Source organism: Streptomyces sp. YIM 130001 (assembly GCF_003574445.1).
In the GTDB taxonomy this organism is placed as follows: domain Bacteria; phylum Actinomycetota; class Actinomycetes; order Streptomycetales; family Streptomycetaceae; genus Streptomyces.
In genome coordinates this window covers 57672-115342 of record NZ_KZ984556.1, presented here as the reverse complement: position 1 = coordinate 115342, position 57671 = coordinate 57672, and the positions used below count along the sequence as shown (strand labels likewise).

Below are 57671 nucleotides of genomic sequence, written 5' to 3'. Positions count from 1 at the left end.
CGGTGGCCGCCACGGACCGCACGCCGAAGCCCTCGAAGGCGGTCGGCTCGTCCTTTGCGCTCAGTCGTTCGGTGCGGTGTCCCGGATCAGGAACTCGCCCACTGCGGCGTTGAGTTCGTCCGGGGCCTGGTGCTGCAGGCCGTGGTGGCCGGCGGGCAGGAGCGCGATCTGGGCGTGGGGGAGACGGGCGGCGGCGGTCCGGGCCACCGCTGTCGCGCGGTGTGCCTGCCCGTGCTCGGCGAGCAGGATCAGCAAGGGGATACGCGGGGCGCCCAGGCCGGCGGCGTCCGGGCGCGGTCCGGTGACGGGGCGGGCCGTGCGGAAGCCGGACGCCGCTTCCTGCTGACGCAGCCAGTCCGGGTCGAGCCGGGCGCCGCCGGCCTCCCAGCGCAGGAACGAGCGGACGCGTCCGGGGCTCGGCCTGAGCAGCATCGGCAGGGCACGCAGCAGATAGCCGGGCCGGAAGCCGGCGAAGCAGTTCGTGGGGTCGAGCAGCGCCAGGCGCTCGACCCGGGCCGAGTTCAGGGCGTGACTCAGGGCGATCCAGGCGCCGTAGGAGTGGCCGGCGAGCGCGGTCCGCGTGATGCCGAGGCCGTCGAGGAGCGCGTCCAGCCAGCGGTTCAGATCGTCGACGGCGGCGATCCGGCGGCCCTCGGCCGGGACGCTGCGGCCGGTGTCGCCGATGAGGTCGACGGCCAGGACGCGATGGGTGCGGGCCCATTCGGGGGCGTTGGCGAACCAGCTCGCCGAGGTGTCCCCGCCGCCGGGCAGCAGGAGCAGGGGTGGCGCGCCGGGCGCCCCGGCCGCGTTCACGCGGGTCGTGCCGTACGGGGTGGGGATGTCGAGCCGCTCCACGCCCGGGCCCCACCGGGCGAGCAGCGCGTCGTACGCCGTGCAGAACGTCTCCTGGGACACTGTCCGCTCCTCGCTCGCTCGCCGTGCCGCGCAGCCTCGCTGCGCGCCAGTTCTCTCGCTGGACGTTATTCTCGCTGAACGAGATAATACGAGATCTCGGAGAAGAGCACTCGGGAAGGGAACGGGCATGCGGACGGACAGTGACGGGACCGGCATGGAGATCGTGCACCTACTGCGCGAGGTCACCGTCGAACTCGCCCTGACCCAAAGGGACTTCGCCCGCGCCAACGGGATGCACGCCACCGATGTGCGGGCCCTGGTGTGCCTGCTGGACGCGGAACGCTCCGGCGCCCTGCTCACCCCCGGTGAGCTCGGCGGACAGCTCGGCCTCAACTCGGCGGGCACTACCTCGGTCGTCGACCGGCTGCAGCGCCTGGGCCACCTGGAGCGCCTGCCCGACGCCCAGGACCGGCGCAGGATCCGCCTCAAGGTGAGCGACCGGGCCGTGACGCTCGGCGAGGACCACTTCGGCCCGCTGATCCGCCGCACCCTGGACCTCCTCGGCGGCTACGACGACCGCGAACTCGCCGCCGTACGCCGCTTCCTGACCACCACCCGCGACACGGCCCGCGCCCATGGCGCGTGAGCCCGCCCCGGCAGATACGGACCGCGTGTCCGCCTCCGGGCGTGCCTGGTAGCGTCCCCGTCATGTCTGCAGCTTCGTGCGCGGCCGCTTGCGCCGCAGTGACCGAGACGTCCCGCTAGCGGCGGGCGTCCGACTCACACACCCCTCCTCGGCGTCCAGCCGCTTCGTGATCAGACCGGAGCGGCACGTTCGTGCTGCTCGGAGCCTTCTCTGAGCGACGGAGCACCTGATGTTCTTCTCGGGCATCCTCTCTTCACGCGGGCCGAGCCCGTCTCCCGTACGCGCATGGCTGGTGCTGTGCGCGATGTCCCTGCTGCAGTTCTTCATCGCGGTCGATGTGACCGTGGTCAACATCGCCCTGCCCTCGATCGGCGCCGCCTTCGACGTCGACGGCCACGCCCTGACCTGGGTCGTGGTCGCGTACACCGTCACCGGCGGCGGGCTGCTGATGCTCGGCGGGCGCCTCGCCGACCTGCTCGGGCGGCGGCGCGTACTGCTGCTCGGCACCGGCCTGTTCGGCGCCGCGTCCCTGCTCGCGGGCCTGGCCCCCTGCTTCGGCCTGCTGGTGGCCGCGCGTCTGCTGCAGGGCGCGGGCGAGGCCGTCGCGCTGCCTGCCGCGATGGCCACCATCGTCCTGCTGTTCCCCGAAGGGCCGTGCCGGTCACGGGCGTTGAGTGTCTGGGCGGCGGTGGCCAGCGGCGGCCTCGTACTCGGGTTCGCGCTGTCCGGCGTCATCACCGCCCACTGGGGGTGGCGGTGGATCTTCCTGATCGCCGTTCCGTTCGTCGTGATCGTGCTGGTGGCGGCTCTCCTGCTGGTCGGCCGCGACCGGCCGGCGGCCGCGGGCAGGCCGTCGCTCGACCTTCCCGGAGCGCTGCTCCTGACCGCCTGCCCCTTGCTGTTCGCCTACGGCGTGGTGCAGGCCGGCGGCTCCGGCAGGCCCGGATGGCTGGTCCCGTGCGTGCTCGCCGGTGCGGTGGCCGCAGGGGCGGGGTTCGTACGTGTCGAGGCGCGCTCGCGCGATCCGCTGCTGCCGCCCCGCTTCTTCGCCCACCGCGCACGGGTCTCCGCCAACCTGACCACGATGCTGCTGAGCGGCGGTCTGTCGACCTCGTTCCTGCTCTTCACGTTCCATCTGCAGGACCGGATGGGGATCGGTCCGCTGGGAGCGGGACTGCTGATGCTGCCGCTCGCCGTCGCCCTCATCGCCTTCGCCACGTTCGTGCCACGGCTGCTCGGCCGCTGGGGCGCACGCGCGTGCGTCCTGGCCGGCCTGGGGTTCACCGCGGCGGCGATGGCCGCGATCGCACTCGTGTCGTCGCTGCGGGCGGGCGGAGCGGCGATGATTCCGGCCATGCTGCTGATCGCGGCCGGTATGGGGTTCGGCCTCGTGGGACTGCAGTACGTCGCGGTCAGCGGCGTCACGGACGCCGACGCGGGCATCGCGTCGGGTGTCCAGCGCGCGGCTGATCAACTCGGCGGCGCGACGGGGGTGGCGATCTGCGTCGGGATCGGCTTCGCCCCGGACCTGCACCCCTTCGACCCGTTCCTGGCCGCCACCGCACTCGCCGCGACGGGACTGGTGGCCGGCGGGGTGGTGGCGTGGCGTATGCCCGTCAACCCGCCGCCGACACAGACGCCGACGAAGCGGACGACCGGCCGCGCGGAGGGGACCGGCTCCCTACTCATGACCGGGGATGTCGCCGACCGGACCGGCAGGGCGACATCCCCGAGGGGCTCTCAGTGCTGTCGACGGAACTTGCGGGGGCTGTCCGCGCTGTCAACGGCGCTCCCTCGAGGGGACTTTCCGCCGGAGGGACGGCCGAGTCCGCGACCGAGCTCGACGACGCGAACCAACGACCGGGCCGGTGCAGGTTCGCTCAGCACTCGATGACGTTGACCGCGAGCCCGCCCCGCGCCGTCTCCTTGTACTTGACCTTCATGTCGGCGCCGGTCTCGCGCATGGTCTTGATGACCTTGTCGAGCGAGACCTTGTGGGAGCCGTCGCCGCGCATCGCCATCCGGGCGGCGGTGACGGCCTTGACCGCGGCCATGCCGTTGCGCTCGATGCACGGGATCTGGACGAGGCCGCCGACCGGGTCGCAGGTGAGGCCGAGGTTGTGCTCCATGCCGATCTCGGCCGCGTTCTCGACCTGTTCGGGGGTGCCGCCGAGCACCTCGGCGAGTGCGCCCGCGGCCATCGAGCAGGCGGAGCCGACCTCGCCCTGGCAGCCGACCTCGGCGCCCGAGATGGAGGCGTTCTCCTTGAAGAGCATGCCGATCGCGCCCGCGGAGAGGAGGAAGCGGACGATGCCGTTCTCCTGCTCCTCGACGGAGCCGCCGGGGACGAAGTCCAGGTAGTAGTGCAGCACGGCGGGGAGCACGCCGGCCGCGCCGTTCGTCGGGGCGGTGACGACGCGTCCGCCCGCCGCGTTCTCCTCGTTGACCGCCATCGCGTAGATCGTCGTCCACTCGCTGCGGTGCAGCAACGGGTCGCCCTCGGCGCGCAGTTGGCGGGCAGAGGAGGCCGCGCGGCGGCGCACCTTCAGGCCGCCGGGCAGGATGCCCTCCTGGGACATGCCGCGCTGCACGCAGTCCCGCATGACCTGCCAGATCTCCAGGAGCCCGGCCCGGATCTCGTCCTCGGTGCGCCAGGCCTTCTCGTTCTCCAGCATCAGCGAGGAGATGGACAGGCCGGTTTCGCGGGTGAGGCGCAGCATCTCGTCGCCGGTGCGGAACGGGTACTTCAGGACCGTGTCGTCCAGCTTGATGCGGTCTTCGCCCACCGCGTCCTCGTCGACGACGAAGCCGCCGCCGACCGAGTAGTACGTCTTCTCCAGAAGCGGGAGGCCGTTGCTGTCGTACGCGAAGAGCGTCATGCCGTTGGCGTGGTACGGCAACGAGCGGCGGCGGTGCAGGATCAGCTGCTCCGACTCGTGGAAGTCGATCTCGTGGGTGGCGCCTATCTCGGCGCCCATCAGGCGCAGCCGGCCCGTCTGCCGGATCCGGGCCACCTCGTCGTCCGCGCTGTCGACGTCGACGGAACGGGGCGAGTGGCCCTCGAGCCCGAGGAGTACGGCCTTCGGGGTGCCGTGGCCGTGGCCCGTCGCGCCGAGCGAGCCGAACAGCTCCGCCCGCACGGAGGCGGTCTGGGCGAGCAGCCCGTCCTTCTTCAGACGGCCGGAGAACATCCGTGCTGCGCGCATCGGGCCGACCGTGTGCGAGGAGGACGGGCCGATGCCGATGGAGAAGAGGTCGAATACGGAGATGGCCACGAGGGCGGACTTCCTTGTCTGCGGGGTCGGACTTCGGCCGGCGGGGTGGGGACCAGGGCCGACGGTCGCCTTGTCGAGCGTAACGCGGTGGTTTCGGCCACCGCGAACGCCGGCGGGCGGTGGGGCGGGGTGGGATCTCTCCCCGCCCCACCCCTTCCCGATACGCCTGCCGGCGGGCCTCCTCGATCGCCGGAGGGGCTTAACCGAGTGACGGGTACAGCGGGTACTTCTCGGTGAGCACCGTCACCCGCGCCCGCAGGGCAGCCGCGTCGTACGACGGCTTCAGGGCCTCGGCGATGATGTCGGCCACCTCGCGGAAGTCCTCGTCACCGAAGCCGCGGGTCGCGAGCGCCGGCGTGCCGATGCGCAGGCCGGAGGTGACCATCGGCGGGCGCGGGTCGTTCGGGACCGCGTTGCGGTTGACCGTGATGCCGACCTCGTGGAGACGGTCCTCGGCCTGCTGCCCGTCGAGCTCGGAGTTGCGCAGGTCGACCAGGACCAGGTGCACGTCGGTGCCGCCGGACAGCACGTCCACGCCGACCGCCTTGGCGTCGTCGGCGACCAGGCGCTCGGCCAGGATGCGCGCGCCGTCGAGCGTGCGCTGCTGGCGCTCCTTGAACTCCTGGCTCGCCGCGACCTTGAAGGACACCGCCTTCGCCGCGACCACATGCTCGAGCGGGCCGCCCTGCTGGCCGGGGAAGACCGCAGAGTTGATCTTCTTGGCGAGTTCGGCGGTGGACAGGATCACGCCACCGCGCGGTCCGCCGAGCGTCTTGTGCGTGGTGGTCGTGACCACGTGCGCGTGCGGTACGGGGGAGGGGTGCAGACCCGCGGCGACCAGGCCCGCGAAGTGGGCCATGTCGACCATCAGGTACGCGCCGACCTCGTCCGCGATCCGCCGGAACGCGGCGAAGTCCAGCTGACGCGGGTACGCGGACCAGCCGGCCACGATCAGCTTCGGACGGGACTCCTTGGCGAGGCGCTCGACCTCGGCCATGTCGACCTGGCCGGTCTCGTCGTCGACGTGGTACGCGACCACGTCGTACAGCTTGCCGGAGAAGTTGATCTTCATGCCGTGGGTCAGGTGCCCGCCGTGCGCGAGGTTCAGGCCCATGATCTTGTCGCCGGGCTTGAGCAGCGCGAACATCGCGGCCGCGTTCGCCTGCGCACCGGAGTGCGGTTGGACGTTGGCGTGCTCGGCGCCGAACAGGTCCTTGACCCGGTCGATGGCGAGTCGCTCGACGACATCGACGTGCTCGCAGCCGCCGTAGTAACGGCGGCCCGGGTAGCCCTCGGCGTACTTGTTGGTGAGGACCGATCCCTGAGCCTCCATGACAGCGACCGGAGCGAAGTTCTCCGAGGCGATCATCTCGAGGGTGGACTGCTGCCGGCCGAGCTCGGCGTCGACGGCCGCGGCCACGTCCGGGTCGAGTTCGTGCAGTGGGGTGTTGAGAAGCGACATGGTGTGACGTCCTTAAGGGGGCGCTTACGGGCGACGGCTCAGGATGCGGGAGTAACCGGTACCGGCCTCAGGAGCCGGAGAACTCCGTGTACTCGGCCGCCGAGAGCAGGTCCGCCGGCTCCTCGGACGTACGCACCTTGAACAGCCAACCACCCTCGAACGGGGCGGAGTTGACCAGTGCCGGGTCGTCCACCACGTCCTGGTTCGCCTCGACGACCTCGCCGGTCACCGGAGAGTAGAGGTCACTGACCGACTTGGTGGACTCCAGCTCGCCGCAGGTCTCACCCGCGGTGACCGTGTCGCCGACCTCGGGCAGCTGGACGTAGACGACGTCACCGAGCGCGTTCGCCGCGTGCTCCGTGATGCCGACCGTCGAGACGCCGTCAGCGGCGGCCGAAAGCCACTCGTGCTCCTTGCTGTACCGCAGCTCCTGTGGATTGCTCATGGCCTGAATTCTCCTGTACGCGGGGGACTGGTGATGAACCGGAGGTGGGTGGGCGGCGTCACTGGGACACTCGCCCCGATGTCACTTACGGCGCCGGCGGACCCGAGGTCACGGGCCCCGGCCGGGAATCCCGTGACCCGGGGGTCACTTGTCGCGCTTGTAGAACGGCAGCGCCACGACCTCGTACGGCTCGTGGCTGCCCCGGATGTCCACGCCGACACCCGGCGTACCGGGCTCCGCGTGCGCGGCGTCGACGTACGCCATGGCGATCGGCTTCCCGAGCGTCGGCGACGGCGCTCCGGAGGTGACCTCGCCGATCACCTTGCCGTCCACGACCACCTGATAACCGGCGCGCGGCACCCGGCGCCCCTCGGCGATCAGACCGACCAGCTTGCGCGGCGGCGCCGACTCGGCCCGCTCCGTGGCCTTCTCCAGTGCCGCCCGGCCCACGAAGGCACCGCCGTTGGAGGTCTTCTCGAACTTGACCACCCGGCCCAGCCCGGCGTCGAACGGCGTCAGGTCGGTCGACAGCTCGTGCCCGTACAGCGGCATCCCGGCCTCGAGGCGCAGCGTGTCCCGGCAGGACAGTCCGGCGGGGACCAGGCCGCGGCCCGCGCCCGCCTCGGTCAGCGCGCTCCACACCGACTCGGCGTGCTCCGGCGCGAGGAACAGCTCGAAACCGTCCTCGCCGGTGTATCCCGTCCGGGCGAGCAGCGCGGGCACTCCGGCCACGGTGGCGGGCAGTCCCGCGTAGTACCTCAGACCCGCGAGATCCGCGTCGGTCAGGGACTGCACGATCGCGGCCGCCTGCGGCCCCTGCACGGCGAGCAGCGCGTAGGCGTCGCGGTCGTCGCGGACCTCCGCGTCGAAGCCGGCGGCACGCTCGGTGAGGGCGTCGAGGACGGTCTGCGCGTTGGAGGCGTTGGCGACCACCAGGTACTCGGGGGCCTCGGTGTCGCCGAGCCGGTAGACGATCAGGTCGTCCAGGATGCCGCCGTCCTCGCGGCAGATCATGGTGTACCGGGCACGGCCGGCGGCCACCTTGCCGATGTTGCCCACCAGGGCGTGGTCGAGGAGGTCCGCGGCGGCGGGTCCGGTGACGGTGATCTCGGCCATGTGGGAGAGGTCGAAGAGGCCGGCGGCCGTGCGGACGGCGTTGTGCTCGTCGCGCTCGCTGGCGTACCGCAGCGGCATGTCCCAGCCGGCGAAGTCGGTCATGGTGGCGCCGAGACTCCGGTGTACGGAGTCGAGGGCGGTGAGACGGGGGGCGTTGGTCATAGGTCTGGCTCCCAGGGCATGACTGGTGAGGTCGATCCTCCCCATCTGTCATCGAACCTGAGAGGTTCATCGCGCCTGGGGGCCCCGGACGGAGTCCGGGGGAGTGTCCCGGGGCACGACTTGCACCTTGGGTGGAGCCGCTGACGCGGCCCGCTTTTCAGATCTGCCTCGCCCGCGCGGTATCGGGGCCTGAGAGATTCAAGGGAGGTACTTGCTCCTTCGGCGTCCCAGTCGGATCACTGGGAACTCTCCCGCGCGGATTCAAGCGGCCGGTATGCAGTTGGCGCGGCCATCATTGCACGTCCCTCGTCCGGGTAACCCGGTTGTGCCGCATTACCAGCTCTTTACACTCGACGAGGAAGAGTGACGGGACCGCAGGGGGAGGCCGGACACGGTGCACAGTTCAGGCGCGCAAGGGACCTTCGAGGCGCCCCGAGGCGCCCCGGTACCGTGCCGACAGGCCCTGCCGGCACGGGGGTTGCTGTTCCAGGGGCCGGTGATCAGGGACCTGCGCGCCAGAGCCGGACACAGCCCGCAGCGGCTGCTGTTCGGCGCGGGCGACCTGGTGGTCGTCTCCGGGCTGCCCGGCAGCGGCAAGAGCACGCTGATGCAGCGGTCCGTCCCCGGCCCGCGCATCGACTCCCACGACACCCGCGAGCACTTCGCCGCCCGCATGCCCCGTCTGCTGCCGTACACCGTCTACCGCCCGCTGGTCCGCCTCGCGCACTACGCCGGCCTGCACCGCGCCCTGCGCGCCGGGGAGAGCGTCGTAGTGCACGACTGCGGCAGCCAGGCCTGGGTGCGCCGCTGGCTGGCCCGCGAGGCGGCGCGGCGCGGGCGTGCCCTGCACCTGCTGCTGCTCGACGTCGACCCGGACACCGCACTCGCCGGGCAGCGCGAACGCGGCCGCGGAGTCTCCCAGTACGCCTTCGCCCGCCACCGCCGGGCCGTGACCCGGCTGGTCCGGGACGCCGAGAACGGCCGCGCACCGGCCGGCTGCGCGGGCGTGGTCCTGCTCGACCGGCCGGCCGCCGACGCCCTGCGGACGGTGGGCTTCTGCGGCTGAGGCGGGGCGGCGGTACCGGATCGCGCCCGGGTTAGGGTGCGTGAGGACGAAGTGGTGCGAGCGGGTGGTTGCAGATGGATGTTCCGGCACACGACGGCCTCGGCAGGCCCCTGGACCAGGGCGGGCACGGCGGACTCCCGGACGGGCAGGTGCCCGGACAGGGGCACCCCGGCGGTCACCACCCCGGCATCGGCTGGCCGGGGAACGAGCTCGAGGAGGTCCTCGCCGCCTCCGTCGGAGTCCCCTCGGCGTCCGGACGCATCGTCGAGGTGCTCGGCCGCAGCATGATCTGGGTCCCGCTGCCGGGCGGCGGAGGCCGCGAGAGCCGCGATCTCGACCTGCCGGCCATGGAGCTCGGCGGACAGGCCTACGTACCGGTCTTCAGCTCGCAGGAACAGTTCCTCTCGGTCGTCGGCGGACACATGCCGTTCGCGGTGGCGCCGGCCGTCGAGTTCGCCCGCGGCCTTCCGCCGCAGCTCGGCATAGTGGTCAATCCGGACGGCACGGTCGGCGTCCCGCTGCCGCCCGACGCCGTGGCCGAACTCTGCCGGGCGGGGCGCACCCCGCTGGACGGCCCGGCCGCCGGCGGACGCGTGCGGCTCTACGAGCCGGACTGGCAGGACGACCCGATGGACTTCCTCGACGCGGCCGCGGCGGAGTTCGCCGCGACAGGTGTGGTGGCGACCGCCCGGCGCTGCCTGGCGTCGGTCGAGGGCGGCGACCCGGTCATGTTCGTCGGCGTGGAGCTCTCGCAGTGGGAGCCCACCGCCCGTAACCTCCCGATGGACGCCCTGGGCCGCGCGCTCGGCCGGGCCCCGGCTCCCTGGCCGGTGAACCTGGTCCTGCTCGACGTGGCCCAGGACCCGGTCGGCGACTGGATGCGCGAGAGGGTCCGGCCCTTCCACCGGCAGGACACCTGAACCGCCGCGTCCGGGCGGCCGGACGTCCGGATCGCGGGACATCCGAATCGCCGACGCCTGATCGGCTGTCGGCGGGGCGGCCTAAGCTGGTTTCATGACCGGGGTGACTTCCGGGACGGGGAGTTAAGGCGATTGTGTACGCGAAACCATTCGAGGGGGGCCGGTCGACAGTGAGTGCGTCGGGCACGGCAGCGGCCGGCCAGGTCGAGCACATGCTGCGCCAGGTGACGCCCGGCCGGTACGACGCCTACGAGGCGCTCCTCGAGGCACTTGCGAGCGGTCAGGTCTGGATGCTGCTCTGGCACGGCCAGGCGGGATCCCCGGACGCCCAGTACGGGAACATGGACGTGGACGGCCTCGGCTACGCCCCCTGTGTCACCTCCGCCCAGGAGCTCGCCGCCTCGGGATGGAATCGCGCGCACGAGGTCGCCGGCGGCATCGAGGTGGCCCGCACCCTCTTCCCCGACCACTACGGCCTCTGGCTGAATCCGCACGCCCCCGGCGGCGGTGTCGGCATCCCGTGGCTCGACCTGCGCCGGATCGCCACCGGCCTGGACAAGCTGCCCGCGGGGCCGCTCAGACTTTCCGAGCCGGCCATCGAAATCCCCCAGTTCTACGCCCAGTTGGCGCAGAACGCGCACCGCACCCCGGCCGTACGCTCGCTGCGCCGCGCCTGGGTGCAGCCCGCGCTCGGCGCCCCGTACCTCGCACTCGGCCTGGACGTGTACGACACGACGGCGGCCTCCGTGGACGCGGTGCGGGCGATGATGCAGCAGTCCATCTCGGCCGTGCCGGACGGACTGCCGGTCTCCACCGTCGCGATGGGCGACGCCTACGACCCGGTCGCGATGTGGCTGCGGGCCAACTCCCGCCCGTTCTACGACCGCGACGCCTACGCCTCTGCACCGGCCGGCGGCGGCCACGGATACGGCTACCCCCGGACGTAGCGCCGCTCGGCGAGGGCCGATCTCGCCCTCGCACCGCTGAAATCCCGTCAAATCCCTTATGGCGGCCGGAGTTCGGGCTCCCCGCGCGGGGGTGTGTGACCTCCAGGTCTCGTTTGCGTATCGCCGGTATCCGGACCGTTCACCCGGGTCAGCGGTCACACGTATCGTTCGGCCAGTTCCAGATCACCCTGGGGCGGTGCCGAGGCGCCGCCCCCGGAAGCGCATCCTCGTGCACGGCCGAACTCTGGGGTTGGACATGCGAATACTGAAAAGCCGCGCCGTGCGCGCGGTCACGGCGACGCTGGTGGCCGTCCTGGTCGCCGCGGGCTGTTCCAGTGACCGCGGCAAGGACGACGGGGGGAACAAGGCGAAGGACACCTTCGTCTTCGCCGCACCCGGCGACCCGGCCGCCCTCGACCCGGCGCTCGCCAGTGACGGCGAGACCTTCCGTGTCACCCGGCAATCCTTCGAGGCACTCCTCAAACACGAGTCGGGCGGATCCAAGCTGACCGGCGCGCTCGCCGAGAAGTGGGACAGCAACGACGACGGCACGGTCTGGACCTTCGACCTGCGCAAGAACGTCAAGTTCCACGACGGCGAGGCCTTCGACGCCGAAGCGGTGTGCGCCAATTACGACCACTGGTTCAACTGGACCGGCAGCTACCAGTCGAGCGCCGTCTCGTACTACTGGCAGTCCGCCCTCGGCGGCTTCGCGAAGAACGAGGACAAGGAAGCGCCGAAGGCGAACTACAAGTCCTGCACCGCGAAGGACGAGAGCACCGCCGTCATCGAGGTGAACGAGCCCTCCGCGAACCTCCCCGGCGGCTTCTCCCTGCAGGCACTCGCCATCCACTCGCCGAAGGCGATCAAGGAGTACGAGAAGCAGGACGCCAAGGCCAAGGGCGATGCCATCACGTACCCCAAGTACAGCCAGGAGGCGGGAACTCTCGCCGGTACCGGGCCGTACGAGATCACGGACTGGAACAAGGGCAACAAGGAAGTCAGCCTCGAACGGTTCGACGACTACTGGGGCAAGAAGGGCGGCGTGAAGAAGCTGGTCTTCCGGACCATCGACACGGAGGACGGCCGCCGGCAGGCGCTGCAGGCCGGTGACATCGACGGCTACGACCTGGTCGCACCCGCCGATGTGGAGACCCTCGAGAAGGAGGGCTTCCAGGTGCCGACGCGTGACAACTTCAACGTCCTCTACCTCGGCATGGCGCAGGGGAAGAACAAGGCACTGAAGAAGCCCGAGGTCCGGCAGGCCATCGCGCACGCCGTGGACCGCGAGAACCTGGTCAAGACCCAACTGCCCGAAGGCGGCGAGGTCGCGACCCAGTTCATGCCGTCGACGGTCGCCGGCTTCTCCAAGAACGTGAAGAAGTACGAGCACAGCACCACCAAGGCCAAGAAGCTCCTCTCGGGCGCGGGTGAGACCGGCCTGAAGGTGGAGTTCTGCTACCCGACCGAGGTCACCCGGCCCTACATGCCGGCCCCGCAGGACATCTTCGAGTCCGTCAAGGCCGACCTGGCCAAGGCCGGAATCAAGGTCACCCCGAAGCCGCTGAAGTGGGCGCCGGACTACACCGACGCGGTCGAGGCGGGCTCCTGCGCGCTGCACATGCTCGGCTGGACCGGCGACTTCAACGACGGGTTCAACTTCATCGGAACCTGGTTCGCCGGCTACGACAAGCAGTGGGGCTTCAAGAACGACAAGGTCTTCGACGCGGTGAACGCCGGGTCCAAGGAGGCCGACCCGGCCGCCCGCACCAAGGCGTACGAGAAGGCCAACGAGGTGATCATGGACTACCTGCCGGGTCTCCCGCTGACCTCGTCGCCGCCGGCCATCGCGTTCGCCAAGAACGTCAACCCGCCCGAGGTCTCCCCGCTCACCCAGGAGAACTTCGGCGAGGTCACCTTCAAGTAGACGAGGTCGGGCGAGCCGGCTCCCGACAGGGGGCCGGCCCGCCACCGGTCCGACGGCACATCTCACCCGGTGCCCCGTCGGACCGGTGCACCGCGCCCACGGGGTGATGCCCCATCAAGCCATCAAGGCTCGTACAGATCCCGCGCGTTGAAAGGGGCACACGGGGGTGTTGCGACTTGTCGTACGACGGCTGCTGCAGCTGATACCCACCTTGCTCGGCCTGTCGGTCCTGCTGTTCCTCTGGCTGAACCGACTGCCCGGCGGACCGGCTTCCGCGATCCTCGGAGAGCGGGCGACCGCTTCCGAAGTCACCCGCATCAATCGCCTGCTCGGCCTGGACGAGCCGGTGTGGGTCCAGTACTGGCGTTTCCTCAAACGCATCGTCCAGCTCGACCTCGGCACCTCGGTGCGGACCGGACAGCCGGTCTGGGACGAGTTCACGCTGCGCTTCCCGGCCACCGTCGAACTGTCCGTCGCCGCCATCCTCATCGCCGTCGTGGTCGGCGTACCGCTCGGCTACTTCGCCGCCCGCAGACGCGGCGGCTGGCTGGACGTGACCAGCGTGTCCGGCTCGCTCGTCGGTATCTGCATCCCGGTGTTCTTCCTGGCACTCGTGCTCAAGGGGATCTTCGCCGTCAACCTCGGGATCTTCCCGAGCTACGGCCGCCTCTCCACCGGTATCGACGCCACCGACGTGACCGGATTCGCCGTCCTCGACGGCGTCCTGACCGGTGAGTTCGACGCCTCCTGGGACGCGTTGATGCACCTCGCGCTGCCCGCGGTCACCCTGGCGTCCATCCCGCTCGCCGTGATCGTACGGATGACCCGGGCGAGCGTGCTCGAGGTGCTGGGCGAGGACTACGTGCGTACCGCCGAGGCCAAGGGACTGGCGCGCAGCGTGGTGCGCGGGCGGCACGTCCTGCGCAACGCCCTGCTCCCGGTGATCACCGCGGTAGGTCTGCTGACCGGGAGCCTGCTCTCCGGGGCCGTGCTCACCGAGTCGGTGTTCGCCTTCGGCGGCATCGGGTCCTTCATCAGACAGGCGATCGACGGGCGGGACTACCCGGTGCTCGTCGGCTTCATCATGTTCATCGCGATGCTCTACGTGCTGATCAATCTGCTCGTCGACCTGGCCTACAGCCTCATCGACCCGAGAGTGCGGGTGCACTGACATGAAGCCCCCGACCACGAAGGCCGCGAAGGCCGACCGGCTCGCCGAACTCATGGCTCGGCGCAGCGGCGACGAGGGCGGCGCCGGGCTGTGGACCGAGGCGCTGCGGCGACTCAGGCGCAGCAAGATGGCCCTGATCGGTGCCGTGATCATCGCCGTGTTCGTGCTGCTGGCGGTGATCGGCCCCTGGGTCGCACCGCACGGGCCGACCGCGCAGATCTGGCGCGCCGAAGTCTTCCCCAATCAGGGCCGGTTCGTCGGTCCGCGCTCGGAGAACTGGCTCGGTCTCGACCATCTCGGCCGCGACCAGTTCTCCCGGATGCTCATCGGTGCCCGCCAGACCCTGCTCGTCGGTGTCGTCTCGATGCTGATCGGCCTGGTCGTCGGTGCCCTGGTGGGCGCCGTCTCCGGCGCCGCTGCGACGCTCGGAGGCGCGACCGGCAAACGCGTCGACACCTTCGTCATGCGGGTCACCGACATGATGCTGGCGCTGCCGTCGCTGCTGCTCGCCGTCTCCATCGCGGCGGTCATGGGGCAGTCCCTGACCACTGTGATGATCGCCGTGGGCGTCGTCCAGATCCCCATCTTCGCCCGCCTGCTGCGCGGTTCGATGCTGGGCCAGGGCAGCCGGGACTACGTACTGGCCGCCAAGTCCCTCGGCGTACGCCGGCGGCGCATCGTGCTCACCCAGATCCTGCCGAACTCGGTGAGTCCGGTGATCGTGCAGGCCACCCTCAGCCTGGCCACCGCGATCATCGAGGCCGCCGCACTGTCCTACCTGGGCCTGGGCAACCCCGATCCGGCCGTGCCCGAGTGGGGCGTGATGCTCTCCCAGGCGCAGCGCTTCTTCGACAACGCCCCGATGATGTCCGTCTATCCGGCCCTCGGGATCATCGTCACCGCGCTCGGCTTCACGCTGCTCGGCGAGGCCATGCGCGAAGCCCTCGACCCCCGGCTGCGAGGCTGAACCGCCATGCCACTGCTCAGTGTCGAAGACCTCTCCGTCACCTTCCGGGGCGGTCACGGACGCCCGCCGACCCGGGCGGTCGACGGGGTCTCGTTCGAGGTGGACGCCGGACGTGTCACCGGCCTGGTCGGCGAGTCCGGCTGCGGAAAGTCCGTGACCGCGCTCGCCCTGATGGGACTGCTGCCCGCCAAGGGCGTGGACTGCGCGGGCAGCGCCGTACTCGATGCGGGTGCCGGCAGCGGGGCCGTGGCCGCCGGGCCCACCGATCTGCTGTCCATCCGGCCTTCCGCCCTGCGTGACCTGCGCGGCAGCCGCATCGCGATGATCTTCCAGGACCCGCTGTCGTCACTGAACCCGGTGGTGCCGATCGGCGTCCAGGTCACCGAGATCCTGCAGCGCCACCGCGGACTGCGTGGCGCGGCGGCCCGCAAGGAGGCCGCCGACCTCCTGGACCGGGTCGGCATCCCCGACCCCACCCGCCGGCTCAAGGAGTACCCGCACCAGCTCTCCGGCGGCATGCGCCAGCGCGCCCTGATCGCCATGGCCGTGGCCTGTGCGCCCCGGCTGCTGATCGCCGACGAGCCGACCACCGCGCTCGACGTGACGATCCAGGCGCAGATCCTGGAACTCCTCAAGGAGCTCGTCGACCAGGAGGGCACCGCCCTGTTGATGATCACCCACGACCTGGGCGTGGTCGCCGGCCTGTGCGAACAGGTCAACGTCCTCTACGCGGGCCGGGTCGTCGAATCCGCGGGCCGCCGCGAGCTGTTCGCGCACCCCACGCACCCGTACGCGCACGGCCTGCTCGGCTCCATCCCGCGCCTGGACGCGCCGCGCGGTGATCCGCTGCACCCGATCCGCGGTTCGATCAACGACCGCATCGCCTGGCAGGACGGCTGCGCCTTCGCACCCCGCTGCGACTTCTGCGACGACCAGTGCCTGACGGGCCCACCCGCCCTGACCGAACCCCACCGGGCGGACCACCGGGTGCGTTGCGTCCACCCCGTCCTGGACGACACCACGGCCGAGGAGGTCACGGCGTGAGCCTGCTCGAACTGCGCGATGTGAAGGTGCACTTCCCGGTCAGGGCCGGAGTCGTCACCAACCGCACCATCGGCCATGTCTACGCCGTCGACGGCGTCTCCCTCACCGTCGAGGCCGGCCGTACCTACGGACTGGTCGGTGAGTCGGGCTGCGGCAAGACCACACTCGGCCGCGCGGTGCTCCGCCTGGTCGACGTGACCGCCGGCGAAGTCGTTCTGGACGGTACGGATCTGGCCAGGCTGCCCGGGGAGGAGATGCGCCGCTTCCGGCGACGGCTGCAGATGGTCTTCCAGGACCCGCTCGGCAGTCTCAACCCGCGCCAGAACATCGAGTCGATCCTCGCCGAGGGCATGACGGCGCACGGCATCGGCACCTCGCGCGAGGACAGGCACAACCGCATCCTGGCCATTCTCGACAAGGTCGGCCTGCCGGCCAACGCCCTGGCGCGCTATCCGCACGAGTTCTCCGGCGGCCAGCGCCAGCGCATCGGGATCGCCCGCGCGCTGGTCCTGGAACCCGACGTGCTGATCTGCGACGAGCCGGTGTCCGCGCTCGACGTGTCCATCCAGGCCCAGGTGGTCAACCTCCTGGAGGAACTGCAGGAATCGCTCGGCCTCACCTACGTCGTCATCGCGCACGACCTCGCGGTGGTCCGCCACATCGCGGACGTGGTCGGCGTGATGTACCTCGGCGCCCTCGTCGAGGAGGCGCCCAGCGACGTCCTCTACGCGGCCCCCAGGCACCCGTACACCCGGGCCCTGATGTCCGCCGTCCCGATCCCCGATCCGGACGTCGAGGACGCCCGTGAGCGGATCCTGCTCACCGGCGATCTGCCCTCCCCGGCCAACCCGCCGACCGGCTGCCGTTTCCACACCCGCTGTCCCTGGAAGCGGGAGGCCCGGTGTGCCACAGAACGCCCCGAAATGCGGGAACTTGCCGACGGTCATCGCGTTGCATGCCACTTCGCCGAGGAGATCGCGGAAGGGAACGGTGAGCACATCGCGAAGAGTGAAGTCTCGCCTGTCCGTTCCCGTACCTCTGGGACCGATGTGGTACCTATAGTCCCGGACTGACGGGGTCGGACACCAACTGCCCCGTGTCCGCCCCTCGTTCACCGGAGTCCGGATAACGGAACCCCCCAGACAGCATCACGGTTGCGCATCCTTTCCCCGGGGGGACTGGCGGGTGATCGCGGGGCCGTTGAAGACTCCCGGCAGACACGGGCTTCGGTCCTGTGTACGAGAACCGAGCCGTTACAGCGGCGGGCGTGGGCCGACCACAGTCGGCCGAGAGGGGTCAATCGCACCGTGACCGCACCGATCGAGACCACCGGCGCGGAAGCCGAGGCGCAGCCGGAGGCTGTGCTGGTCGGGGTCAAGAAGAGCCAGATCGAGGGGCGTTCCCTCGGCCAGATCGCCTGGATGCGCTTCAAGCGCGACAAGGCGGCCATGGCCGGAGGCATCGTTGTCGGGCTCCTGATCCTGATGGCCATCCTGTCCCGGCCCATCCAGTGGCTGTTCGACCTGGACCCCAACAAGCTGAACCAGAACCTGGTCGATCCGACCCTGCGCGCGCCCTACGGCGGCTGGGGCGGCATGAGTTGGGACCACCCGCTCGGCGTCGACCCGGGGTTCGGGCGCGACCTGCTCGCGCGCATCATCGAGGGCTCCTGGGTCTCGCTGATCGTCGCCGTGGGAGCCACGCTGCTCTCGGTGACCATCGGCGTGGTCATGGGCGTCGTGGCCGGGTACTACGGCGGCTGGGTCGACGCGTTCGTCAGCCGCATGATGGACACCTTCCTGGCCTTTCCGCTGCTCCTGTTCGCGATCTCCCTGTCCGCCTCCGTACAGGACGGCTTCTGGGGGATCACCGGACTTCCGCTGCGGATCGGCGTACTGATCTTCGTCATCGGGTTCTTCAACTGGCCCTATATGGGCCGGATCGTGCGGGCGCAGACCCTGAGCCTCAGGGAACGCGAGTTCGTGGAAGCCTCCCGCAGCCTGGGCGCCCGCGGACCGTTCATCATCTTCCGCGAGCTGCTGCCGAACCTGGTGGCACCGATCCTCGTGTACTCCACCCTGCTGATCCCGAGCAACATTCTCTTCGAGGCCGCGCTGAGCTTCCTCGGTGTCGGAATCGCCCCGCCCCAGGCGTCCTGGGGCGGCATGCTCACCGAAGCGGCGGACCAGTACGAGGTCGACCTGCAGTTCATGTTCGTGCCAGGCCTGGCGATCTTCGTCACCGTGCTGGCATTCAATCTGCTGGGTGACGGTCTGCGTGACGCACTCGATCCCCGCAGCAAGTAACAACGGACGGCCGACCTTGCGCACCGTGCCGTACCCATCTACCAAGGGGGCTTTCCTCAGGATGAAGACCAAGAAAGCGACAGCCGCCCTGGCGTCAGCCATCGTGCTGGCGCTCGGAGCGTCGGCGTGCGGCGGCGGCGGTGGCAGCAAGGACGGCAGCGACGGCGGCGGCGGTGTGGCCGATGCGGCGCTCAAGTCCATCGTCAACAAGTCCGACAAGAAGGGCGGCACCGCCACCTTCGAGCACTCGGACGTCCCGGACTCGCTCGACCCGGGCAACACCTACTACGGGTGGGTGCAGAACTTCTCGCGTCTGTACGGCCGTTCGCTCACCACGTTCAAGCCGGCCGCGGGCTCCGAGGGCCTCGAGGTCGCCCCCGACCTGGCCGAGGGCCTGGGCAAGCCGAGCAAGGACGCCAAGACCTGGACGTACAAGCTCAAGAAGGGCGTCAAGTACGAGGACGGGAACGTGGTCACGTCCAAGGACGTGAAGCACGCGATTCTGCGCTCGAACTTCGCGCCCGAGGCGCTGTCCAACGGCCCGACGTACTTCAAGGCGTACCTCGAGGGCGGCGACAAGTACAAGGGCCCGTACAAGGACAAGGGCAAGGACCTCAAGTCCATCGAGACCCCGGACGACCACACGATCGTCTTCCACCTGGCGAAGCCCTTCGCCGACTTCGACTACCTGGCGACCTTCTCGCAGACGGCCCCGGTGCCGGCGGCGAAGGACAAGGGCGCCGAGTACGTCAAGAAGATCGTCTCGTCCGGCCCGTACAAGTTCGAGTCCTACAACGAGGGCCGCAGCGCCACCCTGGTGCGCAACCCCGAGTGGGACAAGAAGACGGACAAGCTGCGCCCGGCCCTGCCGGACAAGATCACCATCAAGTTCAAGGTCAACCCGACCACGGTCGACCAGCACCTGATGAACGATCAGATCACCATGGACGCGGCCGGCACCGGTCTGCAGACGAAGACCCAGCCGAAGGTCCTCACCAAGAAGGCCGAGCGCGACAAGACGGACAACCCCTACGCGGGCGCCCTGTCGTACCTCGCGATGTCGACCAAGGTGAAGCCCTTCGACAACATCGAGTGCCGCAAGGCCGTCCAGTACGCGACGGACAAGGTGTCGATCCAGCAGGCCCTCGGTGGCGACACCAAGGGTGACGTGGCCAGCACCATGCTGCCGCCCACGGTGAACGGCTACACCAAGTTCGACACGTACAAGACCCCGGGCAACAAGGGCGATGTGGCCAAGGCCAAGGCGTCCCTGAAGAAGTGCGGCAAGCCGAGCGGCTTCGCGACCAACCTGACCGCCCGCTCCGACCGCCCCGACGAGATCGCCATGGCGACCGCGCTCAAGGCGTCCCTGGAGAAGGTCGGCATCAAGGCCGAGATCAAGCAGTTCCCGTCGGGCAAGTACTTCGGAAACTTCGCCGGTAACCCGAGCTACGTCAAGGAGCACGACCTCGGCCTGATGATGATGGCCTGGGGCGCGGACTGGCCGACCGGCTTCGGCTTCCTCGACCAGATCGTCAACGGTTCGGCGATCAAGCCCTCCGGCGGCAACAACCTCATGGAGCTCGACGACCCGAAGGTGAACAAGGCCCTCGCGGACGGCATCGCCATGACCGACGACGCCGAGCGCACCAAGAAGTGGGGCGAGGTCGACAAGCTGGTCATGGACACCGCCTCCGCGGTGCCGCTGATCTACCGCAAGAACCTGCTCTACAGGGCGGACTCGTCGACCAACGTCACGGTCACCCAGGCTTATCTCGGAATGTACGACTACCTGCTGGTCGGAACCTCCAAGTAGCCCCGTCCGCCAAGCAATTCTGAAAGGCAGGTGAAGGCTCCGGTGTCCGCCGGACCGGGCGACCCCCGGTCCGGCGGCCCCGGCGCCGATCGGCTGTGACTGCGTACATCATCCGACGCGTGATCGCCGCGATAATGCTGTTGCTGGTGGTCAGCGCAGTCACCTTCGCGATCTTCTTCCTCGTCCCACGGATCGGCGGACAGACCGTCGACCAACTTGCCGTCCAGTACGTCGGCAAGGACGCCAACCCCGAGTCCGTGGCGGCGGTCAAGAAGAACCTGGGCCTAGACCAGCCCCTCCTCGTCCAGTACTACGACTTCGTCAAGGCGATCGTGATGGGCGCGAACTACCAGTTCGGCCCCGACCCGGTCGAGTGCAGCCGGCCCTGCTTCGGCTACTCGTTCAAGACCCACGTCGAGGTGTGGCCCGAGATCGCCCAGCGCATCCCGGTCACCCTGTCCCTCGCCATCGGCGCCGCCGTGCTGTGGCTCGTCTCCGGTGTCACCATCGGCGTCATCTCCGCCCTCAAGCGGGGATCCATCGTCGACCGGCTCTCCATGACGGTCGCCCTGCTCGGCGTCTCCCTGCCGATCTTCTTCACCGGTCTGCTGGGTCTCGCCCTCTTCACCTCGCAATGGCCCATCTGGGAAACGATCGAGTTCGTACCGTTCTCGGAGAGTCCGGGTGAATGGGCCTGGAACCTGCTGTTGCCCTGGGCCAGCCTCGCCTTCCTCTATTCGGCTCTCTACGCACGACTCACCCGTGCCGGAATGCTGGAGACGATGAGCGAGGACTACATCCGCACCGCACGTGCCAAGGGTCTACGCGAGTCCAAGGTCGTCACCCGGCACGGGCTGCGCGCCGCGCTCACCCCGATCGTCACCATCTTCGGCATGGACTTCGGTCTGATGCTGGGCGGCGCGGTCCTGACCGAGTCGGTGTTCTCGTTCCAGGGCATGGGCGCCTATGCCGTACAGGCAGTGCGGGAGAGTGATCTGCCCATCGTCATGGGCGTGACCTTGACCGCGGCCTTCTTCATCGTCTTCTGCAATCTGATCGTGGACCTGGTGTACGCGGCCATCGACCCCAGGGTGAGGTACTCGTGAGCGACCTGGACAAGAAGCGGAGCGCGCCGGACACGGCGGCTGTCTCGGAGCCCACGGCGCTCGTCCCCGGGACCGCCGAGGAGACCTTCCTCTCGGTACGGGACCTCAAGATCCACTTCGACACCGACGACGGTCTGGTGAAGTCCGTCGACGGCGTCTCCTTCGACGTGCGCCGCGGCAAGACCCTCGGCATCGTCGGCGAGTCGGGCTCCGGCAAGTCCGTCACCTCGCTCGGCATCATGGGCCTGCACCAGAAGGCCAAGGTGTCCGGCGAGGTGTGGCTGGACGGCGAGAACCTCGTCGCCGCCGACCCCGACCACGTACGACGGTTGCGTGGCCGCAAGATGGCGATGATCTTCCAGGATCCGCTGTCGGCTCTGCACCCGTACTACACGGTGGGTGCGCAGATCACCGAGGCGTACCGGGTGCACCACCCGGTCGGCAAGAAGGAGGCCAAGGCCCGGGCCGTCGAGATGCTCGACCGGGTCGGCATCCCGGAGCCGGCCAAGCGCTTCAGCAGCTACCCGCACGAATTCTCCGGCGGTATGCGCCAGCGCGCGATGATCGCGATGTCCCTGGTCAACAACCCGGAACTGCTGATCGCCGACGAGCCGACCACCGCGCTCGACGTGACCGTGCAGGCGCAGATCCTGGACCTGATCCGGGACCTGCAGAAGGAGTTCGGCTCCGCGGTCATCATGATCACCCACGACCTGGGCGTCGTCGCCGAGATGGCCGACGACCTCCTGGTCATGTACGGCGGCCGCTGCATCGAACGCGGCAGCGCCGAGAAGGTCTTCTACGAGCCGCAGCACCCCTACACCTGGGGCCTGCTCGGCTCGATGCCGCGGATCGACCGTGACGAGACGGACCGGCTCATCCCGGTCAAGGGCTCCCCGCCCAGCCTCATCAACGTCCCCGACGGCTGTGCCTTCAACCCGCGTTGCCCCTACGCCGACGTCCCCAAGGACAACCTGACGCGTACGGTCCGCCCGGAACTCCGCGAGGTCGGCAGCGGGCACTTCTCCGCCTGCCACATGTCGCAGGAGGAGCGGACGCGGATCTGGACCGAAGAGATTGCGCCGAAACTGTGAGTGAAAAAACGGACGTGACCAAGCCGGACCAGACCGCGGACAAGCCCGGGAGTTCGGCCGAGCCGCTGCTCAAGGTCGACAACCTGGTCAAGCACTTCCCCATCAAGAAGGGCCTGCTGCAACGGCAGGTCGGTGCGGTGAAGGCGGTCGACGGACTGAGCTTCGAGGTACGCCCGGGCGAAACCCTCGGCGTCGTCGGCGAGTCCGGCTGCGGCAAGTCGACCATGGGCCGGCTGATCACCCGGCTGCTCGAACCGACCGGCGGCCGGGTCGAGTTCGAGGGCCACGACATCACCCATCTGAACGTCGGCAAGATGCGGCCGCTGCGCCGCGACGTCCAGATGATCTTCCAGGACCCGTACTCCTCGCTGAACCCGCGGCACACCATCGGCACCATCGTGAGTGCGCCGTTCCGGTTGCAGGGGGTTCAGCCCGAGGGCGGGGTCAAGAAGACCGTCCAGGAGCTGCTCGCCCTGGTGGGCCTCAACCCCGAGCACTACAACCGCTATCCGCACGAGTTCTCCGGCGGTCAGCGCCAGCGCATCGGCATCGCCCGCGCGCTCGCGCTCAAGCCGAAGCTGGTCGTCGCGGACGAGCCGGTCTCGGCGCTCGACGTGTCCATCCAGGCGCAGGTGGTCAACCTCCTCGACGACCTGCAGGACGAACTCGGCCTGACGTACGTGATCATCGCGCACGACCTGTCGGTGATCCGGCACGTGTCGGACCGGATCGCGGTGATGTACCTGGGCAAGATCGTGGAGCTCGCGGACCGCAAGGACCTCTACACCAAGCCCATGCACCCGTACACCAAGGCGCTGCTCTCCGCGGTGCCGGTGCCGGACCCGGCACGGCGTGGGACCAAGAACGACCGCATCCTGCTCCGCGGTGACGTGCCCTCGCCGATCTCGCCGCCGAGCGGCTGCCGTTTCCACACCCGGTGCTGGAAGGCGACCGAGATCTGCACGACCAAGGAGCCGCCGCTGCTGCAGCTCGGCACCGGTCACCAGGTCGCCTGCCACCACCCGGAGAACGCCGACGACCAGGCGCCGCAGGACACCGTGCTGCTCACGGCGGCGGTTGCGGCCGCGGAGGTCGCGGGGGTCGAGGTGCCCGAGGGCAAGGCGTCGGGCGTGTCCAAGGGCTCGTCGGCAGAGTCGGCGGACGCGAAGCCTGCCGTGTCCGGCGAGTCCGGCGCGTCCGCCGCATCCAAGGCTGACGACACCGTCACCGACTCCGAGGCCGAAGCCGCTCCCCAGCCCGGCTCCGACTCCGGTGACACTGGCGGGAGTTCCGCCGCCAAGTAGCGCGCAGCAGCTGTCCGAAAATCGCCGGGCAGGCCCCAACTCCGGGGCCTGCCCGGCGTTTTGGCGTGTGCCGGGACTTTGAACTCATCGATGACAAAGTATGGACGCGCACAGCTGAAGTCTCCTAGCGTGTGCGCCGCAACAGCTCGGAGTTTCGCGCGCACGGACCCCCGGTTCGACTCGAAGCGGGGCCATTCCGCTGGAGGAGACTTGAACTCACGACTGTTCCACCGCGGCCGAAGACGACTCACCACCCTGCTCGCCGCCGCGGTCGCCGCCGGCGGACTTGCGTTCACCACCCCGTCTCCCGCCCAGGCAGAGGATCTGCCGCCGCAGGAACCCGGCGTCACCATGCGCGTCTTCGACGTCCAGGCGCCTCTCGAGAAGATCTGCACCCTCAAACCGGGCCAGACCCCGAACGCCGACGAGCTCAAGCCGAACATCGACTGGTCGACTCCCGAGGACTTCGGCGGATTCAGTGACCGGTTCGTCGCCCACGCGCTCGGCAACGTCCATGCTCCCGAGGCCGGTTCGTACGACTTCCGGCTGACCAGTGACGACGGCTCCCGCCTGTACATCGACGACCAGTTGGTCATCGACCACGACGGCACGCACGGGGCGGACGAGCCCAAGGACGGCACGGTCGAGCTGACCGAGGGGCCGCACTCACTGCGTATCGAGTACTTCGACCGGGACGGCGAGCAGCAGCTCACCCTCGGCTGGAAGCCGCCGGGCGCCGGCGACTTCGCCGTGGTGCCGGACGAGGCGCTCACCACCGACGCCGACGTCGTCCGGGTCACCGCTCCCGGCCGCAAGGAGTGCGAAGGCACCCAGGACACCCCCGGCGACGGACTGCCGCTGACCGAGGTCCGGCCCGACCACAAGCTGACCGACCTGCGACCGGAGGGCTTCGAACCGCAGGTCACCGGCATGGACTGGATGCCGGACGGCCGCATGGCGGTCAGTACCTGGGGCGGTACGGACAACATCGAGGGTGAGGTCTACCTCCTCGACAACGTCACCGGCGACACCGGCCCCGACAAGGTGAAGGCCACCAAGGTCGCCGAGGGCCTGAAGGAGCCGATGGGCCTCAAGGTCGTGGACGGCAAGATCTTCGTCTCGCAGAAGCACGAGCTGACCGAACTCGGTGACAGCGACGGCGACGGCGTGATGGAGGACTACAAGACCGTCGCCACCTGGCCGTACGGCAGCAACTTCCACGAGTTCGCCTTCGGCCTGCTCTACGAGGACGGCTACTTCTACCTGAACCTGTCCGTGGCCATCGACCTCGGCGGCGCCACCACCGACCCGCAGCCGGCGAAGGACCGCGGAGCCACCATCAAGGTCAACCGCGAGACCGGCAAGGTCAGTTGGGTCGCCGGCGGGCTGCGTACGCCGAACGGTCTCGGCAAGGGACCCGACGGTGAACTCTTCGCCACCGACAACCAGGGCGGCTGGCTGCCCTCGTCGAAGCTGGTGCACGTCAAGCAGGACCGCTTCTTCAACCACTACACCAACCCCGCGGGACCCTTCGACGACAAGCCCGTCACCGATCCGGTCCTGTGGCTGCCGCAGAACGAGATCGCCAACTCGCCCAGTAATCCCATCCAGTTGGACGAGGGCCGGTTCGCCGGGCAGATGCTCTTCGGCGACGTCACGTACGGCGGGATCCAGCGCGGCTATCTGGAGAAGGTCGACGGCGAGTACCAGGGTGCGGTCTTCCGCTTCACCCAGGGCCTGGAGGCCGGGGTCAACCGGATCAGCAAGGGACCCGACGGCGCGATCTACGCCGGCGGACTGGGCGCGGACGGCAACTGGGGCCAGGAGGGCAAGCTCAAGCACGGCCTCCAGAAGCTCTCCCCGAACGGAGAGAACGCCTTCGACATCCTCGCCATGCGCCACAAGGAGGGCGGCTTCGAGCTCGAGTACACCAAGCCGCTCTCGGACGAGACGGTGGAGAAGCTGGCCGAGCGCTACACCGTCGAGCAGTGGGGATACACCCCGACCGCGGAGTACGGCGGACCGAAGATCGGCGAGGAGACCCTGAAGGTCACCTCGGCGAAGCTCTCCGACGACCGCAAGAAGGTCACCCTCGCGGTCGACGGCCTGAAGCCGAAGCGCGTCGTGCACGTCCGCTCGCCGCGCCCGTTCAGCTCCGCGGACGGCGAGACGCTCTGGTCCACCGAGGCCTGGTACACGCTCAATTCGATGCTGGGCGAGCAGCCGGTGAGCAACCACCACGAGGCGGAGGAGGCGCACCTCACCGGCTCCGCGGGCATCGACACCGAGCACGCGGGCTACTCCGGCAGCGGCTTCGTGGACGGCTTCGGCGAGGAGGGCGCGTCCGCCACCTTCGACGTGACGGCGGAGAAGGCCGGCACCTACGACGTGGCGCTCCGCTACGCCAACGGCGGCTATCCGGAGAAGGGCACCAAGTCCCTGTCCGTGTACGTCAACGGGGAGAAGGCGAAACAGACGGAACTGCCGGACACCGGTGAGTGGTCCACCTGGTCCTCGCGGTCCGAGCCGCTGAAGCTTCGCAAGGGCGCCAATACGGTGTCGTACCGATACGACCCGGGTGACACCGGCCACGTCAACCTCGACATGATCACCGTCAATCCGCGGGGCGAGCCGATCCAGCTCTTCGACGGCGCGTCCAGCCTGGCCAACTGGCAGCATCCGAACGGCGATACGCCGTCCTGGCCGGTGACGGACGACGTGATCGAGGTGGCCGAGGGTGATCTGCGCACCAAGCAGAACTTCCAGGACTTCAAGCTGCACGCCGAGTTCTGGCTGCCCGAGCTGCCGGACGACGTGACCGGCCAGGACCGCGCCAACAGCGGCATCTACATCCAGGAGCGCTACGAGATCCAGATCCTGGACTCCTACGGCGACGACACACTCGACAACAACGAGGCGGGATCGATCTATCTGCAGAAACCGCCGGACGTGAACGCGGCCACACCACCGGAGACCTGGCAGTCCTACGACATCGAGTTCCGGGCCGCGCGCTTCGACGCGGACGGCAAGAAGACCGAGGACGCCCGGGTCAGCGTGGTGTGGAACGGCCAGAAGGTCCACGACGACGTGGCCATCGAAGGGCCGACCGGTAACGGTGCCCCGGAGGGTCCGGCAGCGGGGTCGATCAAGCTGCAGGACCACGACAACAAGGTCCGGTACCGCAACGTCAGCATCGAGCCACTGGACTGACCCCTCCCCGGGACGTGCCCGCGCATGGCACGACCCCGGCGCCCGCCCCCGCGGCCCACTTCCCCCCTGGCCGCCGGGGCGGGCGCGGGCGGTCCGGCGTGCGGCCGGAATCCCGGCAGAATGACCCGGGTGTTCCAGGACCTCTTCACGCCCTCCGTCCAGCACGGCCTCGACGTCGCGGGGATCTTCGTCTTCGCGATCTCCGGCGCGCTGCTCGCCGTGCGCAAGAACTTCGACGTGTTCGGCATCGCGGTGATGGCCGAGGTCACCGCGGTCGGCGGCGGTCTCTTCCGGGACCTGGTGATCGGCGCCGTACCGCCCGCCGCCTTCACGGACCTCGCCTACTTCGTCACTCCGCTGGTGGCCGCGACACTCGTCTACTTCCTGCACCCGGAGGTGCAGCGGATCAACCGGGCGGTCAGCACCTTCGACGCCGCCGGGCTCGGCCTGTTCTGCGTCACGGGCACGGTCAAGGCGTACGAGTACGGCCTGGGGCTCACCGCCTCGGCGACGCTGGGCCTGGCCACGGCGGTCGGTGGCGGAGTGCTGCGTGACGTCCTCGCGAACGAGGTGCCGTCCCTGCTGCGCTGGGACCGCGATCTGTACGCCGTACCGGCCATGGTCGGCGCGGGCATGGTCGCCCTCTGCCTGCGCTTCGACGCCCTGAACCCGTTGACCAGCGGCCTCGCGGTGGTGACCGCCTTCTCGCTGCGGATGCTCGCCATGCGCTTCCACTGGCGGGCACCGCGGGCCTGGAACCGCAGGTCGGGAACGCCGGACGAGGCGTGAGCCGACGCCGGGCGGCCAGCGTCTCCGACAGAGAAAGCTACCGCTCAGTAGTAACTTGTTGTAGCGTGCTGCGCATGACTCAGGGCACGACACAGGGCGGCACGTGCGCGGCCGTCGGCGACAGCGAGTTCGATCGCGACACCGCGGTGACGCGACGCGAGCCCGGCATCTACGACGTCGACCTCTCCGCGGGCTGGACCATCATCAACGCGGTCAACGGCGGCTACCTGCTCGCCGTCCTGGGACGCGCCCTGTCCGACGCCCTGCCGCACTCGGACCCGTTCTCCGTCTCGGCGCACTACCTCACCGCCTCACAGCCGGGCCCGGCGATCGTCCGTACCGAACTCGTCCGCGGCGGCCGCACGCTCTCCACCGGCCAGGCCTCGCTCTTCCAGTACGACGCCGAGGGCCGCGAGATCGAGCGGATACGCGTGCTCGCCTCGTACGGGGACCTCGACGCCCTGCCCGACGACGTGCGCACCAGCGCCACGCCCCCGGACATCCCGCCCGTCGAGCACTGCTTCGGACCCGAGGACGGTCCGGCGCCGGTCCCCGGCAGCTCCGCGATCACCGAACGGCTCCGGCTCAAGCTGGACCCGGCCACGCTCGGCTGGGCGCTCGGAGCGCCGTCCGGAAAGGGCGAGATGCGCGCCTGGTTCGGACTCGCCGACGGCCGCGACGCCGATCCGCTGTCGCTGCTCCTCGCCGTGGACGCGCTGCCGCCGACCGCCTTCGAAATGGGCATCAAGGGCTGGGTGCCGACCGTCGAGCTCACCGTGCACATCCGCTGCCGTCCCGCGCCGGGCCCGCTCCGGATCTCCGTCACCACCCGCAACCTCGCGGGCGGCTTCCTCGAGGAGGACGCCGAGGTCTGGGACACCGCCGGCCGCCTCGTCGCCCAGTCCCGCCAGCTGGCCCGGGCACCCAGAGGGTGAACCGGGAGCGGCACGGGACACTGGTGCGGTGAAGTCAGACCGGCTGCTCTCCATCCTTCTGCTGCTCCAGACCCGTGGCCGGGTGCCCGCGCACGAACTCGCGGAGCGTTTCGAGGTGTCGGTACGTACGATCTACCGCGACGTCGAAGGGCTCTCCGCCGCCGGGGTGCCCGTGTACACCGAACGCGGGCGGCACGGCGGGATCAGCCTGCTGCCCGGCTACCGCACCGACGTCACCGGGCTCACCTCCGACGAGTCCCGCGCGCTGTTCATCCTGGCCGCCTCGGGCGCGCACGCCGCGCTCGGGCTCGAGGGCGCGTTCGGCTCGGCACTCCGCAAGGTCATGGCCGCACTGCCCGAACCCCACCGCCCCGCCGCCGAGTTGACCTCCCGGCGGGTCCTCGTCGACACCGCACGCTGGCGCGGCGGCCCGCAGCAGACCACCGACCTCGACGTCCTGCAGGACGCCGTCTTCACCGACCGCCGGCTGCGCCTGCGCTACCGGCACAGTGGAAGCCGCCACCCGCGCACCTACACCGTCGACCCCTACGGGCTCGTACAGAAGGCCGGTGTCTGGTACCTCGTCGCGGACCGCTCCGGGAAGCCGCAGCTCTTCCGCGCGGATCGAGTGGCCCGGGCCACCGTCACCGACGCGGCGGTGCGGCGGCGCCCCGGCGTGACCCTCGCCGACGCCTGGGAAACACTGCGCCGCCGGGTCGAGGAACGGCAGGGCGGCCTGGTCGTGACCGCACGGGTGGAGGCGGCCCGGCTCGATCTGTTCGTACGGATCAACGGCGTCTTCATGACCGGACCGCCGGTGGTGGAGGGGGAGTGGGCACGGGTCGAGCTGGCCTTCGGCGACCTGCGCGAGACCCGCACCCTGCTCTCCTTCGCGGACCGCCTGGAGGTCCTCTCGCCGGCCTCGGTGCGCGCCGAACTGGCGGCCCTCGCGGCCGCGGTGGTCCGGATGTACGCGGGGTCGCAGGACACCCCCTAGACCCCGCCCGATGCACGGGCCCGGGAGGGCCGCGAGGCCGGGCGTACGCCCGCGCGCCGGCCCAGGCGCGCGGCCGCCGAGTGCCTTGCAGGGATGCGCCGGGCATGCGCCTCACCCCGGGCTCGTAGAATCGAGCGCATCATGGCCTATCTCGACCACGCCGCGACCACTCCGATGCTTCCCGAAGCAGTCGAAGCGATGACCGCGCACCTCACCGTCGTCGGCAACGCCTCCTCGCTGCACGCGGCGGGACGGCAGGCCCGGCGTACCGTCGAGGAGGCCCGCGAGACGCTCGCCGAGGCCCTCGGTGCCCGGCCGAGCGAGGTGGTGCTCACCGCGGGCGGCACCGAGGCGGACAACCTGGCGGTGAAGGGTCTCTTCTGGGCCCGCCGGGACGCGGACCCCGCCAGGACGCGGGTGCTCTCCAGCCCGGTCGAGCACCACGCCGTGCTCGACGCCGTGCACTGGCTCGGCGAGCACGAGGGCGCCACCGTCGAGTACCTCCCGGTCGACGGCCATGGCCGGGTGCACCCGGAGGTGCTGCGCGAGGCGATCGCCCGCAATCCCGCCGACGTCGCGCTGGCCACCGTCATGTGGGCCAACAACGAGATCGGCACGGTCCAGCCGGTACGCGAACTCGCGGACGTGGCAGCGGAGTTCGCGATCCCGCTGCACTCCGACGCGGTGCAGGCCTTCGGTCAGCTGCCGGTGGACTTCGGCGCCTGTGGCCTCGCGGCGATGGCGGTCAGCGGACACAAGATCGGCGGGCCGTACGGCATCGGCGCGCTGCTTCTCGGCCGCGAGTACACGCCCGTGCCCGTACTGCACGGCGGCGGGCAGGAGCGTCAGGTGCGCTCGGGGACGCTGGATGTGCCGGCCGCCGCCTCGTTCGCCGTCGCCGCCCGGATCGCCGCGGAGCAGCAGGAGCGCTTCGCCCGCGAGATCGGCACGCTGCGCGACGAACTGGTCGCCGCCGTCCTGGACGCGGTGCCGGACGCGATCCTCGGCGGCGATCCCGCACCGGCGGGCCCGGACGGCATCCCCGGCCGGCTGCCGGCGAACGCGCACTTCACCTTTCCCGGCTGCGAGGGCGACTCGCTGCTGCTCCTCCTCGACGCCCAGGGCATCGCCTGCTCCACCGGCTCCGCCTGCACGGCCGGCGTCGCCCAGCCGAGCCACGTCCTCCTCGCCACCGGCACCGACCCCGACCTCGCCCGCGGCACCCTGCGCTTCTCCCTCGGCCACACCACCACCCGCGAGGACGTGAAGGCCGTCGCCAGGACCATCGGCCCCGCGGTGGACCGGGCACGGGCGGCGGGGCTGAGCTGAGCGGCCGAGACGGTGAGCAATAGCGAGCAAATTCTGCTCGTTATTGCTTATCCCGGTGCCGCATTCCAGGCTGGGACGGTCGACGCAAGCCATCTCGCGGGAGAACGTTCATGTCCGAGTCCAGCCCCGAGTCCAGCCCCGAGCCCCGCTTCGAGCCCAGCCCGGGGCACGTCCCTGCGCAGGCCGCACTGGAGGCCAGTCGCGTACGCGTCGCGCAGCGCAAGGGGGTCCCGATGGTGGTGTCCCTGCGGACGGCCGGTGCCGCCACCCCGCCGGCCGACCCGTCGGCCGGCGATCTGCGCCTCGCCCGGCTCTTCGAGGCCTGCCACGCCCAGCTGCACCCCGACGGTGCGGACGACGAGTCCGCGCTGATCGCGTCCTTGGCGGCCGCCGGGTACCTGAGCCTCACGGGGGACGCCACCGGGGAGCCTTTCGAGGAGGAGGCCGGCGGAACGACCGACCGCTCACCCGCGGCAGCGTGCCCGCAGCCCGGCCCGGCGGAGATCAACTATCGCTCCACCCTCTCCGACCTGCGCGCGGGCCGCTTTTTGCGGGTCATGAACTACCACAACACCCCGCCGAGCATGCGGGGCGAACTGGTCGACGAACTGCGCGGCCTCGCACGGGACTTCGCCACCGTCACCGTCGACGACCTGGACCGGTTCGCCCGGACCGGTGTGTGGCACCAGGAGAAGCCCCCGGTGCTCCCGGTGTTCTACGAGGGCTACCGCGACAACTACGAGGTGGCCGCGGCGGCCTGCGAGGAGGCGGGGGTGGTGGGCTGGTTCTTCATCTGCACCGCCTTCCTCGACGCACCGGTCACCGAGCAGTACGACTACGCCTCGGCCCACCGGATCAAGCTGGTCGACGAGAACCCGCGTGCCGAACGCATCGCCATGACCTGGCAAGAGGTGGCGGACCTGCACCGCAGGGGGCATGTCGTGACACCGCACACGGCCTCCCACGAGCTGGCCGAGCGGGTGGTGACAGCGGCGGACCTGCGCCGCGAGGTGATCGAGCCCAAGCAGCGGATGGACGAGGCGACCGGCGGTGACGCCGCCTGCACCGCCTGGCTCGCCGGCACCCACTGGACCGGTCGCACCGACCCCGACCGTGCCCTCGTGGATGCCGGGTACCGCTATGTCTTCAGCAACACGATGATCCAGCGCCTCCCGGACGCGGCCGCCTGACCCGGCACGCAGCCGTCAGCCTTCCTCGCGCAGGCCCCACGGCGAGCCGTACTCGGTGAGCAGGTCGAGGAAGGGGCGGGGCGGCAGGGCCTCGGGGCCGAGGACCCCGCTGCCGGACCAGAGGCCGCCGGCCAGCAACTCCAGGGCGACCACCGGATTGACGGCGGTCTGCCAGACCACGGCCTGCGATCCGTACTCGCGCATCGACCACTGGTTGTCGACCACGTGGTACAGGTACACCTCGCGTGCCGCGCCGTCCTTGGTGCCCTTCACCCACGTCCCCGCACAGGTCTTGCCGGTCATACGGTCGCCGAGGGTGGCCGGGTCGGGCAGGCAGGCGGCGACCACGTCCCGCGGCGACACCTCGACCGGGCCGTCGGGGCCGGGCACGGTGACCTCGGCCGTCGAGTCGAGGCCCAGCTCGTGCAGTGTCTTCAGCTTGGCGATGAAGTCGTCCCCGAGGCCGTACTTGAAGGTCACCCGGCGGGCGTCGATCCGCCGCGGGATCAGGAGCACCTCCTCGTGCTCGACGTTCACGCACTCCACCGGCCCGATGCCGTCGGGGAACTCGAAGACCTCCGGCTCGCTGAACGGCGGGGTCGTGAACCAGCCGCGGTCCTTCTCGTAGACCACGGGCGGGTTGAGGCACTCCTCGATCGTCGTCCAGATGTTGAAGGACGGTGCGAAGGCGTAGCCCTCGACGGCCAGGTCTGCGCCGTCGCGGATCCCGATCTCCTCGATCCCGTCGAAGAGTTCGTCGGCCGCGTACCGCGCGAACACGTCGGAGAGGCCCGGTTCCACGCCCATGCCGACCAGCGCGAGCCGGCCCGACCGCTCCCACCGGGCCGCCTGCTCGAACTGTGCGTCGCCGAGCTTCACCCCGCACTGCTCGTACGGCCGCGCGGCGTGCGGCGAGGACAGCGACATCGCCATGTCGACATAGTCCGTGTCCGCCGCGAGGGCGGCGTCGAACAGCGGCATCACGAAACGCGGGTCGGTGGCGTTCAGCAGGACGTCGCAGTTCTCCTCGAGCAGTGCGCGGCGCACCGCGTCCTCGTCTGAGGCGTCCAGGCGGAGCGCGCTGAAACGGTCCCCGTGCTCCTTCAGCGCGGCGACGGCGGCTTCGGCGCGGGAGAGGTCGTAGTCGGCCACGACCATGTGGGTCAGGAAGTCCCGTCGGGCCGCGATCTTGGTGACGGCGGTGCCGACGCCACCCGCGCCCACCAGCAGTACTCGCATGTCAACTCACCTTTCGTCGCCCGTGGATGAGCATCCGCGGGGGTTGACCCGATGCAACGGGAGGGCTTGCATTAACGTCAATGGCGTTGGCGTAAGGCCGGAGAGGGGAGTGCGTGATGCCCAAGCACGTGGTGCCGGAGGCGGCACGCCGCAGGCGACGGCCCACCAAGGAGGGCACGGTGCTGTCCGAGTCGCTGATCGTGCACACCGCCCTGCGGGTGCTCCGCGAACACGGCGGCCCGGGCCTCACCGCGCGCCGTCTCGGCACCGCACTCGGCGCGGACCCCAGCACCCTCTACCGGTACTTCGCCGGCATGGACGACCTGACCCGGGCCATCGGCGAGGAGCTGATGGGCCGGGCCCTGGACGACTGGGCGGCCACCGGAGAATGGCGGGCCGACCTGCGCGCCCTCGGCCTCGCCATCCACTCCTCGTACCTGGCCCACCCCCAGGCCGCCGTGCTGACCGCCAGCCGGGTCACGGGCCGGCCCCGTGAGATCGCGGTGGACGAGACGATCCTCGCCCTCCTGCACGGCGCGGGCTTTGCGGACGGTGCCGCCGTCCGCGTCTACCACGCGTTCATCGACCTGAGCCTCGCCTTCGCCGCGCTCGACGCCGGTTCGCTGGCCCTGACCGACGAGGCACGGCAGGCGGACGAGGAGATGTGGAGCTCCACGTACGCCCGGCTTCCCGCCGACACCCACCCGCGAATCGCCGCCACCGCCCAGCTTCTGGCCGGCCGGATGAACCGCACCGCCTATCCGGTCGTCCTGGACGCGCTGCTGCAGGACGCGGCGACCCTGCTCGATGCCGAGCAGGGTCGCTCCGACTCCGGGGAGCGGGCGGCGAAGCGGACCTCCTGATGCCGAGCCCGCTGTGGAAAGGGCGCGTCGAGGGCGCACGAGGTGCCGTCAGCCCAGGTGCTGCACCATCGTGTTGCTGAACTGGTAGCGGTAGCCGGCCTCTCGCACGGCGGCGTCCACCCGCGGATTCTTGCCGAAGGGCGTGCCCCAGAGGAACGCCGTGCAGGCCGCGTCCTGGCCGGTGACCTCGTCCATCCGCCGTTTCGGCTCGAAGACCTCCCGGCGGACGGCCTCGTCGGTCTCCAGGGAGGCCGCGCTCGCGTGGCTCGCGGTGTGCGGCGTGACGACGTGGCGGGTACTCAGGTCCGCGACCTGGTCCCAGGTCATGGCCAGCCGCTCGCCCTTGCGGTCCTCGGGGACGAGGTCGATGTTGTGGGCGTTGGCGTAGTCGAACTGCTCGGCCACCGGCACGTCGAGGAACGCGGTGCAGATGAAGAACCAGGCGGTCAGGCCCGCTTCCTCGGCCAGTGGTGCGGCCACCTCCGCGCTGTTGCGGTAGCCCTCGTAGAAGACGGGGATGATGCCGGGCCGTGGCTTGTGCCAGGAGCCCGTGGTCCGGAAGGTGTCCAGGTCCTCCACCGTCACCGGGTCGAAGTCCCGGGCGAGCGCCCGGAGTTCGGCCCTGATCCGGTCGGTGTCCGCCTCCGGGGTGTTGTGGTAGTTCACCACCCGCAGGAACCTGCCTTCGCGGAAGGCGCGTTCGTGCTCGGTGAAGCTCGCGGTGGTGAGGCCGTCGGGCTCGGACATCACTGCTCCTCGGAGTTCGGTGCGGCGGTGGTCCCGGGCGTGAAGTGCGCGACGGCCATGACCTGGAGGACGTCGATGAGCGCGGGCTCGTCGTCGTCCGCGCGCTCCGGGGCGAGTGCGGACCGGTAGTGGCCGACCAACGTGGCGAGCCGGGCGCCCTCGGCTCGTACGGGTTCCTCGTGTGCGGGCCGGGCATCGGCGCTCTGGAAGGCCAGGAACATGGGGATGCCCTCCCGTTCGAGGGCGCGGTCGGTGCAGTCGGCGAGTACGCGGTGGGGATCGGCGACCGGTTCGGGGCCGGTGGGCATGGTCGTTCCTCTCGACGGTGAAGGGTGATCGGTGTGGGCCGGACGTCTCACGCGGTCCGAGCGAGACGGGCGGCGCCCACCAGGCGCAGCTGCGCGGCGGCTGCCTCGGCCATGGCGGTCCGGCCCGCGCCCAGGTAGCGGCGGGGGTCGACACCGTCGGTCGCCGCCAGGGACTTCCGGACGGCCGCGGTGAACGAGGCGTTGAGATGCGTGCCGAAGTTGATCTTCCGCATGCCGTTGCGGACGGCTTCCACGAGTTCGGCGTCGGGTACGCCCGACGAACCGTGCAACACCAGCGGTACGTTCACCGCGTCCCGCAGCCGGACGATCAGTTCCTGATCGAGTCGGGCGGTGCGCTCGGTCATGGCGTGCGAGCTGCCGACCGCCACGGCCAGCGCGTCCACGCCGGTGGCCGCCACGAACGCGGCCGCCTGGCCGGGATCGGTCCGGGCGGTGGCCGAGTGCACACCGTCCTTGCCGCCGATCTCGCCCAGCTCCGCCTCCACCCAGACGCCCCTGGCGTGCAGGCGCTCGGTCACCTCGGCGGTCACGGCGACGTTCTGCTCGTGCGGCAGTACGGAGGCGTCGAACATCACCGAGGTGCAGCCCAGATCGGCCGCGGCCGCGGCCAGTTCGGGGTCGTCGACGTGGTCGAGATGGAGCGACAGCGGCGCCCGGCAGCTCCGGGCCACCGCGGAACAGGCGGCGACGATCGCGGACGGGTCCCCGCCGTGGTACCGCACGGCGTTGTGGCTGACCGCGAGGATGGCGGGCAGTCCCGTGTCCGCGCAGGCGGCGGCGATCGCCTGTGCGTGCTCCAGGGTGATCACGTTGAACGCCAGGGCGGCCGCGCCGGAACGCGTCGCCAGGTCGACGACGTGGGAAGTGGCTGTCAGGGGCATGAGGGCTCGATTCGGTTCGGGGGGAGACGGCCGCGGCGCAGGGCGGTTCGGCCGGCTCAGGCGTGCAGTACGCGTCCGCCGACACCGACGACCGCGGCGGGCACGGGGTGCGCGGGCGCGGCGTCGGTGACGAGGGTGCCGACCCGTTCCACGGGAGCGAGCCGAACGGGACCTCTGCGCCCGAGCTTCGACTCGTCGGCGAGGACCACGATGTCGCGCCCGGCGTCGAGCAGCGCGCGGTCCGTCTGGGCCTCGTCGACGTGGGCGCCGGTGAGGCCGGCTTCCGCGTGCAGTCCGTACGCACTGCTGAAGACCTGGTCTATCTGCAGCTCGCTGAGAGCCAGTTCCGCCAGATGTCCGAGCAGGGACTGCTCGCGGTGGCGCAGCACTCCGCCGATGACTATCACGTCGATCGAGGCGGTGGCGGAGAGGATCTGGGCGATCGGCAGGGCGTTGGTGACGACGGTGAGGCCGCGGCGCTCGGCGAGCCGGCCGGCCAGTGCCTCCGTGGTGGTGCCGCCGCTGATCAGGATCGTGCTGTGGTCACGGACCAGGGACAGCGCGGCGCCGGCGATGCGCCGCTTCGCCTCGGGCTGCTCGGCGGCCCGGGCCGGTTGGTCCGGCTCCACCGCGTCGGCGACGACGGTGGCCCCGCCGTGCACCCGTCGCAGCAGGCCCTGGAGTTCCATGTCGCGCAGGTCCCGGCGGACGGTGGACGGGCTGATGCGCAGCAGCCGGGACAGCTCGACGACGTTGACCGCACCCCGGTTGCGCAGGCGGTCGAGGACGGCATGGTGGCGCTGCGGCGCCAGGAGGAAGTCAGTAGCCACGGCCACGGTCCACCAGGTTGAGCAGGTCCGAGCCGGCCAGGTGCCGCTCGACGTTCTCGCCGACGAGGCGCAGGACCTGCTCCTCGTAGTCCGGTGCGAACCCCGCTACGTGCGGGGTCAGCAGTACGCCCGGCTCGGTCCACCACGGACTTTCCGCGCTCAGTGGCTCCTCGTCGAAGACGTCGAGCGCGGCGCCCGCCACCTGGCCCGAGCGCAGTGCCTGCCGCAGGGCCTCCTCGTCGACGATGCCGCCGCGCGCGACGTTGACGACCATCGCGCCCTCCTTGAGAGCGGCCAGGGCGCCGGCGTCGACCATGTTGCGGGTCTCGTCCGTGAGCGGGCAGGTGACCACGAGGTAGTCGCAGCGGGCGAGGAACTCGTACAGGCGGTCCGGGGTGTAGATCTCGGCATCGGCCTCGTCCCGCGCCGCGGCGCCGAAGTAGGCGCCGGTACGGGGCGCCGCGCCGCGCTTGAGGCCGAGGACGTTCATCCGGTGTGCACGGGCGAGACGGCCGATCTCCTGGCCGATCCGGCCGTATCCGATGACACCGAGAGTGGCGTCCCGCAGGGAACGCGGCATCAGCGTGTTCCAACGCCGGCTCAGCGACGGCCAGTCGGCGGACTGCTGGATCGCCACCGCACGGGGCAGGCGGTGGGCGAGGCCCAGGACCATCATCATCACGTACTCGGCCATCGGCACCGGCGAGATGCCGCCGATGGAGGTGATGGGCACGGGCAGCTCCCAGGCGGGCGTCCCCTCGAGGTGATCGGCGCCCGAGGTGTCGAGCTGGATCCACTCGAGCGCCGGTGCCCGGCCGGGATCCGGGAACACCGCGCCGGTGTGCAGGATCTGGGTGCGCCGCCACACCTCGTCGGGGACGTCGGCGGCCTTCCGGGCGGTGATCTGGGTGATCTCGAGGCCGGGTACACGCTCCCGAAGGCGGTCGAGCCACCTGTCGGAGAAGGCGAGGGTGCTGAGGTAACGGACGGTGCCGGAGGAGCCGTTGGCGGAGGTCATCACTTGATTCCCGATCGTGCGAAGCCCTGGACGAAGTACTTCTGGAAGCACAGGAAGATCACGACCATGGGCAGGACGGACAGCAGGGCGAGGGCCATGATCGCGCCGTAGTTGGCGGTGTATTCGCCGTTCACGAACTGCATGCCGACGGAGAGGGTGTAGAGCCGCGAGTCCTTGAGGACCGTCAGCGGCCAGGCGAAGTCGTTCCACTGGTACAGGAAGGTCAGCAGCGACAGCACGGCGATGAGCGGCTTGCACAGGGGCAGCACCACGGTCACGAAGGTGCGCAGCTGGCCCGCTCCGTCGATGCGGGCGGCCTCGAGGATCTCGTCGGGGATGCCGAGCATGAACTGCCGGGCCAGGAAGATGCCGAACGCGGTGGACGAGGCGGGCAGGATGACCGCCCAGAAACTGCCGAACAGGCCCATACCGCTGACGAGTTTGAACTGCGGGACCATCAGGACCTGCACCGGCACCGTCATGGTGCTCAGGAGCACGAGGAAGACCAGGTTGCGGCCGCGGAAGCGCATCTTCGCGAACACGTAGCCGGCGAGCAGGTTGATCGTGACGGTGATCGCGACCACGCAGCAGGTGATCACCGTGGAGTTCATGGCCCATGTCCACACCGGGAAGTCGAAGACGATCCGGAAGTTGTCCAGGGTGAAGCGGCTCGGCCACCAGTGGAGGCTGGTGGTGTGCAGGTCGGACAGGGGCGAGAAGGCCGTCAGCAGCATCCAGAACAGCGGGAGTGCCATGGCCAGGCCGGCGAGGGCCGCCGCCGCGACCCGGACGTACTTCAGGCGCTTCGCGCGTCGGTGGCGGGCGGAGTAACTCGTGTCCGGCCCAGCAGGTTTCGTTGCGATCGTGGACATCGGAGTCCTTCGGGACGGGGCGGAGGGAGGGGAGCGGCGGTCGGGGTCAGCCGACCGTGTCCCGGTTGCGGCTGAAGCGCCACTGGAGTGCGGTGAAGGCCATGACGAGCAGGTAGAGCACGATGCCGATCGCCGCCGCGTAGCCCTGCTGGCGTCCTTCGAAGCCGTTGCGGTACGCGTACGTGATCATGACGTCGGTGGCGTGACCGGGGCCGCCCAGTGTCATGACGAAGACGGTGTCGAAGACCTGGAACGAGTAGATGACGTTCATGATCAGCAGGAAGAAGGTGGACGGCCCCAGCATCGGCACGGTGATGTTGCGCAGTTGCTGCCAGTAGCTCGCACCCTCGACCCGCGCGGCCTCGTACAACTCGGGTGAGATGCCCTGGAGTCCGGCCAGATAGATGACCATGTTGAAGCCGACCCGCATCCACAGGGTGATCAGGATGACCGACCCCATGGCGGCGGCGCCGTCGGTCTGCCACGGCAGACTGTCGATCCCCACCGCGCCGATCAGCTTGTTCAACAGGCCGATGTTCTCGTCGAACATCAGGGTGCCGATCAGCGCCGTGGCGACACCGGAGATGACCATCGGCAGGTACACGAGGGTGCGCCAGACCGGCCGGGCCGGCATCACCGAGTTGAACAGCAGCGCGAGGCCCAGGCCCATCGCCATCTCGATGGGCACCGTGGCCAGACAGAACACGGCGGTGTTCGCCACCGTCCGCCAGAAGACCGGATCGTCCAGGAGCTGGCGGTAGTTGGCGAGTCCGGCCCAGCTCGGCGAGGTGAGGCCGGTGCTGTACTGGAAGCTCAGGACCAGGGCCATGACCAGGGGCACCAGGAGGAAGACGGTGACCAGGCTCAGGTTGGGAGCGAGCATCGTCCAGGCGGAGAGGGACTCGCGCATCCGGGCGGCGGACCTGGGACGGCGCCGGCCGCGGGGAGAGGCGGGAGGCTCGGTCGGCGAGGTGCGGGCGGGGGTGGTGACGGTGGCCATGGCAGCTCCGTGGCGGAGGGAAGAGGCGGAGTTCACTGGGCGGCGATGGCCGCGCCGGTGGCGTCGGCGATCTTCTGGAGGGTCTCCTCGGCCGACTGACCGCTGACGAAGGCGGCCTCCAGCTCGTCCTGGAGCGCGGCGTTGATCCGGCCGAAGAAGGGCACCGCGACCTCGGCGGTCATGGCCGGAGTCAGGGTGGTGGCCTGGTCGGCGAAGACGGGCATGAGGTCGGGGCGTTCCACGTAGTCGAGGCGCTGCTCGAGGAGGTCGGGCCTGGTGGGCAGGACGACGGTCTTCTCGCAGTACCACCGCATCACCTCCTCGCTCACCAGGAACTTGAGGAAATCGGCGGCCAGTTCGGGGTTCTCGGTGGTGCGGGTGGCCACCACGGCATTGCCGCCGAGGTCGGTGGCGGCGATCCGGTCGCGGGGCTGGTACGTGACGCCGTACAGCTTCGGGTCCAGGCCGCCCGCGGCGATCTGCGGGAGCAGGAAGTCACCGGCGAACGCCATCGCCGTGGTACCGGCGTTGAAGAGGGAGTCCGGGAAGGACGAGGTCTTCACGGAGCTGTTGGGCGGGATCCAGCCCTGGCGGAAGAAGTCCTGGGTGAAGCGCATCGCCCGCAGCCCGGCGGCCGAATCGAGGGCCGGCGCGCTCAGGTCGGAATCGAGCAGATGACCGCCGGCCTCCCACAGCCAGGTCAGCCAGCGGAACGCGCCCGCCTGCTGCCACGGGTAGGTGAAGGGATAGACGTGATCGAGCTTCTTGCTCAGTCTTGCGCAGATCTCGCCGAACTCGCCCCAGGTCCAGGCGTCTTCGAGCCGGCCGGGCACCTCGGTGATGCCTGCGCGCTCGAACATGTCCTTGCGGTAGAGGACGGCGGTGGTGTCGGTGTGGTGCGGGACCGCGTACGGACGGCCGTCGTGGCACACCGCCTCCCACAGTGCCGGCAGGAAGTTCCCGCGCTCCGCCTTGCTGAAGTACGGGGACAGGTCGAGGAGTTGGTCGCTCGCGCTGTACATGCCGAGGTTGGCGTAGTCGCAGCGGAACAGGTCGGGGGCGCGGCCGCCGGCGAGCAGCGCGTCCATGTTGGTGTACATCTGCTGGTACGGCTCGACCTTGATGTGCACCCGGATGCCCCGGTTGCGACGTTCGTAGGTCCTGGCCAGTGACTGAAAAGCCGCGGTCTCCGCCTCGGTTCCCCAGAGGGCGAAGGTCAGTGTGTCCGGCCCCGCGCTTCCGGTGTTGGAGGGCGTGAATCCCGAGCGGCGCGCGACGGCGACGGCTCCGGCTCCGGCCACGGCGGTGCCGAGCAGCGCGCGCCTGGTGACTGACATGCCGTATTCCTCCAGATGCCATGGGCGGGTTCCGGCCTCGTCGGTGGCCGACGATGAGTGCTTTCTATCCCCCTCACCAAGACCAGTCAATAACAAGCAAGTCATGCTTTCTTTTGCTCATTTCCCCTTGACGCTCTCCAGGGGGCGGCCTACGGTCTGACCGTCCGACGCTCCAGGAGAGCTCCGACGGCCCACAGGAATGAGGTGCGACATGCCCGTCATCCAGGTCTGTGCGGTGAGCGGGGGTCCCGAGCGCGACGCGGCGCGGCTGGCCGCTCTGTGCCGGGCGACGGCGGGGGAGCTGGGTCTGCCCGACTCGGGCGTGATCGCCGTGCTCACGCCGGTGACCGCCACCGCCAGCGGGGAGTCGGCGCTCCCGTCCTGGCCTCTCGCGGTCGTGCACGGCTCGCCCCGGCCCGCGGCGGCGATGGATGCCGCGCTGCGTCAGGCCGGACGGGTGCTGGCCGAGGAGTGGGACGTTCCGGCCGGTGATGTCTGGGTGGAGTGGAGCGCGGGGCGCATCGGCCACCAGCCCTGACCGCGCACGCCGGGAGCGGGCCGCCGCAGGAGCCGGTCGGGTGCGTGGGCCCGGTGGCTCAGACCCGTACGACGTCCACGGCGGCCTTGACGAGCGCGGCCACCTCGGCCTCGGGCGCCGAGCTGTCGGTGATCACCCGGTGGAGCCGGCCGGCCGGGGCGACCCGTACCGGTCCGGAGCGGCCGAACTTCGAACCGTCCACCAGGACCGTCACGCGCTGCACCTTCGACAGCAGCCACCGGTCCGTCTCGGCCTCGTCGACGTGTGCGCCGCTGATGCCGCCCGAGTTGATGCCGTAGGCGCCCACGAACGCCTCGTCGATATGCAGCTCCTCGAGCGCCTGCCGCGTCAGATGCCCGAGCAGGGACATCTCCCGGTGCCGGAGATAGCCGCCGAGCACCACGGTCGTGACCGACTCGTGGTGCGCGAGCTCCCCGGCCAGGTGAAGTGAGTTGGTGACCACCGTCAGGTCCGGGATCGAGTCGAGGAGCGGGGCGAGGGCGGCTGTCGTGGTGCCGCCGGTGATCAGCACCGTCGTGCCCGGACGCAGGTGGCGGACCGCCTCCTGAGCGAGCTGCCGCTTCTCCCACGAGGCCACACCGGTGCGTGCCGGGCGGTCGGGCTCCTCGGTGGCCTGCTGGGCGACCGCCCCGCCGTGCGTCCGGTTCAACAGCCCCTGCTCCTGCAGGTGGGACAGGTCGCGGCGGATGGTGGAAGGGCTGACTCCGAGCCGTTCGGCCAGTGACCCCACGTGCGCGACACCGACCGCGTCCACCATCTGCAGCAGCTTGTTGCGGCGTTCGGCGCCCAGCATGCGTCCCCTCGCTCCTCGTTGACCGGCAGCCCGCCCGTCTCCGGGGAAACTGTACGCGGGGCCGGTCACGGCCTCCCCGGCCTGTGTGCACCGGGACGCGGCGGGCATCAGCGCGGGCGCGAGAGCCACGGGCGTACCTGTCCCAGTACGGCGTCGTGCGCCTCATGCGCGTCCTGGACCCGCAGTGCGGCGTCGGAGATCTCCTCCGGGGTGTGCCATCGGCGGTCCGCGGTCTCCGGTCGCCACCCGAGGACGAGCAGCCGGCATCCGGGCGTCGGCCGGGCGTCGAGTGGCAGTCGCGCGGTGCTCCAGGGCGAGTCCGCGGGTTCGCCGTCGGCCGGAGCGGCGTGGGCGCTGGTCAGTACGAGCGTCACCGGGCCGTGCGGTACGGCGCGGCACAGAGCCCGCACCGTGTGCGGCGAGGCGAGGGGGCAGTACAGGAGCGCGCCGGTGAACGGGTTCTCCCGGGCGGCGTCCGCCAGGGCCGCCGCGAGCCCCGGAGCCTCGTAGTCGCGGGGGAGCGGTCGGGCACGGCCGCCGGTGAGGCCTTCCAAGTCCCGTAGCGCGGCGTGGTTCCTGGCCAGCGCGGTGACCGTGTCGCCGCGGGCCGTGGCCCGGTGGACGGCCGGCAGGAGGGTGCCCGTCGCTCCGGCGATCAGCAGGTGGCCGCGGGGGCGCGGCGGCGCCGGCGTTGTCGCCGCGCCGGGCTCGGGTCGGGGCGCGACGGCTCCGTCGGGGTCCGGCAGGTCGGGGTCCGGCATGGAGTCTGCTCCGTCGTGGTCCGGGGTGACGCGTGGGTGCGGCCGTCCGTCCGCAGGTGGCCGGGGGTGGCCGGGTGACCGAGGACGGTGGCATGCCCAGTCTTGGCCGCGCGGGCCAGCTTTCGCAAGCTCGATCTGCGCGAAGTTGCTCACTTGTGGGCGTTGACGCGCATTCCTGGTCGTGCGAGGGTGCCAACGTGGCGCCGGCAGCTGGCCGGCCAGGCGCCCGCGCCACCGGATCCCAGCAGGCCGGCCGCGACGAGGACACTCATGTCAGCTGCCTCTTTGCCCCTCCTCACCAGCGCAGGCCCGCCTCCCGTGCGCGGCGGCCTCGGGCTGTCCCAGGGCCGCTACGGGGAGCGCGGCAACCTGGAACTCGTCCTCTGCGACGAGGACGACGGTCTGTGGGTGCTGTGGCACAACACCGATCCCGAGCACACCCGAACACCACCGGGCTCGCCGCCGCCGGGGGAGTGGAGCGGAGGGCTGCACTTCGCCGGGGGCCACCGCTACGACGACGTGCGCGTCCTGCAGAGCCGCAACGGCCCCGACCACCTCGAGGTACTGGCCCACTCCGGCGGCACCGCGAAGCGCCTGCGCTGGAGCCCGGATGCCGCCTTCACCGCCGAGGAGCCGCCGCCCGGGAGCCCTGCCCTCGGACTCAGTCTCGCCGAGACCACCGACGGCGCGCTGTGGACCGTCCTGTCACCGGCGCCCGGCGACCGGCCCCGGCTCCACCAGGCCGATCCGGCGGCCTATCCCCGTCTGACCTGGACGGCGGGCGACACCTGCGCCCCCGCGGCCGCGGACGGCCGGGACGTGCGTGAGGTGCTGCTCGTGGCCGGCCCCGGTGCGTTGCGGCCCTGCGTCCTGGAGGTGTCACCGAAGGGCAGCAGGTGGACCGATCCCGCCGGCCGGGCCTCGGCCCTGCCGGGCGCGGTGCGGGCCGCCGCGGTGCATGCCGCCCACGGCTTCCTCGCCTTCCTGTCCGACGGGGAAGCGGGGCTGCTCGCGGTGCGTCCCGGCGAGTACCGGCCCCGGACGCTGCCGTTGCCGGGCTCGGGCCCGGTCACCGCGCTGGCGGCCACTCCCGTCCGGCACGACCCCCGCCGCACCGACCTCGTGATCCGTCGAGGCGGCGCGCTGTGGCATCTCACCGACCGCGGACCGGGTACGGACCTGGTGTCCCGCCGCGTGATCAGCAGGCTCCGCAGCAGCGCCGACGGCTCCGCCCCGGTGCACCGCCGCTGACTCCGGCCCGGCTCCGACGCATGCGGGTCGCTTTCCGGGCACCCGCGGGTCACGGCCGACGCCCGTGTGCGGCAGGTGAGTTGGACACTGCAGCGCACGGGCGCCGGTCGGGGGCCGGTCGTCCGCGGAGCGGACCGTAGGGCACGTCAGACGGTGACCGCTCCGTCCGAGGCCGAACCCACCGTTGCGACGTACTTGCTGAACACGCCCCGCTCGGCGACCCGTTCGGGCCGGCTCCAGGCGCGGCGCCTGCGCTCCAGCTCCTCGTCGTCGACCAGCAGGTCGAGCGTCTCGGCAGCCGAGTCGACGACCACGGTGTCGCCGTCCCGCACCAGTGCGATCGGTCCGCCCCGGTAGGCCTCGGGAGCGACGTGACCGATCACCAGACCGTGCGAGACACCACTGAAGCGCCCGTCGGTGACGAGCGCGACCGAGTCGCCGAGACCCTGGCCCACCAGAGCGCCCGTGATGGAGAGCATCTCGCGCATACCGGGGCCTCCGGCCGGGCCCTCGTACCGGACGATCACCACGTCACCGGCCTGCACCCGCCCTGCCTGGATGGCCTCGAAGCACTCCTCCTCGGAGTCGTGGACGCGCGCCGGACCCTCGCGCCGGAAGTCGGCGCGGCCGCCGAGCTTCAGCACGCAGCCGTCGGGCGCGAGCGAGCCGTGCAGCACGGCGAGCGCACCCGCCGGCTTCACGGGCTCGGCGACGCTCGCCACCACGTCCTGACCCGGCGCCGGCTCGGCCCCTGCGGCGATGTCGGCGTAGGTGCGGCCGTCCACGAGGGTCACGTCCTCGCGCAGCAGTCCGGCGTCGCGCAGGCGGGAAGCCACCAGCGAGGTGCCGCCCGCGCGCCAGAGGTCGACCGCGGTGTGCGGGCCCGACGGCTTGAGGCCGGTGACGATGGGGACCTGGCGGCAGATCGCGCCGATCTCGTCGATGGCCAGATCGAGACCCGCCTCGCGGGCGATCGCGAGCAGGTGGAGCACCGCGTTCGTGGAGCCGCCCATCGCGGCGACCGAGACGATGGCGTTGTGCAGCGCGTCCGCCGTCAGGATCTGCGACGGGCGTACGTCACGGGCGAACACGTCGAGGGCGACCTCGCCCACGAGCTCGGCCGCCGCCTGCTTCTCGCGCGCGACCGCCGGGATGTCCCCGGCACCGAAGGGCGCCAGGCCCAGGAAGTCGGCGACCGCGCCCATGGTGTTGGCGGTGTACTGGGCCGCGCAGGTCCCGGCTCCCGGACACGCGTTCCGGGCCAGGTCGTCCACGTCGTCCTGACCGAGCCGGCCGACCGCGCGCTCGCCGAGGGCCTCCCACATGTCCTGGATGGTGACGTCGCGGTCGCGCCAGCGGCCCGGCATCATGCTGCCGCTGTAGAGCAGGACGGCGGGGATGTCCAGGCGGGCCATCGCCATCATGGCCGCGGGCACCGTCTTGTCGCAGCCGACGATGCAGACGAGGGCGTCGAACCTGTGCGCACGGCCCATCAATTCGATGGAGTCCGCGATCACCTCCCGGCTGACCAGCGACGCCCGCATGCCCGGCGTGCCCATCGTGAGGTTGTCGGAGACGGCGACCGTGTTGAACTCCATGGGCGTGCCGCCCGCCCTGCGTACACCGGTGGCGACCTGTCCGGCGAGTTCGCGGTGGGTGAGATTGCAGGGCATCGTGCCCGTCCACGTGGACGCGATGCCCACCGTGGGCCTGCGCATGTCGTCGTCGGTCAGGCCCATGGCGTACAGGTGCGAGCGGGCCGGTGCGCGGTCGGGGTCGTCGGCGATGTTCATCGCGGTCCTCCTGCTGTTGGCGGGGTGCGGCGCGGACCGTGCCGTGCCGGATCGAAGAGGGGCGGACGGGAACGGCGGGATCAGCCGGTGACGCGCACCGTGTTGCGCAGCCGGCCTACGTGCTCCACCTCGACCTCCACGACGTCGCCGTCCGTCAGCCACAGCTGCGGGCTCCGGCCCATGCCGACGCCGTGCGGGGTTCCGGTGGCGATGACGTCACCCGGGTGGAGCGTCATGTACCGGGAGAGGTACGCGATGGTCTCGGCCACCGGGAAGATCATTTCCGCGGTGGAACTGTCCTGGACGGTGGCCCCGTTGACCTGGGCGGAGATCGCCAGGGCCTGCGGGTCGGGAACGGCGTCGGCGCTGACGATCCACGGCCCCAGCGGACAGAAGCCGTCGAAGTTCTTGCCGCGGAACCACTGCCCGTCCGCGAACTGCGCATCGCGAGCGGACACGTCGTTGGCCACGGTGTAGCCGAAGACGTGCTCCATGGCACGGTCCGTGTCCACGTCACGGGCGGTGCGCCCAATGACGACGGCGAGCTCCGCCTCCCAGTCGAGCTGCTCACTGGCCCCGCGCGGCACCCGGATATCGGCTGTCGGGCCGGTGAGGCAGTGGGCGGTCTTGACGAACGTGAGCGGGGCCTCGGGCGTCTCGAGCCCGGTCTCGCGGATGTGGTCGGCGTAGTTGAGGCCGATGCAGACGATCTTCTGCGGGGCGGCGAGCGGGCTCAGCACCTCGACGTCCGCCGACGGGACAACGGGCAGGGAGGTGGACGGTACGGCGTGCGCGGTGCCGTCGGCGATCAGGTCGCGGACGGCGTCGGCCATGTGGCGGTCGTCCTCCGCGGCGAGGAGGCGGACGGTCCCGTCCTCGACGCGGGCGGCGAACACCCGGCCCTGGTGACGGATGCGGCCGATCTTCATAGGAGCTCCAAGGAACGGATGCGGGGCGGCAGTTCAGGCGAACCGCGGGAGGAAGGCCCGCTGGGCGTCGAGCAGTGCGTCGGTGAGAGCGAGGGCCGCGTCCGGGTCGGTGACCGCGCCGTCCGCGATCATCGCCTCGACCGCCAGACCCCGGTCACCCGTCATGGCGGCCTCCGTCGCCAGTTCGACGGAGGTCAGCCGACGGGCCAGGATCGAGGTGAGCGGCGCCGACAGGTCCGGGACGGACACAGGCCGCAGGCCGCGCGCGGTGGCCACGGCCGGGATCTCGAGGGCCGCCTCGTCGGGCAGGCCCGGCACGGAGCCGCGATTGGGCACGTTCACGGAGAACATCTGGCGGCGGTCGAAGGTGATCGACCGGATGATCGCGATGAGCTGTTCCTGCTCGCCGGTCGAGTTCTCGAAGGCGGAGGCGTCGAGCGGCGCACTGTCCTCGGCCTGCGCGCGCATGCCCTGGTAGCGGTCCTCGCCCCACTGCAGGATCTCGGGTACGGAGAACGCGTCGACGCCGAGCTTCTTGCCGTAGTAGTCGCCGCCGGCCCAGCGCTCGGGGAAGAACTCCAGTACGTGCCGGTCGTTGGCAGCCGGGTAGGCGCCGTAGCGACGGAAGATCTCCCAGGAGAACGGGTTGTGCCAGGCCTTGCCGTTCTCCCAGATGGCGCCGATGTCCGACGGCTCGGGGGGCTCCGCCAGTTCCCGTTCCATCCGGGCGCGCACCACGGGCCAGGCGTCCTTGCCGTTGTGCCGGAAGTCGTAGATGAAGGTCAGGTGGTTGATCCCGGCGTACAGCGTCGATGTCTCCTCGAACGGCAGCCCAGCGAACGCCGCCAACTCCCGCTGTACGTGGTGCATTCCGTGACAGAGGCCGACCGGCTCGGCGCCCGCGTGGCGCGTCATCGCCTGCACGTTGGCCGTCATCGGGTTGCTGTAGTTGAAGAAGAAGGCGTCGGGTGCCAGATCGGCGACGTCGCGGGCGACGTCCACCATCACCGGGACGGTGCGCAGCAGACGGGAGATGCCGCCGGGCATCACCGAGTCGCCGACCGGCTGGTAGACGCCGTGCTCCCGGCAGATGTCGTGGTCCCGCTGCCACGCGGGACGCCCGCCCACGCCGACACAGGTCACCACGTAGTCGGCGCCGGGGAGTTCGGTGCGCCGGTCGGTCGAGGTCCGGACGGTGATCCGGTTCCCCGCCGTGCGCGCCTCGACCATCTTCGCGGCCAGCCGCGCGGCCACGCTCAACGCCTCCGCGTCGACGTCGACCAGGCGGATCTCCCAGGACCCGAGGTCGTCCGCGGTGATCAGATCGGCCAGCAGACCGCGGGTGAAGACGGCGCTGCCCGCGCCGATCAGGACGAGCACGCGGGTGTCGGACATCAGGGGTTCCTTTCGGCGGGTCCCCGCAGCGGTCGCGGAGGCGGTTGCGTGGGCGGCTCGGCAAGACCGGTGGCGGCGGGCCGAGTTCGGGTGCCGGTACGGCACCGTGCGGCGGACACGACCTAGCTCTGGCGGGAGCCGAGAGCCAGGCGCGCGGTACGCGTGAGGGGTGTCCCCGCCAACGAGGCCGCGTGCAGGGCGGCGCCGATCACCGGCTCGTACAGCGGCGGTCTCACGTCGAAGTACGCGTCGCTGCGGCGCAGTTCGGCCTGGAAGGCGTCAACTACCCGACGTGCGCCGAAGACCCCGCCCGAGTACGAGACGGGGACCTGCTCCGTGGCGGGGAAGCCGAGCCGTCTGCGGGTGGTGTCGGCAAGCAGCGCGAGCTCCTGGCCGGCCCGGAGGAGGATGGCCTGCGCGGCCGTGTCGCCCAGCTCCGCGGCCTCGTCGACCGGGCGGCTCAGGGCGGCGACACCGTCGCGGCCGAGGCCGCCGTACAGCACCCGGCCCACGACGTCGAGGTCGGTGCCGAGGCCGAGCCGGCGGCGCAGGATCTCGGCCAGCGGTCCGGGATTGAGCCGCCCGTCGCTCATGCGCGTGAACGCGTTGAGCCCTTGCACCGCGATCCAGTAGGCCGATCCCTCGTCCCCGAACAGCTCGCCCCAGCCCCCCGAGCGGGCCGGGACGCCGGCCCGCTCGCCGTAGGCGATGGAGCCGGTGCCGCTGACGACGTTGATCCCCGCGGTCAGGCCCAGTGAGCCCGCCCAGGCACAGACCATGTCGTTGCCGACGGCGTACCGGTCGTGGCCGAGGAGCGTGCCGGGCACGGCGTCGAGAGCAGCGGTCAGAGCCGGCGACTCCCCGTGCGCGGGCAGGCCGAAGAACGCGTGGGCGACGTCCGCACCGGTGATGCCGGCGTCCGCGCACACCCGCGCGACCCCGTCGGAGAGCACCGGGAGCGTGCCGTACGAACCGTCGGCGCCCGCCTCGTTTGCCGGAGAGATGCCGGGGCCGGTGGCCTCGGCGCGTACTTCTCCGGAGGCGTCGATCAGACAGAAGGCCGTCTTGGTGCCGCCGCCGTCCACGCCGAGGAACATCACGTGCGGGGCGGCGGGTCGGTGATCGGGTGTGGTGGGCACGGCGTCCGATGCGTCAGCCATGGTGTCCCGTCCGTTCTGGGTCGTTTCCGGTCTCGGGCCGGTCGGCGGCGGCTGTCAGCGGGCCGGCAGGGGATACACGGTGACTCCCTGCACCACGCGGTTGACCTCGCCGTCCGGGAAGGGGTTGTCGGGGCGGATGCCGCGGTGGAGCGATGCGCGCAGGGCGATGCGCTGGGCGCACACCACGGCCGGCAGGGCGAGCGCGACGTCATCGGTGTCGTCCAACCCCGGGAGCAGCCAGGTGAGTTCGGCGGGCAGCCCGTCCGGGCGCCCCGCCACGGCCACCACGCGACCGGGGGGCAGTGCGGACTGCATCTCCTCGAGGATGTCCAGGTCGTACTGGCGGGTGTAGGGGTCGTTGGAGACGTAGACGACGACCGACGTGCGGTCGGTGAGGAAGGCCTTGGGGCCGTGCCGGAAGCCGAGCGAGGAGTCGGCCCAGGACACCACCGCGCCTCCGGTCAGCTCGAGGAGCTTGAGGGCCGACTCCCCGGCCAGCGCCTTGAGGGAGCCGCTGCCCAGGTACACGACCCGTTCCGGCACGCCGGCCGCGAAGTCGTCGACCCGGGCGCCGAGTTCACCCTCGACCACGGCCCGCGCCGCGTCGGCCAGCGGGAGCACACTGCCCGCGGGCCGCTGCCCGAAGGCGAGCAGGACGGCGAGAAGCATGCAGGTGAGGCTGGACGTCATGGCGAATCCGGCGTCCTCCGCCTCGGCCGGCATGAGCAGGACGTGGGAGTCGGAACGGTCCCGGTGCAGGCGCGCCAGATCCCCGTCGGCGTTGCAGGTGACGATCAGGTGGGCGCAACTGCCGAGCAGGTCCGTGGCGTTCGCGGCGGCCGCCGTGCTCTCCGGGCTGTTGCCGGACCGTGCGAAGGACACCAGCAGGGTCGGCAGATCGTCCGCGAAGCTGCCCAGCGGGTCGGCGACGATGTCGGTGGTGGCGATCGCGTCCACCCGCCGCCCGGTGTGTGCCGCGAGTGCTGTGCGCAGGATCTCCCCGGCGTAGGCGGAGGTTCCGGCGCCCGTCAGGACGATACGCAGGCGGGGTTCGGCGAGCAGCGGCTCGAGGAAGGAGCCGAGCTCCGGGCGGGCCTCCGCGACGATCCGGTCGACCCGGCTCCACGCCTCGGGCTGCTGGGCGATCTCCCGCGAGGTGTGCTCCGCACCGGGGACGCTCACGAGGGCTGGGCTGAGTGGGGCGGTCACGCGGACTCCTTGATCAGGGGGTGCGGGTGCGGTCGTGGACGGGCGGGGCATCGCGGACCCGGCCGATGCGGATCGTCGTCTCCACAACGAGCGGGTGGGCGGAGCGGGCTGCGGTGGTGCCGGCCGATGTTCCGGAACTCTGGTCTCATACCAGTTGACCCCCTGGGCCGGCCATCTTCGCTCCGCTTCTGTGCTGATAAATAGGTGTGTGCGGTGCCCGGTTCGAGTCCCCGTGGCCTGTGCCGGACCATACTGGTACTAATTCTGGCCGTCAATGAACCCCATCTGGTACGTTACTGGTATGCCTTCTGAGTCGCCGCTTCCGCGCGGCCTTCTCGATCCCGACGCGCTCCCGCTGTACGCCCGGATCGCCGCGCGCCTGATGGACGACATCACCGCCGGTGGCGCCCGCGCCGGAGACCGGCTCCCCTCCGAGCGCGTCCTGGCCTCCCGCTACGCCGTCTCACGCGTCACGATGCGCTCGGCTCTCGCGGAACTCGCCGACCGCGGAGTCATCGAATCGTCGCCGGCTCGCGGATGGTTCCTGGCGAGTACGAGTACGAGTACGAGTACGAGTACGAGTACGAGTACGCGTACGGGTGCAGGCGCGAGTGCAGGCGACGCGGAAGCGGTGATCGGCCCCGAGGGCGTGAACTCGTCGGCCCCGAGCGGCCGTTCCGTGCAGGGATTCGCCGACTACGCACTGCGTCACGGCCTGGCCGCCCGCAGTCGCGTACTGGATTCGGCGGTGCGCGCGGCGACCGTCCAGGAGGCCGAGGAGCTCCGTGTCGCGCCGGGCGCGGACCTCTTCGAGATGCGGCGACTGCGCTATCTCGACGATCTGGTCGTGGTCGTCGAGCACAACAGGCTGCCCCTCTCGCTGTGCCCACGGCTCGCCGAGACCGATTTCACGACGGCCTCGCTGTACGCCACCCTGCGCACGGCGACCCCTGGACAGTTCCCGCGCGTCGCCGACTACTCGGTCGAGGCCCGGCAGCCGAACGCCGAGGAGCGGGAACTCCTGGAGATCGCCGACGTCACCCCTGTCCTGGTGGCCACGCAGCTGGCGTACAACCAGGACGCGCGCCCCCTGGAGCTCACCGTCGCCATCTACCGCGGCGACCGGTACCGCTTCCGGGCCTCCATCACCGACTGACGGTGACGCTGCCGGCCCTCCCCGTCCTCAGGCCTTCTGCTTCTCCGCCGCCGCCCGGACCAGCTTCATGTAGCGGTCCCAGTCCCAGTGGCGGCCCGGGTCGGTGTGGGTGGCGCGGGGCACCTCGTCGTGGCCGATGATGTGCTTGCGGTCCACCGGTATCTCGTAGCGCGCGCAGATGTCCGCGGCGAGGCGGGCCGACGACTCGTACATGACCTTGGTGAACGACGACGGCCTGTCGACGAAGCCCTCGTGCTCGATGCCGATGCTGCGTTCGTTGTACTCCCGGTTTCCCGCGTGGTAGGCGACGTCCAACTCGCGGGCCATCTGCGTGACATGGCCGTCCTTCGCGCGGATCACGTAGTGCGCGGCGGCCGCGTGCATCGGGTCCCGGAACACCCGTACGGCCGTGTCGAAACTGCCTTCCGTGACGTGCACGACGATGCGGTCGATCCGGTAGTCGTCGGGGCGGTCCGCGTACCGGAGGTTGGAGCGGGAGGCCGCGATCCACTCGGCGCCCGGCTGGTCCACCTCACCGTCCGTGCGCTGCCTGTCGACGCCGGGGACCTGCCACCAGAGCCGGGACAGCTCCTCCCGGTACGCCAGCGCCGCCGTGCCGACGACGACCGTCGCACCGCCTGCGATCAGCAGCTTCCGACGGCTGATGCCCTCTTCGGCCATGGACCTGCCACCTCTCCCCGTGCCCTGCGACGCCCGGCGGGCCCACAGACACCGAAAACGCTCGAAGGGCAGTGGATGGTTCCGACTACTCTGGAGAAGTTATGACTGCTGATGCCACGCCCCCGCGCCGCCTCCGTGTACTCGCCGCCATGTCCGGAGGGGTCGACTCCGCCGTCGCGGCCGCCCGTGCCGCCGAAGCCGGCCACGACGTGACCGGAGTGCACCTCGCGCTCTCCGCGAACCCGCAGTCCTTCAGGACCGGCGCCCGCGGCTGCTGCACCGTGGAGGACTCCCGCGACGCCCGCCGGGCGGCCGACGTCATCGGCATCCCGTTCTACGTGTGGGATCTCGCCGAGCGTTTCCGCGAGGACGTGGTGGAGGACTTCGTCGCCGAGTACGAGGCCGGACGCACGCCCAACCCCTGCCTGCGGTGCAACGAGAAGATCAAGTTCGCCGCCCTCCTGGACAAGGCCCTCGCCCTCGGCTTCGACGCCGTGTGCACCGGGCACTACGCGCGCGTGGCCCTCGACGCCGACGGCAGCAGGGAGCTGCACCGCGCCTCCGACATGGCCAAGGACCAGAGCTACGTCCTCGGCGTGCTGGACGAGCGCCAGCTCGCCCACGCGCTGTTCCCGCTCGGCGACACCGTCACCACCAAGGACGAGATCCGCGCGGAAGCCGAACGCCGCGGCCTCGCCGTCGCCAAGAAGCCCGACAGCCACGACATCTGCTTCATCGCCGACGGCGACACCCAGGGCTTCCTCACGTCCCGCCTCGGCCGCGCCGAGGGCGACATCGTCGACGAGGCGGGCGACCGGCTCGGCACTCACGAGGGCGCGTACGGTTTCACCATCGGCCAGCGCAAGGGCCTGCGCATCGGCACCCCGGCGCCGGACGGCAAGCCCCGCTACGTCCTGGACATCTCGCCGGTGGACAACACCGTGACGGTCGGCCCGCTCGAGGCCCTCGACGTCACCGCGCTGACCGCGGTCAAGCCGCGCTGGTGCGGTACGGCACCTTCCGGCCCCGCCGCCTACACCGCACAGCTGAGGGCGCACGGCGACGAGACGCCGGTGACGGCCGAGTTCGTCGACGACGAGCTGCGGGTCAGCTTCACGGAGCCGGTGCGGGGCGTGGCACCCGGCCAGGCGGTCGTCCTCTACGACGGCACCCGCGTCGTCGGCTCCGCGACGATCGCCGCGACGAGCCGGACGGCTGCTGCCGCGTAGCCGCTCAGCCGGGGGTGACCGGCCACCGGACAGAAAATGGCCCTCCCACGCGGGAGGGCCATTTCGCGTGACCGCCCGCACCCCTCCCGCGAGGGTCAGGTCGCCGCGTAGAACTCCGCGAGGACCGGGACAAGCACTTCGGGCGAGACCACATGCGTCTGGCCCGCGAGCAGCCGGTGCTCGCCGAACGGCGCCGACTCGGCCACCAGGCGTGCCGCCGGGACCATCCAGCCGAAGGTGTCACCGCCCGTGACGACGAGCAGCGGCACCTCGATGCGCGAGAGCCGGTCGACCGGCACCAGGCTGTCGCCGAGCACCGCGAAGTCGTAGCCGATGCTGGGTGCCAGTGCCACCCAGCTCGCCCAGGCCTCGGTGCCGCGCATCTCGTCGATGACCTCGGGCGGGACCCCCGTGCCCGACACGAACTGCGCGACCGTGTCGTCGTGCCGGCCGGCCGCGATCAGGGCGTGCACCCGTGCGGAGTGCGCGAGACGGCTCGGGGTGTCGTCCTCGTCGGTGGTCAGCGGTGGTTCGTAACCGGCCACCCTGGTGATCGGCAGACCGCTGGCGGCCGCCTCGAAGGCGAGTGCGGCACCCGAGGACGTGCCGTACACGAAGGCGGAACCGCCCGCCGCCTCGATCACCGCCGCCAGATCCTCGACCTCCCTGGCCACCGCGTACGGGCCGGTGTCGCCGCTGGCGCCGCGGCCCCGCCGGTCGTACGTGACGGCCGTGAACCCGTGGGAGGCGAGCCGAGCGGCGATCGCCGACTCGTCGGCCGCCGTGCACAGAGCGCCGCTGACGATCACCACGGCCGGTCCGTGCCCCGTGCGCGCGCAGGCGATGGGGGTGCCGTCGAGCGAGTCCACCCGGGAGATGTCTTCCATGCTGTGGCAGACCCCGCCGCCCCCGAGAACTCATCGGTGCGCGCCAAACTCGCCCCTGAACAGGCCTCTTGCGAAAGGGGGTTGGAGTGAGCCCGGGGACGTCAGGAGGCCGCGGGTTCCTCGGGGCCCTCGGCATCCACGGCGAGGAAGCACACGTGATCCCGGATCTCCGCCACTTCCTGAACGGGGTCCGGGTAGTACCAGGCCAGGTCGGGGGAGTCCGGCAGCGACCAGTAGGACGCGGTGCCCTTGTAGGGGCACCACGTGTGCGTGTCGGACGGTGCGAGCAGATCCGTGCGGACGTCCTCGGGCGGGAGGTAGTAGCGCACCGGGTACCCGGTCTCGTGCAGCAGCAGCGGTCGTGAGCTGTCGGCGAGCACGCGCGCGTCACGGGTCACGGTGACGCGGCGGGTGCCCCTTTCGACGGTGATGCGGTGTTCCTCGGTCACGTGTCTGTCCTCCTCGGGAGCCGCGGTCGCGTCGGCGACCGCCCACCTCTACAGCGCCCCGGAGGCGACGGTTCTTCCTCGCCCCCGGACCGGATCCGGCCGCTTTCCGCACCGGCCCCACGGACCCGTACCGGAGCGTCGTAGCGTTGCCCCCATGAACATCTGCGTCTTCCTCTCCGCCGCCGACCTCGACGACCGCTACACCGCTCCCGCCAGGGAGTTCGCCGAGCTTCTCGGCAGGGGCGGCCACACCCTGGTGTGGGGAGGGTCCGACGTGGGCCTGATGAAGGTCGTCGCGGACGGTGTGCAGGAGGCGGGCGGACGCCTCGTGGGCGTCTCCGTCGAGTTCCTCGGCGCCAAGGCCCGGCAGGACGCCGACGAGATGGTGGTCACCCGCGACCTCGCGGAGCGCAAGGCCGTACTCCTGGACAAGGCCGACGCCGTCGTCATCATGGTCGGCGGTACGGGCACTCTGGACGAGGCGACCGAGATCCTGGAGCTCAAGAAGCACGGCCACCACACCAAGCCCGTGGTGCTGCTCAACGCGGCCGGCTTCTACGACGGCCTCAAGGAGCAGTTCCAGCGGATGGACGCCGAGGGCTTCCTGCCGCTCCCGCTGACCGACCTGGTGTTCTTCGCCGAGGAGCCGGTGGCCGCCCTCGCGTACCTGGAGGAGTCCGCCGGCCTGCAGTGACGGGTGCGTGCGGGACCGCTGCCTGATGGGACGATGGTGCGCATGGCTACACATGTGATCACCGGCGCGGGTTCCGGTATCGGCGCGGCGGTCGCCCGCCGTCTGCACGCGCGCGGAGACGAGCTCGTACTGCTCGCACGGGACGCCGGCCGTGCCAAGGAACTGGCTGCCGCGCTGCCCGGCGCCCGCACCCTGGTCGGCGACCTGGCCGAACCGGAGCGCCTCTCCTGGGCGTTCTCCCACCAGCCGATGCCCGAGCGGGTCGACAGCCTGCTGCACATCGCCGGCATCGTCGACCTCGGCGCCGTGGGTGATCTGACCCCGAAGGTCTGGCGCGCCCAACTGGACGTCAACCTCGTCGCTCCGGCCGAGCTCACCCGGCACCTGCTGCCCCAACTCCGGCTCTCCCAGGGCCAGGTGATCTTCGTCAACTCGGGCGCCGGACTCGCCGCGCACGCCGACTGGTCCGCGTACGCCGCCTCCAAGCACGGCCTGAAGGCCCTCGCGGACGCGCTGCGCGAGGAGGAGCAGGGAGCCGGCGTCCGGGTCACCTCGGTCTACCCCGGCCGCACCGCGAGCCCCATGCAGGCCAAGGTGCACCAGCAGGAGGGCAAGGAGTACGACGCCGCCGCCTGGATCGACCCGGAGTCGGTGGCGACGACGGTCCTCAGCGCCCTCGACCTGCCGCGCGACGCCGCCGTCCACGACCTGACGGTGCGGCCCGGACGGCGTGCCCGGTGACCCTCGGACCCGCGACCGGCATCGGCTCGATGCCCGGCACCGACGCCCGCGAGGCGGCCAAGACCGTCACCGGCTCCTTCGAGGCCTTCCCGCACCTGCCCGAACTGCCCGCGCGCGGCCCGGGCGCCGACATGATCGGGCGCACCATCGGCCTGCTCGTCGAGATGTACGCGCACGTGGAGCCCAGCGGCTGGCGCATCAGCGACCGCCCCGGCCGCGACACACGGCGTGCCCGCTCGTACCTCGGCGAGGACCTGGACGCCCTGGAGGAGTTCACCCAGGGCTACCGGGGGCCGCTCAAGGTGCAGGCCGTCGGCCCCTGGACGCTCGCCGCGGCGCTCGAACTCCGCGGCGGCGAGGCGGTACTCGGCGACCCGGGAGCCTGCCGCGACCTCACCGCCTCGCTCGCCGAAGGTTTGCGCGACCACCTCGCCGAAGTCGCCCGCAGAGTGCCGGGCGCCGACGTGGTCCTGCAGCTCGACGAGCCGTCTTTGACCGCGGTGCTGCGCGGTCAGGTGAGGACGGCCAGCGGTTACCGGACGCATCGCACGGTGGACCGGCAGGTCGCCGAGGACGGGCTGCGCGAGGTGCTCGCCGTGCACGACGGGGCGTCGGTGGTCCATTCCTGCGCCCCCGATGTGCCGTTCGCCCTGCTGCGTCGGGCCGGTGTATCCGGAGTGTCCTTCGATGCCGCACTGCTCACCGAGCGTGACGAGGACACGGTCGGGGAGGCCGTCGAGGCGGGCACCGTGCTGTTCGCCGGCGTCGTGCCGTCGCTGGACGCCCCAT

At 70.8% G+C, this 57671-nt stretch carries 51 protein-coding genes, 2 pseudogenes and 1 riboswitch (1 of these 54 only partly in view); of the genes and pseudogenes, 29 read left to right on the top strand and 24 right to left on the bottom strand.

All coding sequences use genetic code 11. From position 1 onward, the window contains the following. Positions 1–60: 60 nt before the first annotated feature. A complete protein-coding gene (locus DSC45_RS17760; protein ID WP_240434695.1) occupies positions 61–915 on the bottom strand; it encodes an alpha/beta fold hydrolase in 855 nt (284 codons plus the stop codon). 127 nt (positions 916–1042) lie between these two features. Here DSC45_RS17760 and DSC45_RS17755 point away from each other — a divergent pair, with 127 nt between their 5' ends. Together DSC45_RS17755 and DSC45_RS17750 are read left to right on the top strand one after the other, a co-directional pair. Continuing rightward, positions 1043–1501, top strand: coding sequence for a MarR family winged helix-turn-helix transcriptional regulator (locus DSC45_RS17755; RefSeq protein WP_119292047.1), 459 nt, complete (start codon positions 1043–1045; stop codon positions 1499–1501). Positions 1502–1805: 304 nt separating this feature from the next. After that, a pseudogene (locus DSC45_RS17750) lies at positions 1806–3116 on the top strand (MFS transporter); the annotation flags it as partial. A gap of 265 nt (positions 3117–3381) precedes the next feature. Here the strand turns inward: DSC45_RS17750 and DSC45_RS17745 are convergent. From DSC45_RS17745 to gcvT, 4 genes are all read right to left on the bottom strand, one after another. Further along, positions 3382–4776 (bottom strand): L-serine ammonia-lyase, encoded by a 1395-nt coding sequence (locus DSC45_RS17745; RefSeq protein ID WP_119292045.1) that lies wholly within the window; start codon positions 4774–4776, stop codon positions 3382–3384. Positions 4777–4975: 199 nt separating this feature from the next. Next, entirely contained in the window at positions 4976–6238 is a 1263-nt protein-coding gene (glyA, locus tag DSC45_RS17740; protein ID WP_119292043.1) for a serine hydroxymethyltransferase, read from the bottom strand. Between the two features lie 67 nt (positions 6239–6305). After that, positions 6306–6683, bottom strand: coding sequence for a glycine cleavage system protein GcvH (gcvH, locus tag DSC45_RS17735; protein ID WP_119292041.1), 378 nt, complete (start codon positions 6681–6683; stop codon positions 6306–6308). Between the two features lie 144 nt (positions 6684–6827). After that, positions 6828–7961, bottom strand: a complete 1134-nt coding sequence (gene gcvT / locus DSC45_RS17730; protein ID WP_119292039.1) for a glycine cleavage system aminomethyltransferase GcvT — start codon at positions 7959–7961, stop codon at positions 6828–6830. A gap of 167 nt (positions 7962–8128) precedes the next feature. Continuing rightward, a riboswitch (glycine riboswitch) is annotated at positions 8129–8225 on the bottom strand. A 229-nt stretch (positions 8226–8454) separates the two neighbouring features. Between gcvT and DSC45_RS17725 the strand changes: the two are divergent. The 19 genes and pseudogenes from DSC45_RS17725 to DSC45_RS17635 all read left to right on the top strand — a co-directional run. Beyond that, positions 8455–9027, top strand: a pseudogene (locus DSC45_RS17725) (AAA family ATPase); the annotation flags it as partial. Positions 9028–9101: 74 nt separating this feature from the next. Then, positions 9102–9947: an enhanced serine sensitivity protein SseB gene (locus DSC45_RS17720; RefSeq protein WP_119292036.1), complete on the top strand. Its 846-nt coding sequence runs from the start codon at positions 9102–9104 to the stop codon at positions 9945–9947. Between the two features lie 170 nt (positions 9948–10117). After that, the gene (locus DSC45_RS17715; RefSeq protein WP_119292034.1) at positions 10118–10894 is read left to right on the top strand and encodes an enhanced serine sensitivity protein SseB C-terminal domain-containing protein; all 777 of its coding nucleotides are present in this window, start codon (positions 10118–10120) and stop codon (positions 10892–10894) included. Between the two features lie 256 nt (positions 10895–11150). Continuing rightward, the gene (locus DSC45_RS17710; protein ID WP_119292340.1) at positions 11151–12821 is read left to right on the top strand and encodes an ABC transporter substrate-binding protein; all 1671 of its coding nucleotides are present in this window, start codon (positions 11151–11153) and stop codon (positions 12819–12821) included. Between the two features lie 166 nt (positions 12822–12987). Beyond that, positions 12988–13992: an ABC transporter permease gene (locus tag DSC45_RS17705; RefSeq protein ID WP_119292032.1), complete on the top strand. Its 1005-nt coding sequence runs from the start codon at positions 12988–12990 to the stop codon at positions 13990–13992. Between the two features lies 1 nt (position 13993). After that, the gene (locus DSC45_RS17700; protein WP_119292030.1) at positions 13994–14959 is read left to right on the top strand and encodes an ABC transporter permease; all 966 of its coding nucleotides are present in this window, start codon (positions 13994–13996) and stop codon (positions 14957–14959) included. Positions 14960–14965: 6 nt separating this feature from the next. Further along, on the top strand, positions 14966–16003 hold the full coding sequence (locus DSC45_RS17695; protein ID WP_119292029.1) for an ABC transporter ATP-binding protein: 1038 nt from the start codon (positions 14966–14968) through the stop codon (positions 16001–16003). Beyond that, a complete protein-coding gene (locus DSC45_RS17690) occupies positions 16000–17076 on the top strand; it encodes an ABC transporter ATP-binding protein (protein WP_119292027.1) in 1077 nt (358 codons plus the stop codon). The genes DSC45_RS17695 and DSC45_RS17690 overlap by 4 nt, the downstream gene beginning before the upstream one ends. A gap of 234 nt (positions 17077–17310) precedes the next feature. Then, positions 17311–18309, top strand: a complete 999-nt coding sequence (locus DSC45_RS17685) for an ABC transporter permease (protein WP_119292025.1) — start codon at positions 17311–17313, stop codon at positions 18307–18309. A gap of 61 nt (positions 18310–18370) precedes the next feature. Continuing rightward, positions 18371–20125, top strand: a complete 1755-nt coding sequence (locus DSC45_RS17680) for an ABC transporter substrate-binding protein (RefSeq protein WP_119292023.1) — start codon at positions 18371–18373, stop codon at positions 20123–20125. A gap of 95 nt (positions 20126–20220) precedes the next feature. Beyond that, positions 20221–21231 carry an ABC transporter permease gene (locus tag DSC45_RS17675; RefSeq protein ID WP_119292021.1) on the top strand — a complete coding sequence of 337 codons (1011 nt, stop codon included), beginning with the start codon at positions 20221–20223 and terminating at the stop codon, positions 21229–21231. A gap of 110 nt (positions 21232–21341) precedes the next feature. Beyond that, a complete protein-coding gene (locus DSC45_RS17670) occupies positions 21342–22325 on the top strand; it encodes an ABC transporter ATP-binding protein (RefSeq protein WP_240434715.1) in 984 nt (327 codons plus the stop codon). A 14-nt stretch (positions 22326–22339) separates the two neighbouring features. Continuing rightward, entirely contained in the window at positions 22340–23629 is a 1290-nt protein-coding gene (locus DSC45_RS17665; protein ID WP_240434694.1) for an ABC transporter ATP-binding protein, read from the top strand. Between the two features lie 210 nt (positions 23630–23839). Beyond that, positions 23840–26839: a 3-keto-alpha-glucoside-1,2-lyase-like domain-containing protein gene (locus tag DSC45_RS17660; RefSeq protein ID WP_119292017.1), complete on the top strand. Its 3000-nt coding sequence runs from the start codon at positions 23840–23842 to the stop codon at positions 26837–26839. Between the two features lie 129 nt (positions 26840–26968). Further along, on the top strand, positions 26969–27628 hold the full coding sequence (locus DSC45_RS17655) for a trimeric intracellular cation channel family protein (protein WP_119292335.1): 660 nt from the start codon (positions 26969–26971) through the stop codon (positions 27626–27628). 74 nt (positions 27629–27702) lie between these two features. Next, the gene (locus tag DSC45_RS17650) at positions 27703–28563 is read left to right on the top strand and encodes a thioesterase family protein (RefSeq protein ID WP_119292015.1); all 861 of its coding nucleotides are present in this window, start codon (positions 27703–27705) and stop codon (positions 28561–28563) included. A gap of 28 nt (positions 28564–28591) precedes the next feature. Then, positions 28592–29560, top strand: a complete 969-nt coding sequence (locus DSC45_RS17645) for a helix-turn-helix transcriptional regulator (protein ID WP_119292013.1) — start codon at positions 28592–28594, stop codon at positions 29558–29560. Between the two features lie 141 nt (positions 29561–29701). Then, entirely contained in the window at positions 29702–30889 is a 1188-nt protein-coding gene (locus DSC45_RS17640) for a cysteine desulfurase family protein (protein ID WP_119292011.1), read from the top strand. A gap of 110 nt (positions 30890–30999) precedes the next feature. After that, a complete protein-coding gene (locus DSC45_RS17635) occupies positions 31000–32079 on the top strand; it encodes a polysaccharide deacetylase family protein (RefSeq protein ID WP_119292009.1) in 1080 nt (359 codons plus the stop codon). 15 nt (positions 32080–32094) lie between these two features. Here the strand turns inward: DSC45_RS17635 and DSC45_RS17630 are convergent, their stop codons facing one another. Next, a complete protein-coding gene (locus tag DSC45_RS17630) occupies positions 32095–33318 on the bottom strand; it encodes a saccharopine dehydrogenase family protein (protein WP_119292007.1) in 1224 nt (407 codons plus the stop codon). Between the two features lie 116 nt (positions 33319–33434). Between DSC45_RS17630 and DSC45_RS17625 the strand changes: the two genes are divergently transcribed. Then, a complete protein-coding gene (locus DSC45_RS17625; RefSeq protein ID WP_119292006.1) occupies positions 33435–34181 on the top strand; it encodes a TetR/AcrR family transcriptional regulator in 747 nt (248 codons plus the stop codon). Positions 34182–34229: 48 nt separating this feature from the next. On the opposite strand, the gene DSC45_RS17620 is transcribed toward DSC45_RS17625, so the two are convergent. Genes DSC45_RS17620 through DSC45_RS17585 form a run of 8 tightly spaced genes read right to left on the bottom strand, consistent with a single transcriptional unit; the run spans position 34230 to position 41195 of the window. Then, a complete protein-coding gene (locus DSC45_RS17620) occupies positions 34230–34928 on the bottom strand; it encodes a polysaccharide deacetylase family protein (RefSeq protein ID WP_119292004.1) in 699 nt (232 codons plus the stop codon). After that, entirely contained in the window at positions 34928–35236 is a 309-nt protein-coding gene (locus DSC45_RS17615; protein WP_119292003.1) for a hypothetical protein, read from the bottom strand. The genes DSC45_RS17620 and DSC45_RS17615 overlap by 1 nt, the downstream gene beginning before the upstream one ends. A gap of 47 nt (positions 35237–35283) precedes the next feature. Next, entirely contained in the window at positions 35284–36138 is an 855-nt protein-coding gene (locus DSC45_RS17610; RefSeq protein WP_119292001.1) for a class II fructose-bisphosphate aldolase, read from the bottom strand. Between the two features lie 56 nt (positions 36139–36194). Beyond that, a complete protein-coding gene (locus tag DSC45_RS17605) occupies positions 36195–36968 on the bottom strand; it encodes a DeoR/GlpR family DNA-binding transcription regulator (protein WP_162929261.1) in 774 nt (257 codons plus the stop codon). Then, on the bottom strand, positions 36958–37986 hold the full coding sequence (locus DSC45_RS17600) for a D-2-hydroxyacid dehydrogenase (RefSeq protein WP_119291997.1): 1029 nt from the start codon (positions 37984–37986) through the stop codon (positions 36958–36960). The genes DSC45_RS17605 and DSC45_RS17600 overlap by 11 nt, the downstream gene beginning before the upstream one ends. Then, the gene (locus DSC45_RS17595; protein WP_119291996.1) at positions 37986–38858 is read right to left on the bottom strand and encodes a carbohydrate ABC transporter permease; all 873 of its coding nucleotides are present in this window, start codon (positions 38856–38858) and stop codon (positions 37986–37988) included. The genes DSC45_RS17600 and DSC45_RS17595 overlap by 1 nt, the downstream gene beginning before the upstream one ends. A 46-nt stretch (positions 38859–38904) precedes the next feature. Then, on the bottom strand, positions 38905–39858 hold the full coding sequence (locus DSC45_RS17590) for a carbohydrate ABC transporter permease (RefSeq protein ID WP_119291994.1): 954 nt from the start codon (positions 39856–39858) through the stop codon (positions 38905–38907). 32 nt (positions 39859–39890) lie between these two features. Further along, a complete protein-coding gene (locus tag DSC45_RS17585) occupies positions 39891–41195 on the bottom strand; it encodes an ABC transporter substrate-binding protein (RefSeq protein WP_162929260.1) in 1305 nt (434 codons plus the stop codon). Positions 41196–41406: 211 nt separating this feature from the next. Between DSC45_RS17585 and DSC45_RS17580 the strand changes: the two genes are divergently transcribed. After that, positions 41407–41733, top strand: coding sequence for a hypothetical protein (locus tag DSC45_RS17580; protein WP_162929259.1), 327 nt, complete (start codon positions 41407–41409; stop codon positions 41731–41733). 58 nt (positions 41734–41791) lie between these two features. Here DSC45_RS17580 and DSC45_RS17575 read toward each other — a convergent pair whose 3' ends face one another. Both DSC45_RS17575 and DSC45_RS17570 read right to left on the bottom strand, forming a co-directional pair. Continuing rightward, positions 41792–42547, bottom strand: a complete 756-nt coding sequence (locus tag DSC45_RS17575) for a DeoR/GlpR family DNA-binding transcription regulator (RefSeq protein ID WP_162929257.1) — start codon at positions 42545–42547, stop codon at positions 41792–41794. A 107-nt stretch (positions 42548–42654) separates the two neighbouring features. After that, the gene (locus DSC45_RS17570) at positions 42655–43308 is read right to left on the bottom strand and encodes a Rossmann-fold NAD(P)-binding domain-containing protein (protein WP_119291987.1); all 654 of its coding nucleotides are present in this window, start codon (positions 43306–43308) and stop codon (positions 42655–42657) included. A 270-nt stretch (positions 43309–43578) separates the two neighbouring features. On the opposite strand from DSC45_RS17570, the gene DSC45_RS17565 reads away from it, so the two are divergent. Continuing rightward, a complete protein-coding gene (locus tag DSC45_RS17565) occupies positions 43579–44559 on the top strand; it encodes a hypothetical protein (RefSeq protein WP_162929256.1) in 981 nt (326 codons plus the stop codon). 146 nt (positions 44560–44705) lie between these two features. Here DSC45_RS17565 and ilvD read toward each other — a convergent pair whose 3' ends face one another. The 5 genes from ilvD to DSC45_RS17540 all read right to left on the bottom strand — a co-directional run bounded on the left by ilvD (position 44706) and on the right by DSC45_RS17540 (position 51045). Further along, positions 44706–46352, bottom strand: a complete 1647-nt coding sequence (gene ilvD / locus DSC45_RS17560; RefSeq protein WP_119291984.1) for a dihydroxy-acid dehydratase — start codon at positions 46350–46352, stop codon at positions 44706–44708. 80 nt (positions 46353–46432) lie between these two features. After that, positions 46433–47281 (bottom strand): fumarylacetoacetate hydrolase family protein, encoded by an 849-nt coding sequence (locus DSC45_RS17555; protein WP_119291983.1) that lies wholly within the window; start codon positions 47279–47281, stop codon positions 46433–46435. Between the two features lie 33 nt (positions 47282–47314). Next, the gene (locus DSC45_RS17550) at positions 47315–48676 is read right to left on the bottom strand and encodes a family 4 glycosyl hydrolase (RefSeq protein ID WP_119291982.1); all 1362 of its coding nucleotides are present in this window, start codon (positions 48674–48676) and stop codon (positions 47315–47317) included. Between the two features lie 122 nt (positions 48677–48798). Further along, positions 48799–49836: an N-acetylglucosamine kinase gene (locus DSC45_RS17545; protein WP_240434693.1), complete on the bottom strand. Its 1038-nt coding sequence runs from the start codon at positions 49834–49836 to the stop codon at positions 48799–48801. Positions 49837–49890: 54 nt separating this feature from the next. Beyond that, complete coding sequence (locus tag DSC45_RS17540) at positions 49891–51045, bottom strand: SIS domain-containing protein (RefSeq protein ID WP_240434692.1); 1155 nt, start codon at positions 51043–51045, stop codon at positions 49891–49893. A gap of 301 nt (positions 51046–51346) precedes the next feature. Here DSC45_RS17540 and DSC45_RS17535 point away from each other — a divergent pair, with 301 nt between their 5' ends. After that, positions 51347–52201: a GntR family transcriptional regulator gene (locus DSC45_RS17535; RefSeq protein WP_119291980.1), complete on the top strand. Its 855-nt coding sequence runs from the start codon at positions 51347–51349 to the stop codon at positions 52199–52201. 27 nt (positions 52202–52228) lie between these two features. Here DSC45_RS17535 and DSC45_RS17530 read toward each other — a convergent pair whose 3' ends face one another. Further along, on the bottom strand, positions 52229–52882 hold the full coding sequence (locus DSC45_RS17530; RefSeq protein WP_205571363.1) for an N-acetylmuramoyl-L-alanine amidase: 654 nt from the start codon (positions 52880–52882) through the stop codon (positions 52229–52231). A 101-nt stretch (positions 52883–52983) separates the two neighbouring features. Between DSC45_RS17530 and mnmA the strand changes: the two genes are divergently transcribed. Then, positions 52984–54111, top strand: a complete 1128-nt coding sequence (gene mnmA, locus DSC45_RS17525; protein WP_119291978.1) for a tRNA 2-thiouridine(34) synthase MnmA — start codon at positions 52984–52986, stop codon at positions 54109–54111. A gap of 95 nt (positions 54112–54206) precedes the next feature. On the opposite strand, the gene DSC45_RS17520 is transcribed toward mnmA, so the two are convergent. Together DSC45_RS17520 and DSC45_RS17515 are read right to left on the bottom strand one after the other, a co-directional pair. Beyond that, entirely contained in the window at positions 54207–54998 is a 792-nt protein-coding gene (locus DSC45_RS17520) for an alpha/beta fold hydrolase (protein ID WP_119291977.1), read from the bottom strand. A 101-nt stretch (positions 54999–55099) separates the two neighbouring features. Beyond that, a complete protein-coding gene (locus tag DSC45_RS17515) occupies positions 55100–55447 on the bottom strand; it encodes a DUF427 domain-containing protein (protein ID WP_119291976.1) in 348 nt (115 codons plus the stop codon). A 154-nt stretch (positions 55448–55601) separates the two neighbouring features. On the opposite strand from DSC45_RS17515, the gene DSC45_RS17510 reads away from it, so the two are divergent. The 3 genes in view from DSC45_RS17510 to DSC45_RS17500 are tightly spaced (at most 33 nt apart) and all read left to right on the top strand, a layout consistent with a single transcriptional unit that may run on beyond the window. After that, positions 55602–56141 carry an LOG family protein gene (locus tag DSC45_RS17510; RefSeq protein ID WP_119291975.1) on the top strand — a complete coding sequence of 180 codons (540 nt, stop codon included), beginning with the start codon at positions 55602–55604 and terminating at the stop codon, positions 56139–56141. Positions 56142–56174: 33 nt separating this feature from the next. Continuing rightward, the gene (locus DSC45_RS17505) at positions 56175–56882 is read left to right on the top strand and encodes an SDR family oxidoreductase (RefSeq protein WP_119291973.1); all 708 of its coding nucleotides are present in this window, start codon (positions 56175–56177) and stop codon (positions 56880–56882) included. Further along, a protein-coding gene (locus DSC45_RS17500) for a methionine synthase (protein WP_276145464.1) crosses the window boundary here: on the top strand, positions 56879–57671 show its 5' portion. The gene runs 194 nt beyond the window's last position; 793 of the gene's 987 nt are visible here — the first part of the coding sequence; its start codon is at positions 56879–56881; its stop codon lies off the right edge, out of view. The genes DSC45_RS17505 and DSC45_RS17500 overlap by 4 nt, the downstream gene beginning before the upstream one ends.

Coding starts and splice junctions, on each gene's coding strand:
- mnmA (WP_119291978.1), top strand. CDS start 52,984: ATGACTGCTGATGCCACGCCCCCGCGCCGCCTCCGTGTACTCGCCGCC.
- gcvT (WP_119292039.1), bottom strand. CDS start 7,961: ATGACCAACGCCCCCCGTCTCACCGCCCTCGACTCCGTACACCGGAGT.
- DSC45_RS17590 (WP_119291994.1), bottom strand. CDS start 39,858: ATGGCCACCGTCACCACCCCCGCCCGCACCTCGCCGACCGAGCCTCCC.
- DSC45_RS17635 (WP_119292009.1), top strand. CDS start 31,000: ATGTCCGAGTCCAGCCCCGAGTCCAGCCCCGAGCCCCGCTTCGAGCCC.
- DSC45_RS17720 (WP_119292036.1), top strand. CDS start 9,102: ATGGATGTTCCGGCACACGACGGCCTCGGCAGGCCCCTGGACCAGGGC.
- DSC45_RS17510 (WP_119291975.1), top strand. CDS start 55,602: ATGAACATCTGCGTCTTCCTCTCCGCCGCCGACCTCGACGACCGCTAC.
- DSC45_RS17545 (WP_240434693.1), bottom strand. CDS start 49,836: ATGGCTGACGCATCGGACGCCGTGCCCACCACACCCGATCACCGACCC.
- DSC45_RS17630 (WP_119292007.1), bottom strand. CDS start 33,318: ATGCGAGTACTGCTGGTGGGCGCGGGTGGCGTCGGCACCGCCGTCACC.
- DSC45_RS17575 (WP_162929257.1), bottom strand. CDS start 42,547: ATGCTGGGCGCCGAACGCCGCAACAAGCTGCTGCAGATGGTGGACGCG.
- DSC45_RS17595 (WP_119291996.1), bottom strand. CDS start 38,858: ATGTCCACGATCGCAACGAAACCTGCTGGGCCGGACACGAGTTACTCC.
- DSC45_RS17700 (WP_119292030.1), top strand. CDS start 13,994: ATGAAGCCCCCGACCACGAAGGCCGCGAAGGCCGACCGGCTCGCCGAA.
- DSC45_RS17565 (WP_162929256.1), top strand. CDS start 43,579: ATGTCAGCTGCCTCTTTGCCCCTCCTCACCAGCGCAGGCCCGCCTCCC.
- DSC45_RS17520 (WP_119291977.1), bottom strand. CDS start 54,998: ATGGAAGACATCTCCCGGGTGGACTCGCTCGACGGCACCCCCATCGCC.
- DSC45_RS17625 (WP_119292006.1), top strand. CDS start 33,435: ATGCCCAAGCACGTGGTGCCGGAGGCGGCACGCCGCAGGCGACGGCCC.
- DSC45_RS17530 (WP_205571363.1), bottom strand. CDS start 52,882: ATGGCCGAAGAGGGCATCAGCCGTCGGAAGCTGCTGATCGCAGGCGGT.
- DSC45_RS17535 (WP_119291980.1), top strand. CDS start 51,347: ATGCCTTCTGAGTCGCCGCTTCCGCGCGGCCTTCTCGATCCCGACGCG.
- ilvD (WP_119291984.1), bottom strand. CDS start 46,352: ATGAACATCGCCGACGACCCCGACCGCGCACCGGCCCGCTCGCACCTG.
- gcvH (WP_119292041.1), bottom strand. CDS start 6,683: ATGAGCAATCCACAGGAGCTGCGGTACAGCAAGGAGCACGAGTGGCTT.
- DSC45_RS17620 (WP_119292004.1), bottom strand. CDS start 34,928: ATGTCCGAGCCCGACGGCCTCACCACCGCGAGCTTCACCGAGCACGAA.
- glyA (WP_119292043.1), bottom strand. CDS start 6,238: ATGTCGCTTCTCAACACCCCACTGCACGAACTCGACCCGGACGTGGCC.
- DSC45_RS17680 (WP_119292023.1), top strand. CDS start 18,371: ATGAAGACCAAGAAAGCGACAGCCGCCCTGGCGTCAGCCATCGTGCTG.
- DSC45_RS17505 (WP_119291973.1), top strand. CDS start 56,175: ATGGTGCGCATGGCTACACATGTGATCACCGGCGCGGGTTCCGGTATC.
- DSC45_RS17640 (WP_119292011.1), top strand. CDS start 29,702: ATGGCCTATCTCGACCACGCCGCGACCACTCCGATGCTTCCCGAAGCA.
- DSC45_RS17600 (WP_119291997.1), bottom strand. CDS start 37,986: ATGACCTCCGCCAACGGCTCCTCCGGCACCGTCCGTTACCTCAGCACC.
- DSC45_RS17585 (WP_162929260.1), bottom strand. CDS start 41,195: ATGTCAGTCACCAGGCGCGCGCTGCTCGGCACCGCCGTGGCCGGAGCC.
- DSC45_RS17550 (WP_119291982.1), bottom strand. CDS start 48,676: ATGTCCGACACCCGCGTGCTCGTCCTGATCGGCGCGGGCAGCGCCGTC.
- DSC45_RS17615 (WP_119292003.1), bottom strand. CDS start 35,236: ATGCCCACCGGCCCCGAACCGGTCGCCGATCCCCACCGCGTACTCGCC.
- DSC45_RS17570 (WP_119291987.1), bottom strand. CDS start 43,308: ATGCCGGACCCCGACCTGCCGGACCCCGACGGAGCCGTCGCGCCCCGA.
- DSC45_RS17755 (WP_119292047.1), top strand. CDS start 1,043: ATGCGGACGGACAGTGACGGGACCGGCATGGAGATCGTGCACCTACTG.
- DSC45_RS17610 (WP_119292001.1), bottom strand. CDS start 36,138: ATGCCCCTGACAGCCACTTCCCACGTCGTCGACCTGGCGACGCGTTCC.
- DSC45_RS17580 (WP_162929259.1), top strand. CDS start 41,407: ATGCCCGTCATCCAGGTCTGTGCGGTGAGCGGGGGTCCCGAGCGCGAC.
- DSC45_RS17710 (WP_119292340.1), top strand. CDS start 11,151: ATGCGAATACTGAAAAGCCGCGCCGTGCGCGCGGTCACGGCGACGCTG.
- DSC45_RS17555 (WP_119291983.1), bottom strand. CDS start 47,281: ATGAAGATCGGCCGCATCCGTCACCAGGGCCGGGTGTTCGCCGCCCGC.
- DSC45_RS17695 (WP_119292029.1), top strand. CDS start 14,966: ATGCCACTGCTCAGTGTCGAAGACCTCTCCGTCACCTTCCGGGGCGGT.
- DSC45_RS17650 (WP_119292015.1), top strand. CDS start 27,703: ATGACTCAGGGCACGACACAGGGCGGCACGTGCGCGGCCGTCGGCGAC.